The organism is Kitasatospora sp. NPDC088351, from assembly GCF_040685575.1.
Lineage (GTDB): Bacteria > Actinomycetota > Actinomycetes > Streptomycetales > Streptomycetaceae > Kitasatospora.
Genome location: NZ_JBFBIL010000046.1, coordinates 1 through 57671 on the forward strand (window position 1 = coordinate 1; position 57671 = coordinate 57671).

The following is a 57671-nucleotide window of genomic DNA, read 5'->3' on the forward strand; positions in this document are numbered from 1 at the left end:
CTGCAGGGGGGACCCTGTGGGAGAGTAGGACGCCGCCGAACAATTATTCCAGAGAACCCCCACCCGATTCCGGGTGGGGGTTCTCTGCGTTTACGCAGGATACGATCGCGGTATGGCACGTCGTCCTGGCCCCAAGGCCAACCCCGAAGAAACCAAGCCGCGCACCGAGCCTTTCAGCCTGGCGACGGACCCGTTCACGATGGAGAGCTCGCACGAGGTGGCCGGTCTGTACCTGGCCCCGCCGGAGCGGGTGCTGGCACTGCACGTCGACGCCGAGACGGTGTTGCGGCCGAAGCTCAGGGCCGCGCTGGAGGAGCTGCGGCGCGAGCCGCTGCCGGCCACCGTGGCGACCCTGCTGGGGGCGCTCGACGCCACCTCGGAGAAGGTCGTCGGCACCCTGCACCGCAGGCGGCGGGGGGTGGCCTTCCGGCAGTACCTGTCGAGGCTGGACCAGGAGCTGCCGGAGGGCGGCGAGGTCCACCTGATCTGCGACAACTACTTCACGCACAAGTCGCCGACGGTCATCAACTGGCTTCGGGCGCACCCGCGGTTCGTCATGCACTTCGCCCCGAACGAGTCGGCCTGGCTCGCGCACGTGGAGCGCTGGTTCGCCTACCAGGCGGCCCGGGAGGGTTTCCACGGGGACAAGTCCTCGGCGGCCGCGCTGTCGGCGGGGATCACCGAGTGGCAGGGCAGTGTGGTGGAGGAGTCCGAGGAGGACGAGGGGACCGCACGCGGCGTCCACGTCTGGGTGAAGCCCCGCTACTAGGGATCACCAGCCAGCCAGCCAGCCGGCTCGGAGCGCTCGGGAGGGCTCAGAGCCGGCCGGCGGCCTTCAGCGCCAGGTAGGCGTCGGCGAGGGCCGGGGCCACCGCGGTCGGCGGGGCGTCCAGGACGGTCACGCCGTGGCGGGTGAGCCGGTCGGCGGTGAGCCGGCGGTCGGCACGGGTCTGCTCGGCAGCCGCCGCGCCGTACACGGCCTCGACGGTGCCGCGGCCGGTGGCCAGCTCGTCGAGGCGAGGGTCGGCCACGGAGGCCAGCACGACCTCGTGGCGCTTGGTGAGCAGCGGCAGCAGCGGCAGCAGGCCGTCCTCGACCGGTGCCGCGTCGAGGCCGGTGAGCAGGACGATCAGTGAGCGGTGCGGTGCCATCGTGAGCGCGGTGGAGACCAGGGAACGCATGTCGGTCTCGTAGAGGGCGGGTTCCAGCAGGGCCATCGCGTTGGTGAAGGCCGGCAGGATCTCGCTGGGGGAACGGCCGGCCACCGAGGCCCGCTTGCGCAGGTCGTGGGCGAGCAGGTCGACCCGGTCACCGGCCCGGGTGGCGAGCGCGGTGAGCAGCAGCGCGGCGTCGAGGGAGGCGTCCAGCCGGGGGGCGTCGCCGACCCGGCCGGCGGAGGTGCGGCCGGTGTCGAGGACGATCAGGATGTGCCGGTCGCGTTCGGGGCGCCAGGTACGGATGGCGACGGTGTTCCGGCGGGCGCTGGCGCGCCAGTCGATCGAGCGGACGTCGTCGCCCGGCAGGTACTCGCGCAGGGAGTCGAACTCGGTGCCCTGGCCACGGGTCAGGACGGAGGTGCGGCCGTCGAGTTCGCGCAGCCGGGCGAGCCGGGAGGGCAGGTGCTTGCGGCTGTCGAACGCGGGCAGGGCGCGGACCGCCCAGGGGACGAGGTGTGATCCCTGCCGGCCGGCCAGGCCGAGCGGCCCGAGGGAACGGACCGTCACCTTCCTGGCGTGGTGGTCGCCGCGCCGGGTCGGGGTGAGCACGGTGGTGACGCGGCGCCGCTCGCCGCCGGGAATCCGCAGGACGTGCCGGGAGGCGGCGATCTCGGTGCCGGGCCGCCAGGCGGACGGTGCCCAGGCGTCGCGGAGGCGCCCCCTGAGCAGGCGGCCCGAAGGGTTGGTCACGGTCAGTTCGACGGTGGCGGGTTCGCCGAGCCGGACGCTGGTGTCGCCACCCCGGGTGATCCGCAGACTGCGGACCGGGGCGGCGAGCACCAGGTCGGTGAGGACGGCGAGCAGGACCGCGCCGGTGACGGCGGCGATCCCGGTCACGGAGGGCAGGAGCAGGCCCACGACGAGCGCGCCGAGTGCGGCGAGCAGGGCGGTTCGCCCGGTGAGGGCCATGCGGTGCGCTCCTACGGGGAGGGACGGAAGGAAGGGGTCAGCGAGGGGCGGGCGTCTGGGCGAGGACGGCCTGGATGACCGAGTCCGCGGTGACACCCTCCATCTCGGCCTCGGCGCGCAGCGCGACGCGGTGGCGCAGGGTGGGCAGCGCGAGCGCCTTGACGTCGTCGGGGGTGACGTAGTCGCGGCCGGCCAGCCAGGCCCAGGCGCGGGAGGCGCCGAGCAGTGCGGTGGCGCCGCGCGGGGAGACGCCGATCGACAGCGACGGGGACTGCCGGGTGGCCCGGCAGAGGTCGACGACGTAGGCGAGCACCTCGGGCGAGACGGTGAGTTTGGCGATCTGCTCGCGGGCGGCGGCGATGTGCTCGGGGCCGGCCACCGGGCGCACGCCCGCCGAGGCGAGGTCGCGCGGGTCGAAGCCGGCGGCGTGCCGGGCGAGGATCTGGAACTCCTGGTCCCGGTCGGGCAGCGGCAGGATCAGCTTGAGCAGGAAGCGGTCGAGCTGGGCCTCGGGCAGCGGGTAGGTGCCCTCGTACTCGACGGGGTTCTGGGTGGCGGCGACCAGGAACGGGGCGGGCAGTGCGCGCGGCTCGCCGTCCACGGTGACCTGGTGCTCCTCCATGGCCTCCAGCAGGGCGGCCTGGGTCTTGGGCGGCGTGCGGTTGATCTCGTCCGCGAGCAGCAGGTTGGTGAAGACCGGGCCGGGCTGGAAGGAGAACTCGGCAGTGCGGGCGTCGTAGACGAGGGAGCCGGTGACATCGCCGGGCATCAGGTCGGGGGTGAACTGGATGCGCTTGGTGTCCAGGCTGAGGGCGGTGGACAGGGTGCGGATCAGCAGGGTCTTGGCGACGCCGGGGACGCCCTCCAGGAGCACGTGGCCGCCGCAGAGCAGGGCGACGACCAGGCCGGTGACGGCGGCGTCCTGGCCGACCACGGCTTTGGCGATCTCGGCGCGCAGGGCGGTGAGCGCCTGGCGCGGGTCGTCCGTGCCGCCGGGGGTACCAGGGGTGGCAGTCGCCGTGCCGGGGGTGTCGAGCGGGGTGGCGGTGGCCTGTTCGGTCACGGCTTCCGTACCTGCCTTTCGAGGGCGTCGAGATCGTCGGCGAGCCGCAGCAGTGCGGCGTCGTCGGTCGGGGGCGGGCCGTACAGGAGGGCCCGGGCGTCCCCGGCGGGGCGGTCGGGGAGGCGGTCGGTGACGGCCGCGCAGAGCGCGGTGGAGTCGGGGGCGCCGGCGCTGAGCGGGACGCCCAGGGCCGGGGCGAGGCGGTGGGCGGCGGCGCGGCGCAGCGCGTCGGCGGCGCGGCCGCGGGCCTTGGCCCGCCGGTAGAGGCGGGCACGGCCCTCGGTGGTCTCGGCGGCGCGGACCACCACGGGCAGGTCCTCGCCGACGACGGGGCCGAGCCGGCGGGCGCGCCAGACGGCGGCGAGCAGCGCGGCGATGCCGAGCTGGTAGGCGGCCCAGCGCCAGCCGTCGGGGATGAAGTCGGTGAACTGCTTGGCGCCGTGGGTGGCGACCGGGGCGCTGTAGTCGGGCAGGTGCCAGGTGAGGCTGGGCTGGGAGCCGAGCAGGCCGAGGGCGAGAGAGGCGTTGCCGTCCTTCTTGAGCAGCTCGTTGCTGAGGAACTCGCCGCTGCCGAGGACGATGACATCGCCGCCGCCGCGGCCGAGCGGGACGCTGACCAGGGGGTAGCCGTGGCCGCGCGGGTAGCAGCCCTCGCCGCGGGTGCCGGCGGTGTACAGCAGGCCGCCGAGGTGGGCGCTGCCGGCCCGGACGGCCTCGGTGAGCGAGCACTGGGCGGGGGTGCTGCGGACGGAGGCGTAGGGCGGGCCGCCGCCTTCGTCGGAGGGGCGGACACCGGGGGCCAGCGCGCTGAGGGCGGCCGGGCCGGGGGAGATCAGGACCAGCCGGGTGTGCCGGGCGGCGGCGAGGGCGCGCAACTGCTCCGGGGCCAGCAGGTCGGGTTCGGGGACGACGAGGGTGTCGGCGCCGGTGGTGTGGGTGGCCAGGTCGGCGGTGATGTCGACCTTGAGGCCCTCGCGCTGGAGCAGGGTGATTACGGCGTGGCTGCCGGAGGCGTCGTAGGAGCGCGGGTCGAGCGGGGCGTAGCGGCGCTCCTGGTTGAGGCCGGCCAGCACGGCGGCGGCGAGCAGCAGGACCGCCACCGTGAGCAGGTACCAGCGCGAGCGGTGCCAGAGGCCGCGGCCGGTGGGCGCGAGGCTGCTGGGGGCGGCGGGCGGCGGCGGTCCGGCGGCCTGCGGGGCGGTCGCAGGCGCGGCGGTGGCCGGCGGGGCGGCCGACGCGGGGGTGGCGCTGGTCGTCATGCCGCTCCTTCCGGGGCCGGGGCGAGCGCCGGGCGGGCGCGTTCCAGGGTCTGGTCGAGGTCGCGCAGCAGCCGGTACGCGGCCTGGTCGGCGGTGCGCTCGCCATAGGCGATGTCGTCGAAGACGACGGCGGCCGCGGTGAGGGCGGCGGCGTGCTCGGGCAGCGCCCGGCCGGCCTCGGCGGCGGCCTCGTCGGCGGTGCGGCCGGGGCGGGCGTCGAGGAGGGCGCGTTCCTCCAGGGCCCGGACCAGGGCGCGCATCCGCTCGCGGACGGCCTCGGTCCACTGCCCGGCGGCGGCGTGCCGTTCGGCGTCGGCCCGGTGCTGGGCGGCGGTGCGCGGCCCGGCGGTGCCGTAGACGCCGAGGGTGGTGCGGACGGCCCGCTTGGGCGCGCCGAGGCGCCACCACAGGGCCGCGCCGATCAGGACGGCGACCACCAGGAAGAGGACCAGCCCGGTGGTGCCGGTGGTGCCGTTGCCCGAGATGGCGTCGAGCGCGTCGCCGATCCGGTCGGCGATCCAGTCCAGGATCCGCTGCTGGAGGCTCGGGTCGTGGCGGTGGTAGTCGGCGTTGAGCAGTTCGTCGCGGGCCGCGTCGCGGGCCGGGTCCCGCCCGACGGTGACCGGGGCGCCGCCCGCCGCCGGCATTCTGTCCCCCCAGTTCGGCATGCGGTTCAGAGCCTCGCGGGGGCGGGACCGCCCTGGCCGCCCCAGCCGGGGCCGCCGGTGCCGCCGTGCTCGGGCAGGCCTGCGGCGCGGGCGAGCTCGATGTCGAGGGCCTCGCGGCGGATCCGCTGGTCGACGTAGAGCAGCACACCGATGGTGGCGGTGAACGGGATGGTGATGGTGGAGGAGATCACACCGGCGATCGCGCTGGTGATCAGCATCGCGGTGGGCAGGCTCGCCGGGTCGCCGGAGTCGACCTGGCTGCTGAGGTCGTCGAAGCCGAGGACCAGGCCGACCATCATGAACGGCATCGCGATCACGCCGGCGACGATGCCGGCCAGCAGCTGGCTGAGCAGGTTGATGCCGAACATCCGCCACCAGGAGCCGCGGACCAGGCGGCGGGAGCGGGAGAGCGCGGTCAGCACGCCCTGCTTCTCCAGCATCAGGGCGGGGGCGGCCAGGCTGAGCTGGATCCAGACCCAGACCGCGACCGGGAGGCTGAGCAGGCCGACGATGAACAGCAGGGCCGCGATGACGGGTTCGTCGGCGCCGGCCAGCAGGTAGCCGATCATCGGGGCGAAGCCGAGCAGCACGATGCCGACGCTGATCAGGGCGGTCAGCAGGGTCAGTCCGAGCAGCTGGAACACCCGGGGCCGGGCGTCGCGCCAGGCGTCGCGGATGGTGGCGGACTGTCCGAGGATGGCGCGGCTGACCACCATGGTCAGCAGGGCGGCGGCGACCACGCTGAGCAGCAGCGTCACCGGCAGGCTGGCCAGGGCGGACAGCACGGGTGTGAAGTCGCCGGTGTCGCCGCTGACGGACAGCTCCAGGGCGGTGCCCACGGCCTGCTGGACCACGGCGACGCCCAGCGAGAGGCCGAGCGTGGTGCGCCAGTGCTTGCGGATGGTGGAGACGGCGCCGTCGAGGATCTCGCCGAGGCCGAGCGGGCGCAGCGGGATGATGCCGGGCTTGGGGCTCTGCGGCACCCCCCAGCCGTACTGCGGGCCGCCCTGCCCGTACGGGCCGCCGGGGCCGTACTGGGGCCCGGGACCGTACTGCGGGCCGCCGTAGCCGGCGCCCCAGGCGGGGGGTGCGGTGGGTGCGCCGTGGGGTGGTGCCGACTGTCCGGGCACGGCGGCGGGCGCGTCGGCCGGGGGCCGGGCGTCGTCGCGGGGTTGCTCGGACGAGCCGGGCGAGGCCCAGCCCGGAGTGTCGGTCATCACTGCTCCTCGGAGGGGCGTCAGGGTTCGCGGAGGCGGGTGGATCTTCACCCGTGCGCAGCGCCCATCGTGCCATGGTGGTCGGACGCCTCTCATGGGTATCCGGTTGCTGAACGGCAACGGGGCCGCCGAGCGGGGACGGCGGGCCGGTCCGGACGGTTCCCGGGCGGGGAGCCGGAGGATATTCGTCCGGTATGGCCGGAATTCGCCGGGTCGCCAGTTGGCCGTTCTGGAGCAATGGGACTGCTGTGCGGCAGGTCACAATCCGGTAATGAGAGGATGGACCCATGAAGGGACGCGTCCTCGTCGTTGATGACGACTCCGCACTGGCCGAGATGCTCGGCATTGTGCTGCGTGGTGAGGGTTTTGAGCCGTTTTTCGTCGCGGATGGAGACAGGGCGCTAGCCGCGTTCAGGGAGACCAAGCCGGATCTGGTTCTGCTGGACCTGATGCTGCCCGGACGGGACGGTATCGACGTCTGCCGGCAGATCCGGGCGGAGTCCGGCATTCCGATCGTCATGCTGACCGCGAAGACGGACACGGTGGACGTGGTGGTGGGCCTGGAGTCGGGCGCCGACGACTACGTCACCAAGCCGTTCAAGCCCAAGGAGCTGGTGGCCCGGGTACGGGCCCGGCTGCGTCGTGCCGAGGAGCCGACGCCCGAGCAGCTGACCATCGGCGATCTGGTGATCGACGTGGCCGGCCACTCGGTGAAGCGGGACGGCCGGGGCATCCCGCTGACCCCGCTGGAGTTCGACCTGCTGGTCGCGCTGGCCCGCAAGCCCTGGCAGGTGTTCACCCGTGAGGTGCTGCTGGAGCAGGTCTGGGGCTACCGCCACGCGGCGGACACCCGGCTGGTCAACGTGCATGTCCAGCGCCTGCGCTCCAAGATCGAGAAGGACCCGGAGCGCCCCGAGATCGTGGTGACCGTCCGTGGCGTCGGCTACAAGGCCGGGCCCAGCTGACGTGGCGTACCAGGCTGACGACACCCCTTCGGGTTCCGCGACCGAGGGGGGCGCCGCCGTGCGCGGGGACGTCCTGAGCTCGACCACCAGGAGCCGCCGCCGACGCGGCCCGGGTACTCTGCTCGCGCCGGTGACCCGTCAGCTGCGCCGCCCCCTGCACCGGGTGACGGCGCTGTACCACCGCTCCATCCAGCTGCGGGTGGTCGCGGCCACCCTGATGCTGTCCGTCGTGGTGGTGCTGGTGCTGGGCGTGGTGGTGGTGGCCCAGGTGCGCACCGGGCTGCTGGACACCAAGAGGACCTCGGCGCGGAACCAGGCCAGCGACGGCTTCGCGACCGAGCTGAAGAAGATCGACGAGGCGAAGGACCTGCGCTTCAAGGTCGGGGCCACCCCCGATCCGACCACCGAGGAACTGGGCACCTGGCTGCTCAAGCAGGTCGGTGACCTCGCGGCCAGCGGGCAGAGCGTCTACTCGGTGATCGCCGTCCTGCCCAGCGGTCAGACGGTCTCGCCGGAGAACACCAGCGTGGGCCCGCGCTACTCCGGTGACATCCTGCCGATCAGCATCCCCGAGACGCTGCGGGCGAAGGTCTCGGCGGAACCGGGTCTGGCGTTCGACCAGCCGACCTCGATCCGCCGGGCCAGCGACAACGGCCGCCACCCCGAGCCCGGCCTCGCGGTCGGCATGCAGTTCGTCGGCCCGACCAACGCCACCAGCTACCAGCTGTACTACGTCTTCTCCTTCGGCCAGGAGACCGACACCCTGGGCATGGTCACCGGCACCCTGGCGACCGCCGGGGTGTTCGTGGTGATCCTGCTCGGCGGTATCGCCTGGCTGGTGGTGCGCCAGGTGGTCACACCGGTGCGGATGGCCGCCGGGATCTCCGAGCGGCTGGCCGCCGGGCACCTGGAGGAGCGGATGAAGGTCACCGGGACGGACGACATCGCCCGCCTCGGAGAATCGTTCAACCGGATGGCCAACGCGCTGCAGGCCCAGATCCGTCAGCTGGAGGAGCTCTCCCGGGTGCAGCGGCGCTTCGTCTCGGACGTCTCGCACGAGCTGCGCACCCCGCTGACCACCGTCCGGATGGCCGCCGACCTGATCTACGACAGCCGCGAGGACCTGGACCCGATGGCGGCCCGTTCGGCCGAACTGCTCCAGGGCCAGCTGGACCGCTTCGAGTCGCTGCTGGCCGACCTGCTGGAGATCAGCCGGTTCGACGCGGGCGCCGCGATCCTGGACGCCGAGCCGGTCGACCTGCGCGACATCGTCGGCCGGGTGGTCGAGGCCGCCGACCCGCTGGCGCAGGCCAAGGGCAGCGCGGTGGTGATCCGCGGTGACGGCGAACCGGTGGTGGCGGAGGTCGACTCCCGGCGGATCGAGCGCATCCTGCGCAACCTGGTGGTCAACGCGCTGGAGCACGGCGAGGGCCGGGACGTCGTGGTCCGGCTGGGCTCGGCCGACGGCGCGGTCGCGGTCGGCGTGCGGGACTACGGCATCGGCCTCAAGCCGGGCGAGGCGTCCCGGGTGTTCCACCGCTTCTGGCGGGCCGACCCGTCCCGGGTGCGGACCACCGGCGGCACCGGCCTCGGCCTGTCCATCGCGGTCGAGGACGCGCACCTGCACGGCGGCTGGCTGCAGGCCTGGGGCGAGCCCGGCGGCGGCTCGCACTTCCGGCTCACGCTGCCGCGCACCCGCGGCGGCGAGATCAGCCGGGCGCCGTTCCGGCTGGAGCCGGAGGACTCCCGCAGCAACCGGGGCCTCGGTTCGTACGGGACGCCGTACCGGCGGGCGATCCGGCCGGCCGGTGCCACCGCGCTGGCCGCCGCCGAGGAGCAGGCCGTCCCGGAGACGCCGGAGGGCACCGGCAACGGCTTCGGCAGCGGGCTGGGCGGGGTGCTGAACCTCGGCCCCGGTCTGGGTACCCGCCGGCTGCCCGAGGGGCCGCGCGCCGATCCCTCGGACGTGCGGACGGTCGGGGCCGGGTACGGTGCCACCGGCGCCCAGGTCATGGTGGACCCGACGCCCGGTCGGCCGTCGGTGGCACAGCGGACGGCGGAGCCGGGGACGACGGGCACGGCGGCCGCCGCGCATGGCACGGGCTGGACGGACACGGAGGGGTCGCGGCGTGCGAGGGACGAGCAGCAGGACTGAGCCGAGGCTGGCCGCGGTGGCCGGTGCGGTGCTGGGCGCCCTGCTGGCGGGCGGCTGCGCCGGGATGCCGGACTCCGGCAGCATCGGCAGGGTCGAGCCGTCGCAGGGCGCCGTGGACAAGAACCTCCAGGTCAGGGTCTTTCCGGTGGAGCCCGCCAAGGGGGCCAAGCCGCGTGACCTGCTGACGGGCTTCCTGGACACCCTCACCGCCGACGAGGGCTACGACACCGCGCGCAAGTACCTCACGGACGAGGCCGCCGCCAAGTGGAGCCCGGAGGCGGGTATCCAGGTGCTCTCCGCCAACCCCACCGTGCCCGTCGCCCAGAACGTGGCCGATACCGACACCGCGATGACCGCCTCCGTCCCCGGTACGGTCGTCGCCCGGGTCGACGGCAAGCACTCGTACACCCTTCTGGAGACCCCGGAGAGCGTCTACCTCGAATTCGCGTTCGTCCGGGAGAAGTCCGGCGAGTGGCGGATCGGCAAGCTGCCCGACGGTCTGATCATCAACGAGACCAACTTCCGCAACAGCTACCGCCAGGTGGACCGGTTCTTCTACACGGTCCCCGATCCGTCCTCGTCCGCCACCTCCGGGACCGGCGCCCAGGAGGTGCTGATCGCCGACCCGATCTACCTGCGGCGCCGAATAGACCCGCTGACCTCGGCCGCCAAGGCCGTGGTCGCCGGGCCCTCCGACTGGCTCGCGCCGGTGGCCCGGACCGCCTTCCCGGCCGGTGTCACCGTCCAGAAGGTGACGGTCGACGACGGCCGTATCGCCCGCGTCGAACTCGCCGGCCCCGACCTCGGCGGCACCCTGCTCTGCCGGAGGATGGCGGCCCAGCTCTTCTACACCCTCGCCGACCAGGGCAAGGGGCAGGTGGAGCGGCTGGAGCTGAAGGGCCCGCACGGCAACAACTGCCAGGTGATCCGCAGCGACGTGTCGGCCAACGGCCCCGGCGCGCTGGCCGGACCGCTGGCCGGCCAGCAGTACTACCAGCGCGCCGACGACGGCGTGCTGATGGACGCCCACGACGCGGGCGACGGCAGTCCCGTCCGCGGGCCGCTCGGCAAGCCCCAGTCGAAGCGCCCGCTCGGCACCGTGGCGGTGCGGCGCGACGGCTTGCAGGCCGCCGTCATCAGCAAGGACGGCCAGCAGCTCTACTCGGTACCGCTGGCGGACACGGCCCAGGCCCTGCCCGAGCCGGTGGCCACCTCCACGGCCCGGTCCACCGAGAAGAGCGAGGACGGTCTCGCGTCGCCCAGCTGGGACGGCCGCGGCGATCTCTGGGTGGTGGACCGCGACCCGCAGAACCCCAAGGTGCTGCTGGTGCGCGGCAACAAGCCCGTCACCGTGCCGGTCGACGGCCTGCAGAAGAGCACCGTACAGAGCCTCAAGATCTCCTCGGACGGGGTCCGGGCGGCCATGGTGCTCAGGACCGAGAAGGGCTCGCAGCGGCTGGCGGTCGGCCTGGTGCAGCACGGCGGCACCCCGAACGCGCCCACCGCGAGGATCATCGGGCTGCGCACCATCGCCCCGCTTCTCACCGAGGTCTCCTCGGTGTCCTGGGCGGAGGCGGACCAGCTGCTGGTGCTGGGCAAGGAGCGGGACCGGCTGCAGCAGCTGTACTACATCAGCACGGACGGCTCGCAGAGCTCCGACGGCTCCCTGCAGGGCGGCGAGGGGATGGCCACCGTGGAGGCGGCCGAGTCCCGGGCGGAGAGCTCGGCCCAGGTGCCGCCGCCGGTGCTCGCGCTCCAGGGCGCCGACGGCAAGATCTACCGGCTGGTCAACAGCCAGTGGCGCGAACTCGTCCTGACGCACCGGGCCGGCTCGTTCATCTACCCGGGCTGAGGCCGGCCGGGGGGAACCGGCCGGGCCGGTGCGGGACGACGGCCGCGACGGTGCCGGCCGCGCTCGCCGGGAGGCCGGCGGCGGCCAGCGCCCGGGCCGCCTCGGCGAGGCTGGCGCCGGTGGTCACCAGGTCGTCCACCAGGACGGGCAGGCGGCCGTCCAGCAGCCGGTGCGCGCGGGGCAGGACGGCGAGCGCGCCGTGCAGGTTGCGCCTGCGCTCGGCGGCGGTCAGACCGGCCTGGTCGGCGACCGGGCGGGTGTGTCGCAGCAGTGGCGCGGCCCGGGCGTTCAGGCCGCTCCGGCGCAGGGACCTTGCAGCGGCGCGGGCCAGCCGCAGCGTCGGGTCGTGGCCACGGGCACGGACGGCGGTGCGGGCGGAGGGCATCGGGACGAGCAGCAGCGGGGTGAGCCCGGCGCGCGGCCCGAGGGCGGAGCACACGGCCCGGGCGAGCGCGTCGCCGAGCGGGTCGGCCAGCCACAGCGCGCCGCGCTCCTTGTGGGCGAGCAGCAGTTGCCGTACCGGGCCGGCGTAGGGGGCGGCGGCGTGCACCCGGGGCAGCACGGTGGGGCCGGGCCGGGCGGTGGCCAGGGCGCGCCGGCAGGACGGGCAGAGCCGGACGCGATCGGCGCCGCAGCCCGCACAGCGGGCCGGCAGCAGCAGGCCCAGCAGCCCGGCCAGTGCGTGGGCGAACGGCCCCCGGGCGGGCCGGGGACGGGCGGGAGCGGTGGTGGGCGGCACGGCTGCTCCTGGCGGCAGGCACGAAGAGTGAGCAAAGAATGCGCCGTACGGGGGGTGTTGTCCAGGTATTTACCCATACTTCACTCGCATGAGGGTAGACAGGGTGCAACAGCTTGACCGCTAGCCCACAGCATCGGGTCATACCCACTTTTCCGCCTGGGGAGGCGGAAACCCCGTGTGAGGTGTTCGATAAGGCTCCAGGGGGTTTCAACCGTCCCTGGTGGGGAGGAAGTGAGGTGAGGGCCAGTCGTTTCCGCCGCTGGCGGTGGAGACGGGGGGCCGGCAGTGGATTGGCTGGTCCAGCTGGGTCTCAGCCCGATCCGGTAGCACCCGGATCGGCGTCAGCACGAGGGATCGGAGTTCTGCGTGGACATCGTCGTCAAGGGCCGCAAGACCGAGGTGCCCAAGAGGTTCCGCGAGCACGTGGCCGAGAAGCTGGAGAAGGTCCAGAAGTTCGACGGCAAGGTGATCAGCCTCGACGTCGAGGTGTCCAAGGAGCACAACCCGCGTCAGGCCGACCGGTCCGAGCGGGTGGAGATCACTCTCCGTACTCGTGGACCGGTGATCCGGGCCGAGGCCGCCGCCGGGGACCCGTACGCGGCGCTCGACCTGGCTTCGGCGAAGCTCGACGCGCAGCTGCGCAAGTCCGCAGACCGGCGCCGGGTGCACAAGGGCGGCAACGGCCGCACCCCCATCAGCGTCGCCGAGGCGACCGCGGCCCTGGCCGCGCTGCCCGACACGACGCGGCACGAGGGCGAGACCAACGGAGCCGTCCGCAAGACCATGATGGGATCCCTGGAAGTGGAGGGCGAAGGCCCGCTGGTGGTCCGGGAGAAGACCCACCCGGCCGCCCCCATGGCGCTGGACCAGGCGCTCTACGAGATGGAACTGGTCGGCCACGACTTCTACCTCTTCGTGGAGAAGGACAGCGGCCTGCCGAGCGTCGTCTACCGCCGGCACGGTTACAACTACGGTGTCATCCACCTGAAGGCCGACGGCTCGGCCGGGGCGGGGGCCGGCGCCGGTGGTGCGATCGGTGGGTCCGACGACGAGGACTGACCGTCCGGGCAGTGTTGGAGAGGTGACCCCGGCGGCCGTGGCCGCCGGGGTCACCGGCGTTTCGGGGGCCGTGGCGGCACCGCGCGCCGGGCGGGCGGCGGGCAGGGGGTTCGGCGGGGTCACCCTGTGCGGGGGAATCGGCGGCGGAGGGTGACCGGAGGGGGCCCGCGGCGTGGAATGATTGGCGCACGACGACCGGCGACGGGGGAGGAGCGGATGGGGGATCACTTCGGGCTGGGGCCCGCCACAGGGCCGGTCAGGGGGGTGTCACCGGGGCCTGGGGGGCAGCCCGAGTACGCCCCGCACCGAGGGGAGCCGATCCGCGTCCTGGTGGTGGACGACCACGCCCTGTTCCGCCGGGGCCTGGAGATCGTGCTCGCGGAGGAAGAGGACATCAAGGTCATCGGCGAGGCGGGGGACGGGGCCGAGGCCGTGCTGAAGGCGGCGGACCTGCTGCCCGACATCATCCTGATGGACGTCCGGATGCCCCGGCGCAGCGGGATCGAGGCGTGTACCGCGATCAAGGACGTGGTGCCCAGCACCAAGATCATCATGCTGACGATAAGCGATGAGGAGGCCGACCTCTACGAGGCGATCAAGGCCGGCGCCACCGGCTACCTGCTGAAGGAGATCTCCACCGACGAGGTCGCCACCGCGATCCGGGCGGTCGCCGACGGGCAGTCGCAGATCAGCCCGTCGATGGCCTCCAAGCTGCTCACCGAGTTCAAGTCGATGATCCAGCGCCGGTCCGACGACCGGGACCTGGTGCCGGCGCCCCGGCTGACCGACCGGGAGCTGGAGGTGCTGAAGCTGGTGGCCACCGGGATGAACAACCGGGAGATCGCCAAGGAGCTGTTCATCAGCGAGAACACCGTGAAGAACCATGTGCGCAACATCCTGGAGAAGCTCCAACTGCACTCCAGGATGGAGGCCGTGGTCTACGCGATGCGGGAGAAGATCCTCGAGATAGGCTGACGGCCGAGCGGGGGGCGGGGGCCTCCGTCGTCGGTCCTCAGCCGTCGAGCCGCTTCTCCAGGGCCGGGCGCAGCGCCTCGTCGTGCAGCACCTCCACCCGGACGGTGTCGCAGCCCACCCAGTCGGCGGCCTCGCGCAGCGCGACCGCCAGTGCCTCGACGTGGCGCGGCGCCTCCAGGGACACCTGACGCGCCACCAGGGTCCTTCCCTCGCGGGCCGGATCGACCCGGCCGACCAGCCTGCCGCCGGCCAGCAGCGGCATCGCGAAGTAGCCGTGCACCCGCTTGTGCCGGGGCGTGTAGGCCTCCAGCCGGTGCGTCATGCCGAAGATCCGTTCGGTGCGCGGGCGGTCCCAGACCAATGAGTCGAACGGCGAGAGCAGCGTGGTGCGGTGCCGCCCGCGCGGCGGGGCGGCGAGTGCGGCCGGGTCGGCCCAGGCCGCGGCCGGCGCGCCGGCCGGGCCCCAGCCCGCGACCTCCACCGGGACGAGACCGGAGTCGGCGAGCACCGGGCCCAACTCCTCGGCGCGCAGCCGGTGGTAGTCCTGGAGATCGGCCCTGGTGGCCACGCCGAGCGCGGCGCCGGCCTGGGCGACCAGGGTGCGCAGGCACTCCCGGTCGGTCGGGTCCGAGCCGAACAACTCGGCGGGGATCGCCTGTTCGGCCAGCGCGTAGACCCGCTTCCAGCTCCGGCGCTCGGTGCAGACCACGTCGCCGAAGGCCAGCGCCCGCTCCACCGCGATCTTGGTGTCGGACCAGTCCCACCACTCGGCCGTCTTCTTGGCGCCGCCCAGCTCGGTGGAGGTGAGCGGCCCCTCGGAGCGCAGCTTGTCCAGCACGTGCCGGTACGTCTCCGGGGTGACCTGGTGGCCCCAGAGGTGGCCGCGGTCGCGGTACCGGCGGCGCCGGAACGCGAACAGCGGCCACTCCTCGACCGGCAGGACGCAGGCCGCGTGGGACCAGTACTCGAAGCTCGCCCCCGCGCCCCAGTACGCCGCCTCGACCGCCGGCCGCCCGACCGCGCCGAGGCGCGCGTACGGCACCAGTTCGTGCGAGCGGGCCAGCACCGAGATGGTGTCGAGCTGGACGGCGCCCAGGTGCCGCAGCACCCCGCGGACGCCGGACCGGCGGTCCGGCGCGCCGAGCAGGCCCTGCGCGCGCAGGGCGATCCGGCGGGCGTCGTCGGCGCTGAGGGTCGTGACGGGAGTCGTGACGGTCATGTCGGCGAGCGTAGACGGGGGCACCGACAGCCCCGGCCGGGGCGGGGAGGCGTCAGTCGTCGAGGTCGGTGGCGAGCAGCGAGGCGACCCAGGCGTCGTGGAACACGCCGCGCTGCTCGGCGTACGAGCGCAGGGTGCCCTCGAAGCGGTAGCCGACCTTCTCGGCCACCGCGCGGGAGCCGTCGTTGCCCACGTACGCCTGCCACTCCAGACGGCGCAGACCCAGCTCGGTGAGCCCGTAACGGGCCACCGCGCGGGCGCCCTCGACGGCGTAGCCGCGGCCGCGGTACTCCTTGACCGTCCACCAGCCGACCTCGGCGGCGCCCGCGTCACCGGGCCGGCGGACCAGCCCCTGGGTACCGACCAGGGCGTCCGACCCGCGTTCGAAGACGCACCAGACGAGGGCCGCACCGGTGCGCCAGCCGTTCGTGCCGAGGTCGTTGACGAAGTACTCGGCGTCCTCGCGGCGGTAGGGGCTCGGCACGACCGTCCAGCGCTGGATGTCCGCGTCCTGGCAGGCCGCGAAGACCGCGTCCACGTCGGCCTCCCGCGGGGGCCTGAGCACCAGCCGCGCGGTGGTCAGGGTGACGGGCTCGACGGCGGGCTCTTCCCGGGGTTCTGTGGTCTCTGCCATGGCCGGATTATTCCGTGCAGAGAGGAATCCGTGCATCCGATTAAAGGCCCGGCCGCCGGGGTGGTTGACCGTTTTGCCCCGGTGGGCGGCGCTATCGGGGCATGTGCTCGCGCGGGTGACACGGGAATAGCGTGCTGACGCACCTCCCGGGGCATTGGACTCCTCGCATACGATGGCCCGTGCGGTGGGGTGAACCCGCCGTGCAGTCGTCCAGTGCCAATACAGGCAAGGAGCCCGCTCAAGTGTCCGTCTTCGACAAGATCCTGCGCGCCGGCGAAGGCAAGATCCTTCGCAAGCTGCAGCGGATTGCTGCCCAGGTCAACTCCATCGAAGAGGACTTCGTCAACCTCACCGACGCCGAGCTGCGCGCGCTGACCGACGAGTACAAGCAGCGGCTCGCTGACGGCGAGACCCTGGACGACATCCTCCCCGAGGCGTTCGCCACCGTCCGTGAGGCCGCCAAGCGCGTGCTCGGCCAGCGGCACTACGACGTCCAGATCATGGGTGGCGCGGCCCTGCACCACGGGTACGTCGCCGAGATGCGGACCGGTGAGGGCAAGACCCTGGTCGGTACCCTCCCGACCTACCTCAACGCGCTGACCGGCAAGGGCGTGCACCTGATCACGGTCAACGACTACCTCGCCGAGCGCGACTCGGAGTGGATGGGCCGGGTGCACCGCTTCCTGGGCCTCGAAGTCGGCGTGATCCTGGGCAACATGACGCCCGCCGAGCGCAAGCGCCAGTACGGGATGGACATCACGTACGGCACCAACAACGAGTTCGGCTTCGACTACCTGCGCGACAACATGGCCTGGTCGAAGGACGAACTCGTCCAGCGCGGCCACAACTTCGCGGTGGTCGACGAGGTCGACTCGATCCTCATCGACGAGGCCCGTACCCCGCTGATCATCTCCGGCCCGGCGGACCAGGCGACCAAGTGGTACGCCGACTTCGCCAAGCTGGTGCAGCGCCTCAAGATCGACCGCGACTACGAGGTCGACGAGAAGAAGCGCACCGTCGGCGTGCTGGAGGAGGGCGTCTCCCGGGTCGAGGACTACCTCGGCATCGACAACCTCTACGAGTCGGTGAACACCCCGCTGGTCGGCTTCCTGAACAACGCCATCAAGGCGAAGGAGCTGTACAAGGCGGACAAGGACTACGTCGTGATGAACGGCGAGGTCATGATCGTCGACGAGCACACCGGCCGTATCCTCGCCGGCCGCCGCTACAACGAGGGCATGCACCAGGCGATCGAGGCCAAGGAGGGGGTGGAGGTCCAGAACGAGAACCAGACGCTGGCCACCATCACCCTGCAGAACTTCTTCCGCCTCTACGACAAGCTGTCCGGCATGACCGGTACCGGCACCACCGAGGCGGCCGAGTTCCACCAGATCTACAAGCTCGGCGTGGTGCCGATCCCGACCAACCGGACGCCGCTGCGCATCGACCAGCCCGACCTGATCTACAAGTCGGAGCCGGCCAAGTTCGCCGCCGTGGTCGAGGACATCGCCGAGAAGCACGAGAAGGGCCAGCCGGTGCTGGTCGGCACCGTGTCGGTGCAGAAGTCCGAGTACCTGTCGCAGGAGCTGCGCAAGCGCGGCATCCCGCACGAGGTGCTGAACGCCAAGCACCACGAGCGCGAGGCGCAGATCGTCGCGCAGGCCGGCCGCAAGGGCGCCGTCACCGTCGCCACCAACATGGCGGGCCGCGGTACCGACATCATGCTCGGCGGCAACGCCGACCACCTCGCGGCGGCCGAGCTGGCGCAGCGCGGGATCACCCCGGTCGACACCCCGGAGGAGTACGAGAGCGCGTTCCCGGCCGCGCTGGAGAAGGCCAAGGCGTCCGTCAAGGCCGAGCAGGACGAGGTCAAGGAGGCCGGTGGCCTCTACGTCCTCGGCACCGAGCGGCACGAGTCCCGCCGGATCGACAACCAGCTGCGCGGCCGTTCCGGCCGTCAGGGCGACCCGGGCGAGTCCCGCTTCTACCTCTCGCTCGGCGACGACCTGATGCGCCTGTTCAAGGCCGGCATGGTCGAGCGCGTGCTCTCGATGGCCAACGTTCCCGAGGACGTGCCGATCGAGTCCAAGATGGTCACCCGCGCCATCGCCTCCGCGCAGACCCAGGTCGAGCAGCAGAACTTCGAGATCCGCAAGAACGTCCTCAAGTACGACGAGGTGCTGAACCGCCAGCGCGAGGTCATCTACGGCGAGCGCCGCCGCGTGCTGGAGGGCGAGGACCTGCAGGAGCAGGTCGGCCACTTCATGGACGACACCGTCGAGGCGTACGTCAAGGCCGCCACCGGCGAGGGCTTCGAGGACGACTGGGACCTCGACAAGCTCTGGACCGCGCTCAAGCAGCTCTACCCGGTCACCCTTGACCTGGAGGAGCTGGAGGAGGAGGCCGGCGGCGTCGCCGGGCTGACCTCGGAGTTCCTCACCAAGGCCGTCCAGGAGGACATCCAGGCGCAGTACGGCGCCCGCGAGGACCAGCTCGGCGCGGAGATCATGCGTGAGCTGGAGCGCCGGGTCGTCCTCTCGGTGCTGGACCGCCGCTGGCGCGAGCACCTCTACGAGATGGACTACCTCCAGGAGGGCATCGGCCTGCGGGCCATGGCGCAGCGCGACCCGCTGGTCGAGTACCAGCGCGAGGGCTTCGACATGTTCACCGCGATGATGGAGGGCATCAAGGAGGAGTCCGTCGGCTACCTGTTCAACCTGGAGGTCCAGGTCGAGCAGCAGGTCGAGGAGGTGCCGGTCGAGGACGCCGCGGTGGTGCTCGACAAGCTGGAGAAGGACGCCGCCCGTCCCGAGATCAAGGCCAAGGGCCTGGAGGCCCCCAAGCCGCAGCGGCTGCACTACACGGCCCCCTCGGACGAGGTCGGCGGCGGTGTCGTCGAGGGCGACTTCGAGGACCTCGCGCCGGAGGACGAGGGCGACGGGCTCACCCGCGCCGAGCGCCGCAAGGCCGCCAAGTCGGCCAAGGGCCGTCGCCGCAAGGCCTGATCGCAGGCCGCTTCGACGCCACGCAGGGCGCCGCTCCCGTACGGGGGTGGCGCCCTGCGCCGTTGGCGCGGGCGGCGGCGCCGTCAGGGTGCTCACCGGGTCTCCACGGCGGTGCACTGCCACTGTCCGGCCGGCCCGCGCTGCTCCAGCCGGAACGCGACCATGTGGTGCCGGTTGCCGAGATCGACCCGGACGCAGGCCTCGACCGCGTCGGGGGAGGGCGATCGGTCGTGCACCGGTCCGAGGCGGGGCCGGCCGGTGGCGCCGCCGCGACGCAGGGCGCCGGTGCGGACGAGGGCGGCGAGCTGGCCGTAACCGTCCAGGGTGGTGTGGCGCAGCAGCTGGCCGGACGGCCGGGCACCGGTCAGCACCTCGACCAGCTGGTGGGCGAAGCGGGTGGTCAGCGCGGCGCGGGGATCGTGGCCGGGGGCGGCGGAGCAGGCGGCGCGGGGGTGGCGCGGGCGCCGGTCCGCGGGCGGGTGGTGGCCGGTCCGGGCGGCGCAGGCGGACCGGCCGGTGGAGCGCAGATGGTGGTGAGGAGGGGCCTGGAGGCCGGTCCTCGGGGCGGTGGCGGTGCCCGTGGTGGTAGTCGTGGCGGCGGTAGTGGTGGCGGGGGCCTCGGGGGCCGGTAGGGCCGTCGGGGGGACGGGGGTCGCCGGGGTGGTGCGGTGGATCATGGTCCGGTCCTCGTGGGGGGTGGGGGCGGCTGTGGACGGGTCCTTGGTAACGGCGCCCCGCGCGTGGCGGCAACCGGGTTCGCCGCTGCCCGTCGGCCCGCCCGAAAGTTCACCTATCCGGGTGAACTGGCCAATGCGACGACGGGTGACCGGCCCAATCGGACGGGCACGCGGTTGACGTGCGGGGGCAGCCGGGAAGGCACGAAAGGGGACGGTCCGGTACGCCGGACCGGGTGGCGGTCACCCGGGGTGCGCCGTTGCGCCGTCCGGCGGTCGGTGCGCAGGATCGGAGCCGGACCGGGTACCGCGGAGAGAGGACGACAGCGCCCCGACGACGACAGGCGGCCGACATGGCGACACGGGCATCGGCGACAGGGGCCTCCACCGCGGGGGCCCCTGAGGCAGCGGCCACGGGGGCCCGGACCCCGGCGACAGCGGCCGCGGAGGCCCAGGCGGAGGCTCCGGAGAGGCGGACCGGGACGGACGACGGCGCGACGGCCCCGCCCGCCGAGGGCGTGCCCCGGCGCGGCCTGGTCCTGGGCGGCGGCGGGATGCTGGGCGCCGCCTGGACGGTCGGGGCGCTCTGCGCCGTCGAGGAGGCCACCGGCTGGCGGCCGGGCAGCGCCGACGTGCTCCTGGGAACGTCGGCCGGTGCGATCCTCGGCGCGATGCTCGCCGGCGGTGTGGGCGCCGAACAGCTCCGGGACCACCAGCGGGGCCTGCCGGTCACCAGCGGCCCGCTGGCCGGCGCGGCGTTCGACTACGACACGGCGGTCGGCGGCGCGCTGCCGCCGCGCCCACGGGCCGGTATCGGCTCGCCCGGCCTGCTGCGGGACGCCGTCCGGCACCCGCGCGAGTACCCGCTGCTGACCATGGTGTCGGCGATGGCGCCGCACGGCCGCGGCTCACTGGCGTCGGTCGGCGAGCTGGTGCACGGGCTGCACGGCCCGGGCGGCTGGCCGGACGGCTCGGCCCTGCGGGTGGCGGCGGTGGACTACCGCAACGGCCACCGGGTGGTCTTCGGCGACCCGGGCGCGCCGCCCGCCGAGGTCGCCGAGGCGGTGATGGCCTCCTGCGCGATCCCCGGCTGGTTCGCGCCGGTGCGGCTGAACGGCTCCGCGTACGTGGACGGCGGCTGCTGGTCGGCCACCAACGCGGACCTGCTGCTCGGCCGCGCCCTGGACGAGGTCTACGTGCTCGCCCCGATGGCGCTGCGGCTGCACCCGCGCGGGCGGGCCGAACCCGGCCGGGGCACCCTGGCGGCGCTGCGCGAGTGGCGCGCGCGGGACCGTCCGCGCGGTGTGCTGGCCCAGCTGGTCAGCCGCTACCGGCGGGCGGTGACCCGGCAGCTGCTGCGCGAGACCCGGCTGCTGCGGGCGGAGGGTGTCCGGGTGCGGGTGCTCGCGCCGACCCTGGCGGATCTGACGGTGATGGGCCCGAACATGATGGACCCGGCCCGCCGCGGCGCGGTGCTGGAGAGCGCGCTGTGCACCAGCCGGGCGGCCCTGGCGGGCGTGCGGTGAGACGCCCGGCCCGGACCGGACCGGGGGCGCGCGCCGCCGACCGGTGATCACGGGCGCGCTCCGGCGCTTATTCTGGGGGCGCTGGAAGCTGTGCCGCTGGACGAACCGGAGAGTGCCACCGATGCGCGTGTACGTGCCCACCACCCTGAACGGCCTGGCGGCGGCGCACCCGGGCGGCGCCCTGGAGCAGTCCGTGGCGTACGCCGTGACCCCCGCGCTGCGCGAGTGGTACGTCAGCGACGACATCGAGGAGCTGGAGTACGCGGCGCTGAACCGGGCCGCCCAGTCCTCGCTGCGGCTGCTGGCCGCGGAGCCGGACGCGCCGCGCCGCCGGGTGGTGGTGGCGCTCGACGTCGCCGACTCGGCGGTGAAGCCGTTCCCCGGTGACGAGTACCAGGACCAGGCCTCGCTCGGCCGGGTGGTGCTGGCCGGTCCGGTCCGGCTGGCGAAGGCGGCCGCGGTGCACGCGGACGTGGCCGACCAGGAGGTGGTCGCGGACGTCGAGGCGGCGGTGGCGGCCGTGGCGGCGGCCGACGCGGGTGACCAGGACGCCCAGTTCACCGTGGACGGCGCCGAGGACCACGACCTGCTCTGGTTCGCGACCCAGGAGATCCCCGCCCTGCTGGCCTGACCGGCGAGGGCCTGACCGGCGAGGGCCTGGCCGGGGGAGCCCCTGGGGGGAGCCCCTGGGGTGAGCCCCGGCCTACCGGTGCGGCGGTGACCGGCGTTACCGTTCCCTGCGTGCGCACTCATATCGTCTGGGACTGGAACGGCACGCTCTTCCACGACATGGAGGCGGTGCTCGGCGCGAGCAACGCCGCGTTCGCGACCATCGGCATCGGGCCGATGACCATGGAGGAGTACCGCGAGCAGTACGAGATCCCGATCCCCCGCTTCTACCAGCGGCTGCTCGGCCGGATGCCCTCCGAGGCCGAGTGGCTGCGGCTGGACGACGTGTTCCACGACCGGTACGTGGAGCTGAGCCCGGCCTGCGGCCTGACCGAGGGCGCGCTGGAGCTGCTGAGCGGCTGGCGGGAGGCCGGGCACAGCCAGTCGCTGCTGTCGATGTACAACCACGAGCGGCTGCTGCCGGTGGTCGACACGTTCGGCCTGACCGGCCAGTTCCTGCGGGTGGACGGCCGCAGCGGCCCGTCCGGCGGCCAGAAGGCGCAGCACCTGACCAGGCATCTGGCCGCGCTCGGGGAGCATGTGGACCCGGCCCGTACGGTGCTGATCGGCGACGCGGCGGACGACGCGCTGGCGGCGCTGGGCGTGGGTGCCCACGCGGTGCTGTACACGGGTGGCTCGCACACCCGGGCGAAGCTGGAGCCGGTCGGGGTGCCGGTGGTGGACAGCCTCGCGGAGGCGGTCGAGCTGGCCGGGCGGCTGGCCGGCTGAGGCGGGTCCGGCACCCGCGCGGGCCCGGTGCGGTGGGCGTGGCGTGAACCACGTCGACCGGTGGCGTGTCTGAGCGGGCGAACCGGCCCGTCCCTCGTCAGTCTGGATTGACGCCAGGTCAATCAGTACGACGAGCGGAGCCGCCATGCCCATCGACGCAGTCACCCAGGTCCCGACCCCGGGCAACGAGCCGGTGCGGGGCTACGCGCCCGGCAGCCCGGAGCGGGCCGGGCTGGTGCGCCGGCTGGACGAGCTGGCGGCCGAGCAGATCCCGCTGCCGATGACCATCGGCGGCGAGCAGCGGTTCGGCGGCGGCGAGCGGATCGACGTCGTCCAGCCGCACCACCACGCCGCCAAGCTCGGCGTGCTCGGCAACGCCACCCGGGAGGACGCCCGGGCCGCGGTGGACGCCGCGCTCGCCGCCGGGCGGCAGTGGCGTTCGCTCTCCTTCGACGACCGGGCGGCGGTCTTCCTGCGCGCCGCCGACCTGCTGGCCGGGCCCTGGCGGGACACCCTCAACGCGGCGACCATGCTGGGCCAGTCCAAGACCGTGCAGCAGGCCGAGATCGACTCCGCCTGCGAGCTGATCGACTTCTGGCGGTTCAACGTCGACTTCGCCCGCCGGATCCTGGCCGAGCAGCCGCTCTCCTCACCAGGGGTGTGGAACCGCACCGACCACCGCCCGCTGGAGGGCTTCGTCTACGCGATCACCCCGTTCAACTTCACCGCCATCGCGGGCAACCTGCCGACCGCGCCCGCGCTGATGGGCAACACCGTGGTCTGGAAGCCGGCCCCGACCCAGACGCTGGCCGCGTACTACCTGATGCGGCTGCTGGAGGCGGCCGGGCTGCCGCCCGGGGTGATCAACATGGTGACCGGTGACGGGCAGCAGCTCTCCCCGGTGGCGCTCACCGACCCGGCCCTCGCCGGTCTGCACTTCACCGGCTCCACCGCCACCTTCCAGTCGCTCTGGCAGACCATCGGCGCCAACATCGGCACATACCGGACGTACCCGCGGATCGTCGGCGAGACCGGCGGCAAGGACTTCCTGCTCGCCCACCGCTCGGCCGACCCGGAGATCCTGAAGACCGCGCTGATCCGCGGCGCCTTCGAGTACCAGGGCCAGAAGTGCTCCGCGCTGTCCCGCGCCTACCTGCCGCGCAGCCTCTGGCAGAAGATCAAGGACGACTTCCTGGCCGAGGTGGACGCGCTGGCCGTCGGCGATGTCACCGACCTGTCCAACTTCATGGGCGCGCTGATCGACCAGCGGGCCTTCGACAAGAACCGCGACGCGATCGACCGGGCCAAGAGCGACCCGACCGTGGAGCTGGCGGCCGGCGGCCAGTACGACGACGCCATCGGCTGGTTCGTCCGCCCGACCGTGCTGGTCTCCTCCGACCACCGCAACGAGATGTTCCGGACCGAGTACTTCGGTCCGGTCCTCGCCGTCCACGTCTACGAGGACGCCCGCTGGGACGACGTCCTCAAGCGGGTCGACGGCGGCGCGCCGTACGGGCTGACCGGCGCGGTGATCGCCCAGGACCGCTACGCGATCGCCCGCGCGGTGGAGGAACTGCGCTTCACCGCGGGCAACTTCTACATCAACGACAAGCCGACCGGCGCGGTGGTCGGCCAGCAGCCGTTCGGTGGCGGCCGGGCCTCGGGCACCAACGACAAGGCGGGCGCCGCTCAGAACCTGCTGCGGTGGACCTCGGCACGCTCCATCAAGGAGACCTTCGTCCCGCCGACCGCCCACGGCTACCCGCATATGGGCTGATGGCGAACATGACGGACCGGTTTGGACATGCTGTCCAGGACGGACGGATCTTCCTGCGGGTTTGCGCCTCCCTGTCCCCTGACACCTTCGTTTCAGCCCGTTAGGCTGGCTGGCGTCGTCGGGTGGTTCCGCAGGCCGAACGTCTCGTCCTACCCGCTGTAAAGGTGTTTCATGCGTGCCATGGAGGCCTTTCAGCCGGGTGGTGGGGCAGGATTGCGAGTGACCCGGCGGTGCGTGTCCATACACCACCGAGTCACGCAACGGCGCGCGACAGGAGCCAAGAAGTCATGCAGACCAAGCTGGACGCAGCCAAGGCCGAACTGCTCAAGAAGGCAGCAGCAGCCGCTGAGAACAGCCAGGTGGGGGGAGCGGCGCCGGGGGAGGGTCTGAGCAACGGCGCTCTGACCGCGTACCTGCACCACTACTACCTCCACACCGCGCCCGAGGACCTGGTCGACCGCGACCCGGTCGACGTGTACGGCGCGGCCGCCTCCCACTACCGCCTCGGTCTCAAGCGCCCCCAGGGCACCGCCGAGGTCCGGGTGCACACCCCCTCGGTGGAGGAGAACGGCTGGTCCTGCGGCCACACCGTGGTCGAGGTCGTCACCGACGACATGCCGTTCCTGGTCGACTCGGTCACCAACGAGCTCTCCCGCCAGGACCGCGCGATCCACGTCGTGATCCACCCGCAGCTCGTGGTCCGCCGTGACATCACCGGCAAGCTGCTGGAGATCCTCGACATCGACGCCTGCGCCCGCAGCCAGGCCGCCGGCACCGAGTGGCCCGCCGACGCGGTGGTCGAGTCGTGGATGCACATCGAGGTCGACCGCGAGACCGACCGCGAGGACCTGCGCGCGATCGAGGCCGACCTGCGCCGCGTGCTCGGCGACGTCCGCGAGGTCGTCGAGGACTGGTCCAAGATGCGCGACTCCGCGCTGCGGCTGGCCGACGAGCTGGCCGAGGAGCCCCCGACCGGGCTGCCCGAGCAGGAGGTCGGCGAGGCCTGGGAGCTGATGCGCTGGCTCGCCGACGACCACTTCACCTTCCTCGGTTACCGCGAGTACGACCTGGTCGAGCACGACGGCGAGGAGGTCCTGCGGGCCGTCGCCGGCACCGGCCTCGGCATCCTGCGCTCCGACCCGTTCACCCGCGACGAGGACCACCACCCGGTCAGCGAGGCCTTCGGCCGGCTCTCCGCGCCGGTGCGCGCCAAGGCCCACGAGAAGAAGCTGCTCGTCCTCACCAAGGCCAACAGCCGCGCCACCGTGCACCGCCCGTCCTACCTCGACTACGTCGGCGTGAAGAAGTTCGACGCCAACGGCGAGGTCATCGGCGAGCGCCGCTTCCTCGGCCTGTTCTCGGCCGCCGCGTACACCGAGTCGGTCAGCCGCATCCCGGTGGTGCGCCGCAAGGTCCAGGACGTCATCGCCAGCTCCGGCTTCTCCACCGAGAGCCACGACGGCCGCGACCTGCTGCAGATCCTGGAGACCTTCCCCCGGGACGAGATCTTCCAGACCCCGGCCGCCGAGCTGCTCCAGATCGCCACCAGCGTGCTCTACCTGCAGGAGCGCCGCCGGCTGCGGCTGTTCCTGCGCCAGGACGAGTACGGGCGCTACTTCTCCGCGATGGTCTACCTGCCGCGCGACCGCTACACCACCCGCATCCGGCTGCGCCTGATGGACATCCTGATGCAGGAGCTCAACGGCGCCTCGATCGACTACACGGTCTGGTCGACGGAGTCGGTGCTGACCCGGCTGCACTTCGTCGTCCGGGTCACCCCGGGCAGCGAACTGCCGCAGCTCACCGACGCCGAGATCGAGCGGATCGAGGGCAAGCTCGCCGAGGCCGCCCGCTTCTGGATGGACGGCTTCAACGACCAGCTGCACATCGAGCTGGGCGAGGAGAAGGCCGCCGAGCTCTCCCGCAAGTACGCCAACGCCTTCCCCGACGGCTACCGCGCCGACTTCACCGCGCGCACCGCCGTCGCCGACCTCAAGCAGATCGAGTCGCTGCACGGCGAGGGCGACTTCCGCCTCAACCTGTACCAGCCGGTCGGCGCGGGCGACGACGAGCGCCGCTTCAAGATCTACCGGGTCGGCGGCCCGATCTCGCTCACCGAGGTCCTGCCGGTCCTCCAGCGGCTGGGCGTCGAGGTGCTCGACGAGCACCCGTACGCGCTGACCCGCTCGGACCACACCACCGCCTGGGTCTACGACTTCGGCCTGCGGCTGCGCGAGGCCGTCGAGCTGACCGACGAGGCTCGCGAGCGCTTCCAGGAGACCTTCGCCGCCACCTGGACCGGCCTGGCCGAGAACGACGGCTTCAACGAGCTGGTCCTCACCGCCGGGCTGACCTGGCGCCAGGCGATGATGCTGCGCGCGTACGCCAAGTACCTGCGCCAGGCGGGTTCCACGTTCTCCCAGGACTACATGGAGGACGCGCTCCGCAACAACACCCACACCACCCGCCTGCTGGTGAACCTCTTCGAGGCCCGGCTGAGCCCCAGCCACCAGCAGGGCTCCGCCGAGCTGACCGAGGGCATCCTGGAGGAGCTGTCCGGCGCGCTGGACGAGGTCGTCTCGCTGGACGAGGACCGCATCCTGCGCTCCTTCCTGCACCTCATCAAGGCCACCCTGCGCACCAACTTCTTCCAGCACGCCGGTGAGCACGGCGAGTGGCACGCGTACGTGTCGATGAAGTTCGACCCGAAGGCCATCCCGGACCTGCCGGCCCCGCGCCCGGCGTTCGAGATCTGGGTGTACTCGCCGCAGGTCGAGGGCGTGCACCTGCGCTTCGGCAAGGTCGCCCGCGGCGGCCTGCGCTGGTCCGACCGGCGTGAGGACTTCCGGACCGAGATCCTCGGCCTGGTCAAGGCGCAGATGGTGAAGAACACCGTCATCGTGCCGGTCGGCGCCAAGGGCGGCTTCGTCGCCAAGCAGCTGCCGGACCCGTCGGTGGACCGGGACGCCTGGATGGCCGAGGGCATCTCGTCCTACAAGACGTTCATCTCGGCGCTGCTGGATGTCACCGACAACCTGGTCGGCGGCGAGGTCGTCCACCCGGCCGACGTGGTCCGCCACGACGAGGACGACACCTACCTGGTCGTCGCCGCCGACAAGGGCACCGCGAGCTTCTCCGACATCGCCAACGGCGTCGCGGAGTCGTACGGCTTCTGGCTGGGCGACGCGTTCGCCTCCGGCGGCTCGGCCGGCTACGACCACAAGGGCATGGGCATCACCGCCCGCGGCGCCTGGGAGTCGGTCAAGCGCAACTTCCGCGAGCTCGGCGTCGACACCCAGACCGAGGACTTCACCGTCGTCGGCATCGGCGACATGTCCGGCGACGTCTTCGGCAACGGCATGCTGCTCAGTGAGCACATCCGCCTGGTCGCCGCCTTCGACCACCGGCACATCTTCCTCGACCCGAACCCGGACGCGGCCGCCTCGTACGCCGAGCGCCGCCGCCTCTTCGAGCTGCCGCGCAGCTCCTGGGACGACTACGACAAGTCGCTGATCTCGGCGGGCGGCGGCGTCTTCCCGCGCAGCGCCAAGTCGATCCAGCTCAGCCCGCAGGCCCGGGCCGTGCTGGGCATCGAGCAGTCCCGGCTCACCCCGGCCGAGCTGATGAAGGCCGTGCTGCAGGCGCCCGTCGACCTGTTCTGGAACGGCGGCATCGGCACCTACGTCAAGGCCTCGGCCGAGACCAACGCCGAGGTCGGCGACAAGGCCAACGACTCCATCCGGGTCAACGGCGAGCAGGTCCGCGCCCGGGTCGTCGGCGAGGGCGGCAACCTCGGCTGCACCCAGCTCGGCCGCATCGAGTACGCCGCGTCCGGCGGGCCCGCGGGCACCGGCGGCTGGATCGACACCGACGCCATCGACAACTCGGCCGGCGTGGACACCTCGGACCACGAGGTCAACATCAAGATCCTGCTCAACCAGGTCGTCGCCGACGGCGACATGACGGTCAAGCAGCGGAACGCGCTGCTCGCCGAGATGACCGACGAGGTCGGCCGCCTGGTGCTGCGCAACAACTACGCGCAGAACGTGGTACTGGCCAACGCCGTCGCCCAGGCGACCAGTATGGTCAACGTCCACTCCCGGATGATCAACCGGCTGGAGCGCCAGGGCCAGCTCGACCGGGCCCTGGAGTTCCTGCCCGCCGAGCGCCAGATCCGCGAGCGCCAGCAGAGCGGCCGCGGCCTGTCGCAGCCCGAGATGGCCGTCCTGCTCGCCTACACCAAGATCACCCTGGCCGAGGAGCTGCTCGCCACCGAGCTGCCCGACGACCCGTTCTTCCGCACCGCGCTGCACGAGTACTTCCCCAGCGCGCTGCGGGCCCGGTTCGCCGAGGCGATCGACAACCACGCGCTGCGCCGCGAGATCATCACCACGCTGATCGTCAACGACACGATCAACCGCGGCGGCTGCACCTTCGCCTTCAGGCTGAAGGAGGAGACCGGCGCCACGTACGAGGAGATCGCCCGCACGCACACCGCCGCGCGCGCCGTCTTCGGCCTGGAGGAGATCTGGTCCGAGATCGAGGGCCTGGACAACCAGGTCTCCGCTCACGCCCAGACCAAGATGCGGCTGCACTCGCGGCGCCTCGTCGAGCGCGCCACCCGGTGGATGCTCAACAACCGCCGCCAGCCGCTCGACATCGCCGGCACCATCGAGTTCTTCCACGACCGGGTCAACCAGGTCTGGGGCGCGCTGCCCAAGCCGCTCCGCGGCGACGACCTGGCCTGGTACGAGTCCGTCTACAACGAGCTCGTCGGAGCCGGCGTGCCGGAGGCGCTCGCCACCCGGGTCGCGGGTCTCTCCTCGACCTTCCCGACCCTGGACATCACCGAGGTCGCGGACCGTTCCGGCAAGGACGTCGCCGAGGTCGCCGAGCTCTACTACGACCTCGCCGACCGCCTCCAGATCACCCACCTGCTCGACCGCATCATCGAACTGCCGCGCACCGACCGCTGGTCGTCGATGGCCCGGGCCGCCATCCGCGAGGACCTCTTCGCGGCCCACGCGGCGCTGACCGCCGACATCCTGGCCTGCGGCCCCGAGGGCGCCACCCCCGAGGAGCGCTACAGCGCCTGGGCGGAGCTCAACGGCACGCTGCTGAACCGGGCGAAGAGCACCCTCGACGACATAAGGGGTTCGGACAACTACGAGCTGTCCAGCCTGTCGGTGGCCATGCGCGTCATCCGCACCCTGCTCCGCACGGGTTCGATGCGCTGACGGAACCGGTGGAACGGCGGGCCCGCGTCTTCGGACGCGGGCCCGCCGCCGTATGCGGGGGCCCTGGCGGCCGGAGGCGGCGGCGGAGCCGGGGCCGCAGGGTGATGCCGCGATCACCCTGCGCGTGAACCGGTTCGTGGCCTGGGTGTGACGTGCGGGTTGACGCCGTGTCACAATGTTCGGCATTTCTCTGCCGGGGTGGCGGCAGGGGGCGGAGTTTTGCCCCAACTGCCCTGTTTGACAGCTGTTCTGGCGTGCCGGGAGTTGCAGTAGGCTAACTCCGCGATAGGCGTTGCCGCAGGTCTCGTACCGGAAGAGCTCCACCGACGTGATGAAACAACAGGTGTCTTTCGAAGGGGCTGGGCCGCCAGTCCCATTCGCGCAGGGCGGTCCGGAGCCGTTCCTGACGCGATGCCACCTGAAGAGAGTTTCATGACGTCATTTGTGCAGGAACCCTTTTTCTGGGTCTTTATCGTGGTGGTGCTCGCAGCCGTCGGGGCCGCCCTCCAGGCCCGCAGGACGAATCTCGCCCTGCGTAGGAGAAACGTTTCCCTAGAGGAGGCGAGCTCCCTGGCGCAGCGTCAGCGCGACGACCTGAGCGCACTGAACGCACGTCTGCAGGGCCAGTACGCGGCCGAGCTGGCGGAGGTCCGCCGGGACGCCGAGGAGGACACCAAGGCCGTCCTCAAGGCGGCGATGCGGACGCTGCAGGGCCTGGCCGACGAGCAGCAGATCGTCATCGAGAAGGTGCAGCGGAAGTACGGCAACAGCCCGCAGATCCTGGCCGACCTGATGCTGGTCGACCACGCGAACAGCCAGTTCGGCCGTCGCTCCCAGGGCATCGCGGTGCTCTGCGGCGGCTGGCTGGGCCGCAGGGAGAGCGTCGCCTCGGTCTACGACGTGGCCCGCAGCGCCCAGGGCCGGATCCGGCACTTCGACCGGGTGCGGATCCACTCCCGGGTCAGCGTCTCGCTCGCCAGCAAGGTGGTCGAGCCGGTCGCCGTCGTGCTGGCCGAGCTGCTGGCCAACGCCACCAACTACTCCGCCCCGGACACCCCGGTGGAGATCAGTGTCCAGGCCGTCCCGACCGGCGTCTGCCTGATCATCGACGACGCCGGCCTCGGGATGGGGCAGGAGGAGAAGGACCGCGCGGCCGCGCTGCTGAACCCGGGCGCGCCGATCAGCCTCACCAGCCTGGGCAACCCCCCGAAGTTCGGCTTCGCCGTCTCCGGCATGCTGGCCGCCCGCTACGGCTTCCGCGTCTCCGTCGACTCGGTCTCCCCGTACGGCGGCGTGCGGGCCGTGGTGCTCCTGCCGACCGAGCTGCTCAGCAGCGAGGTCGCGCCCATGGCGGCCCCCGAGCGCGGCGAGTACCAGGGCGAGCCCGCGGAGCAGCCCCTGCCGGTCCGGGGGCAGGCCCCCGGGCAGCGGCTCGCGTCGTTGCCCGAGCCGGCCCCGGCCACCCTCGCCCCGGTCGCCCCGGCCACCCTGTCCCCGGTAGCCGCGGCCCCGGAGCCGGCGGAACCGGAGATGACGGCGGACGGACGGCTGCCCCGGCGCCGCCGCCAGCGCACCGTCTCGGTGGTCCCGCACCCGCAGGACTCCGGCCGCGTCGACGAGCCGGTGCGGACCACCGGCCAGGAGACGGCGTCCCGCCTCGGCGCGTTCCAGCGCGGGACGCTCTCCGGGCGCAACACCATGACCACGGAAGGAACCGAGAACCAGTGAGCCCTGATCTGTCCTGGGTGCTCAACGATGTACTCCAGGTGCCCGGTGCCCGGCACGCCATTCTGGTCTCCGCCGACGGCCTCCTGCTCGAACGGTCCAGCGGGATCGGCCGTGACGAGGCGGAGACCAACGCCGCCGCGATGAGCTCGATGCAGTCGCTGAGCCGGGCGGTCGCCCCGTTCGTCGGCGGCAGTGGCGGGACCTGGCGCCAGACCCTCCTGGAGTACGACCACGGCTGGATCTTCCTGATCGCGGCCGGCAGCGGAGCCTACCTCGCGGCCTCCACCGCCTCCGACGTCGACATGGAGGCGATGTCCTTCCGGATGCAGCAGCAGGTGGGCGCGCTCGGCCGGGCGATGACCGCGGCGCCGCGCCAGAGTACGCACAGCGGGTCATGACGGTGCCCGGCGAGGAGCAGCGGGTGGCCGGCGGTTTCATACGCTCCTATGTCATCACCGGCGGCCGTGAGTTACCGAGTGCGGACGATCTCTCCCTGATCACCCTGGTCACCGTCGCTCCCGAGCAGGAACTCCCGGCCCTGCCGAGCCCGGAGACCGTGGCGATCTGGGAACTGTGCTCCGGCGGCTACCTCTCGGTGGCGGAGGTCTCGGCCCGTCTGGGGCTGCCGGTGGGGGTGGTGAGGCTGCTGCTGACGGACCTGATCCGCGAGGGACGGCTGCTGCGCCGGGCGACCCCGCCGCCGGCCCAGGCCCCGGATCCGAGACTCCTAGAGAAGGTGCTGCATGGACTTCAACGCCGGTTCGCCTGAGGACATCTACGTCCCGGGCGCGGTGACGACCGCTGTCAAGATCCTGGTCGTGGGGCACTTCGCGGTCGGCAAGACCACGCTGATCGGCGCCCTGTCGGAGATCGCCCCGCTGAGCACCGAGGAGAAGATGACGCAGGCGTCCACCCGCGTCGACGACCTCCGGGGGGTGCCGGACAAGAAGACCACGACCGTCGCCCTGGACTTCGGCCGGCTGACGCTCGGCGACGACCTGGTGCTGTACCTGTTCGGCACGCCGGGCCAGCAGCGCTTCATGCAGCTCTGGGAGGACATGGCGCGGGGGGCGCTGGGCGCGTTGCTGCTGGCCGACCCGACCCGCCTCTCGGACACGTTCCCGGTCATCGACCTGATCGAGCAGTACGGCCTGGAGTACGCCGTGGCGGTCAACAGCTTCGACCGGCAGAGCGACTACACCGAGGACGAACTGCGCGAGGCGCTCGACCTGCTGCCGCACACGCCGGTGGTGTTCTGCGACGCGCGGGACCAGCGGTCGTCGGCCGACGCCCTGCTGACCCTCGTTCGGCACCTGCTCGAACGCGCCTCCTGACCTTCTCCTCCCGTCACCGTCCCCCGGGGCCGCACCCGCCCGGGGCCACTTCCAAGGAACGACCCATGGAATCTCCGCAGCGACCCGCCCCGCAGTCGCCTCCCCCGGGCTGCCCGATGCACGGTGGGCGCACACCGCTGTACGGGGAGATGTTCTCGTCCGACCCCGGCGTGGTCTACGACCAGCTGCGCGCCCACGGTCCCGCCGCCCCGGTGGAGCTGTCCCCGGGCGTGGAGGCCACCCTGGTCACCTCGCACGAGGCCGCCCTGCGGGTGCTGCAGAACCCGGGGCTGTTCGCCCGGGACTCCCGGCGATGGGCGGCGCTGAACGAAGGACGGGTGCCGCTGGACAGCCCCGTCCTGCCGATGATGTTCTACCGGCCCAACTGCCTCTTCACGGACGGCACCGAGCACCTGCGGCTCCGCAAGGCCGTCATCGAGAGCCTGGAGCGGCTCAACGACAACCGGCTCAACCGGCACGTCGAGCGGATCGCCGGCTACCTGATCGACCAGTTCAGCCCGCTGGGCCGGGCCGACCTGCTCAACGACTACGCCAAGCTGCTGCCGCTGCTGCTGTTCAACCAGCTCTTCGGCTGCCCGGCCGACATCGGCGACCGGCTGACCCGCAGCATGTCCGCGCTCTTCGACGGCCTGGACGTGATCCAGGCCAACGAGGAGCTGAACGCCTGCCTGATGGACCTGGTCGCGCTGAAGCGCCGTCAGCCGGGCGACGACATCACCTCGTGGCTCGTCCAGCACCCGGCCGGCCTGCGCGACGAGGAGCTCAAGGACCAGCTGGTCATGCTGATGGGCGCCGGCGTCGAGCCCGAGCGCAACCTGATAGGCAACGCGCTGCTCCTGCTGCTGTCCGGTGAGAACGCGGACGGCGGCTCCGGTCTGCGCATCGAGGACGCCCTCGACGACGTGCTGTGGAACAACCCGCCGATCGCCAACTACGCGACGCACTTCCCGATGCAGGACGTCGAGGTGGGCGGGGTCCGGATGGCCGCGGACAGCCCGGTGGTGATCAGCTTCGCCGCCGCCAACAGCGACCCCGTGCTGACGGACGCCCGGCTGACCCTCAGCAAGGGCGCCCACCTGGCCTGGGGCGCCGGCCCGCACGCCTGCCCGGCCAAGTCCCCGGCCCAGTTGATCGCCCTGACCGCGATCGAGTGCCTGCTCAACGCGCTCCCGGACGTCACGCTCGCCGTGCCCGCGCAGAGTCTGGAGTGGCGGCCGGGCCCCTTCCAGCGCGGACTGGTCTCGCTGCCGGTGCGGTTCAGCCCGACGTCCGCCCGTACCCCGGGGCCGGGCACGGGCGCCGCCCCGAGCGGGCCGGCCGCCTGGCCGACCGCCGCCCCCGAGACGCCGCACCAGCAGGCCGCCGCACCCGCCGCCGGCCGGGCCCCGGGCAAGCACAAGGGGTGGTGGAGCTCCTTCCTGGACGTCTTCCGGCTCTGACCGGGGGCCGGATTCCGGGCAACCGCCGTGAGGCGAACGGAATCCGGCGCCTCCGGAGCACGTGACGGGAGCAACACGGATCGACGCTTGAGCGCGCTGGGGCTGGGTAGATCGCCGCCGTACTGCCCGCCCGTGCAAGGAGCCCCGTGTGACCGCCATGTTGGAAGCCCGCCCCGGGAACCCGGAGTGCCGCGCTGGAACCGTCGACCGCCGCGCCGCGGTGCCGCTGCTGCGGCGGCTGCGGTCGGCCGAGGGGCTCGCCTGCCCGGTCCCGGTCTACGACGAGCTGCGGGCGATGGGCGATCTCGTCCCGGCGCCCTGGGGCGGGTACCTCGTCACCGGCTACGACGCGTGCAACCAGGTCCTGCGCGGCAGGACCTGGCTCGTCCCCGACTTCGCCTGGCAGGAGCGGCAGACCGACAGCGAGCGCTGGCACGCCGTCGCCACCCAGGAGATGAGCGGGACCCTCTCCCGGCTCAACGCCCCCGACCACACCCGGCAGCGGCACAGCCTCGGGAACCTCTTCGACCGGCAGACCATCCAGGCCATGGCGCCGCACATCGAGGCCGACGTCGCCGGGTTGCTCGACCGCCTGGCCGAGCGAATACGTGTGGACGGTGAGGCGGACCTGGCCGCCGTGGTCAGCGAGCGGCTGCCGATCAACACCGTCGGGCGCTGGCTGGACATCGCGCCGGAGGACTACGCGCACATCCTGGAGATGACCCACAACCAGGTGCACGCCCAGGAACTCCTGCCCACCAAGAGCCAGCTGGCGATCTCCGAGGCGGCGACCCTCCAGCTGCGCCGGTACTTCAACGGCCTCGTCCGGGAGCGCCGCGACAACCCGGGCGACGACGTGATCTCCGGCTGGATCCGCACCTGGGACGCGCTGGAGTCCGACCGCGAGGCCACCGACCGGATCATCTACCAGCTCACCATGTTCGTCACCATCGCCTCACTGGAGACCACGGCGACGCTGCTCTCCTCGCTGGTGTGGTCGCTGCTCCGGTCCCCCGGCTCGTGGGACTGGCTGCGGGCCCGGCCGGAGCACATCGACGACGCGATCGAGGAGGCGCTGCGCTACGATCCGCCGATCCGCCTCAACAGCCGCGTCGCGGGCGAGGACACCGTGCTGTCCGGGGTGCTCGTCCCCAAGGACACCATGGTCCACGTGATGTACGGCGCGGCCAACCACGATCCGCGCCGCAACCCGGACCCGCACACCTTCGACATCCTCCGCAAGGGCTCCCACATCGCCTTCGGCGGCGGCGCCCACTACTGCCTCGGCGCGGGTCTGGCCAGGCTGGAGGCGCGCACCCTGCTCGGCCAGTTGCTGGAGCGCTTCCCGACCCTGCGGGCGGTGAGCCCTCCCGAGTACGCGCCCCGGATGGTCTTCCATCGGGTGACGTCCCTGAGAGTTGCCGCATGAACGTTTCTCCGCACGCGGCTCAGCACCCCCCGTACACGCAGCACCCCCCGTACCCCTCGCACCCTCCGGCGTTCGGGGCCTGGTATCCGCAGCCCGGTGCCGCCCCCGTCCCGGTGGCGCCCCGTACGGTCCGCGCCGAACTCCAGGGGCCGGTGCTGTACGTCGAGCTGGACAGCCCCGAGACCGGAAACGCCGTCACCTCGGCCATGCTGGACGAACTCCTCGCCCTCCTCGCCGCACCGGACCCGGCGGTACGCGTCGTCGTCCTGTCCGGCGCCGGCCCGGACTTCTGCCTCGGCGGCGACCGCGAAGAGCTCGGCGCCACCCTCGGCGAGGACCCCACCGGCGGCGGCATCCGGAGCTACGGCAGCAAGGCCCGCCGGGTCTGCGAGGCCATCACCAACAGCCCCGCCGTCACCATCGCGCGGGTCCAGGGCCGGGCGATCGGCGCCGGCTTCGCCCTGGCCCTCGCCTGCGATCTGCGGGTCGGTGCCGACACCGCCGGCTTCCGGCTGCCCGAACTCGCCCTCGGCCTGCCCGTCGCCTGGGGCGGTCTGCTGCCCCGCCTCCTCCACGAGGTCGGCGCGGCCCGCGCCCGCGAGATCATCTTCACCGGCCGCCCGGTCGGTGCCGCGGAGGCCCACGGCCTCTCCATCCTGCAGCGGGTCGTCCCCGAGCAGGACCTGGACCAGGCCGTGGCCGAGTGGGCCAGGCCCATCGCGCGCCGCCCCGAAGCCGCCCTGCGGGTCACCAAGACCCTGCTCAACTCCCATGCGGCGGCGACCCGGCTGGCCGACACCTCCGTTCTCGACGCCGAGCTGATGGCCTCGGTCCTCGCCGCCGCCCACTACACCCGCGGGCTCGCCACCGCGCCCCCGACCGCCTGACCCACCGTCGCTTCCGCTTCGCTCCGCGTCCTTGTGCGAGCGGAGACCGACCACTCGCGTGGTGACGGACGAGGGCGGGGCCGTGGTGACCACCGCGGCCCCGCCCTCGGGCGTATCGGGCGGAGGAGACCGAACCCTTCACCGCCGACGCCTGGTCGGCGTTGGCCGCGGGGGCCGTGCCGGGGAGTTGTCCGGAGGCTGCTGACGCGCCACGGCTTCGTTTCGCGCGCCCCCGGCCGGCGGTGGCCGGGGGCGCGCCTTGGGCGGGCGAACGAGGGTGGGTTGGGCAGTGGTTCAGCGCACTGACGCCTTGTCGGCAAGGCCCGTTCGTATGCGTGAACCCGGTGGAGGCCGGCCGCCCGGGTTCGGTACGGTGGCCTGCGGAAAGAGGGGGGAAGATCACCTTGGGGAAGACGCGCACCAGGCGCATGGCGGGAACCGTACTGTCCGTGGCGCTGGTCGTCACGGGGGCGGCGGCCTGCGACTCCGACGGAAACGAGAACAAGGCGGCGGCGAAGGCCGCGCCCACCACCGCGGCCGTCCCGGAGGTGTTCGGCGCCGGGGGCTACCGGGGCCTGGCCCTCGGGATGGCGAAGGACGTGGCGCTGGCGACCGGCGCGCTGGAGACGGCACCGGTGTCGCTGCTCAACGGCTGCACCGACTTCGCGTTCAAGGGCGGCCCGGCGCCGGACCAGGCCCGGTTGGCGGCCGAGGCGGCCGTCCAGGCGAGGTTCGCGGAAGCGGACGCCAATGAGCGGGCGGCGAAGCGCGCCGTGGGTACGGTGGAGCCGCTGCCGCCCAACGCGTCCGTGGAGCAGCTCAAGGAGCGCGCCGACCGGATGGTGGCCCAGGTCGAGCGGATGAAGGCCGCTCAGACGACGCTCGACCAGCTGAGCAAGGCCGCTGACGAGCTGAAGGCGGCGAAGGCGACCCGGGACAAGGCGTTCCTGACCGCCGGCCGGGTGCAGTTCGGCCTGGACGGTCTGCGCGAGCTAGCCGCCCCGGCAGAGGCCCGAACCGCCGAGGGGCTCGGGGCCGGCTCGACGCTGGACGACCTCAAGCGGGTGTACGGCGACAAGGGCCTGGAGCTGGGAAAGACCGGCAGGTACGAGATGCCGGCCGAGGGTGCCCAGGCAGCCAAGGGCTGGAAGTACGAGTTCACCGTCGAGGGGGAGAAGGTCGGCGGCATGTCGCTGGTCAACCGGAGCGCGTACTGCTCCTGAGCGGCCGAGCGGGAAAGCGGTTCTGCCCCGGCCTCGGCCGGGGCAGAACCGTTTCTGTCTGGCACCGTGGCTTCGGGAACCCCCGGGCCGGTGCGGACAGGTGGGGGTGTGGAGCTGTCACTGCGGGGTCGGTTGCGAAGTGGGGACCAGTGGGCTTTCAGGGAGGTGTTCGACGAGGCGGCGGGGGACCTGTACCGGTACGCGGTGCGGGTGTCGGGGGACTGGGCGGTGGCCGAGGACGTCGTCCAGTTGACGTTCCTGGAAGCGTGGCGGCTGCGCGGCACCCTGCGCGAGGAAGGCGGCCCGGTCCGGCCCTGGCTGTTCGGGATCACGGCGAACGTGCTGCGCAACACCGCCCGGGCGGCGCGGCGGCACCGTGAGGCGTTGGCGCGGATGCCGGCCCGGGAGGTGGTGCCGGACTTCGCCGACGAGTTGGTGGGCCGACTCGACGACGGCGCGCAGCTCGCGGCGGCGAAGCGGGCGCTGCGCAGGCTCCGGAAGGCGGAGCGGGACGTCTTCACGCTCTGCGTCTGGGCGGGGCTGGACTACGTGAGCGCCGCGGAGGCGCTGGGGGTGCCGGTCGGCACGGTGCGTTCGCGGCTCTCGCGCGCCCGCGTCAGGCTGCGCGCGCTGGCGGACGAGGAACTGTGCGGTGGGCGGGAACCCGATGCGGGTGGCGGACAGGTACCGGGTGGCCGCGCTGACGTGGCCCGGTCGATACGGGAGACGAACCGATGAACGAGGACGAACGCGTCGAGCTGGTCCGGCTGCTGCCACCGCCCGCGCGGCCCGAGCTCTCCGCCGACCGCCACCGGCTGTTGAGGGGACATCTGATGAGCGAGCTGCGGGAACAACCGGTCCGCGTTCGGCGCGGCCGGCTCGGCCGGGTGGCCGTGCCCGCCCTGGCGGGCGGCCTGGCGCTGGCGCTGGTGCTGACCGGCGGGGGCTCCGCCAGTGGACCGGACCGATCGCAGGCACCGCAGGCAACGCAGGCCCGGCCGTCGGCCGGGTCCGCCCCGCTGAACGCGGCGCCGGTCGCGGCGGTACGGCTGCTGAACCAGGCGGCGGACGCGGCGGACCGGGCGCAGGACACCACCCCGAGAGGGGACCAGTTCGTCTATGTGAAGAGCGTCCAGACGTACCCCTCGACCGACGAGGCGACCGGCGAGGCGACGAAGGGCACGCCGCAGAACCGGGAGATCTGGCGCTCCGTCGACGGCAGCCGCTGGGGCCTGCTGGTCATGGACGGCCAGCGGCGGCCCACCGGGCAGGACCTGAAGGACCCGCACACGCGGCCGGACGAGCCCGCGCCGCACCCGCTGGGCGGTGGCTGGCTGGAGCCGACGCCAGGCAACACCGGACCGAGCGGCTACGCCTACGCCGCCGCGCTGCCGACCGACCCGGACCAGCTGCTGGCGAAGCTCAAGGCGGACACCAAGGGGCAGGGGCCGGGCCCGGACCAGGAGGCCTTCGCCACCATCGGTGACATCCTGCGCGAGCAGCTGGTGCCGTCGCCGGTGCGGGCGGCCCTCTACCGGGCCGCCGCGCGGATCCCCGGGGTCACCGTGGTGGACGAGGTGACCGACGCGGTCGGTCGGCAGGGTGTCGCGGTCGCTCGGCTGGACTCCCGGGGGGTGGTCGAGACGCAGTGGATCTTCGACCGGAGCAGCTTCGAGTTCCTTGGTGAGCGCACGGTGGCGGTCAAGGACGACGGCTCCTGGAGGAAGGGGGAGGTCACCGGACAGACAACGATCCTCGGCCGGGCGGTGGTCGACCAGGTGGGCGACCGGCCGTAGCGGGCCCGGCAGAGCGCTGTGGGGCCCGGTGGAAGCGGGCCCCACAGCCGTTTCAGCGCCCGGCCGCCCGCTGGAGGGCGCTGGCCAGCAGGGCGAGGTCGGTCGGGCCGTTGCCCAGTTCGCGGACCGGGCGGCGGGCCGGCGGGGCGCCGAGCTGGAGCGGGTCGATGGCGACGACGGTGGGGCGCAGGGTCGCGGTGCGGGGGATCCGGCCGCTGATCCGGGCGGTCTGGAAGGCGGTGACGCCGCCGTCGGGCAGCCGGAGGTAGCCGCGGCCGGGGGTGTCCTCGCCGAGGGCGGCGGCGTCGCCGAGATGGATGAGCAGGTCGGAGTCGGCGGGGTCGTCCGTGCGCAGGGCGATCCGGAGCAGGGCGGCCTCGTCGACCTCGGTGCCGGCGCTCTCCTCGGGGCGGCCGGTGGTGACGGCGAGGTGGATGCCGAGCGGGCCGCCGCGCCGGGCGATGGCGGCCAGGGCGCGGGCGAGCGGGCGGCCGGCGGGTGAGGTGGGGGCGAGCAGGGCGTCGTAGTCGTCCACCACCACGACCAGCCGGGCGGGGGCCGGTCCGGCCGGGGCGGCGGCCGGCCGGGGGGTGTCGCCGCTGCGCGGCTGGACGACCCTGGGGGCGCTGGGGTGTCCGCCCGCTCCGACCGCGGCGGGCACCGGCACCTCGGGCCGGTCCGCGTCCAGGCCCTGCTCCCCGTCGAGAATGCGGGCCGCCTGCCAGGAGGCGAAGTCCAGCCCGTCGAAGAGCCGCTCGCGCAGCGCCAGTTCGTCCTGCAGGGCCTCCGCGGTGAGCAGTGCCTGCCGGGGTTCGTCGGCGGCGTTGACCCGGCCGGTGACGTGCGGCAGTTCGGTGCAGCCGTCCAGACCGCCGTCGCCCTCGGCCGCCCGGCCCTCGACGATCGTCACGGTGAGCCGCTCGGGCCGCTCGGAGACCGCCAGCGAGGCGACCAGGGTCCGCAGCAGTTCCGTCTTGCCGCTGCCCCGGGCGCCGCCGATGAGCAGGTGCGGGCCGCCCGGGTCGGGGGAGGGGAGGGTGAGCTCGGGGTCGGCGAGGTCGAGGGTGCAGAGCTCGTCACGGGTGGTGCCGAGCAGTGCGACGGCCGCGCCGATGCCTCCGGCGTGGGCGTCCCAGCGGGCGGAGAGCTTGGCGGGGGTGACGGTGTCGAGCTGGAGCAGGTCGAGCAGGCGCAGCGCGTCGGGCAGTGGCCCGCGGGCGGCGGGCACGGCCTCGCGCAGCGGGGCGAGGACCCGGGCCAGCCGCTCGGCCCAGGCGTCGGAGACGGCGTCCAGCGAGACCTCGTGCAGGGTCTCGCGGCCGCGGGCGACCGGCCGGTCGATGGAGAGCTGGGTGCCGACCTCGCCGGTGATCAGGGCGGTGGCGCCGAGGCCGCGCGGCAGCAGCTCGGGCTGCTCGGCGAGGCAGATCGGGAAGATGCCGACGGCGGGGCCCTGGCGCAGCAGCAGGTCGAGCGCCTGGCGGGCGGCCGCGGTGGCTGGGCGGCCGTCGACCACGACCACGGTGGCGGGGTGTCCGCCGAGGCCGGTCGGGCCGGTGAGGCGGGCGGTGAGTTCGGTGAGGCGGGCGGTGGCCTGGTCGTCGTCGAGGCCGAGCAGCAGCCGGCAGTCCTGGCCGTCGGCGGGGCGCAGGTGGGGCAGCCAGAGGGCCCAGGCCCAGGTGTCGACGCGGTCCTGCGCGGGCCGGGCGGGGTCGGCGTCGACCACGACCAGGCTGAGGCCGGTGGGCGGGTGCAGCGCGGCGAGCTGGGCGACGACGGCCCTGGTGAGGGCGTCGAGGCGCTCGCGCGGGCCGCTGAGGCCGAGGCTGCCGGCGGTCTGGAGGTCGAGGGTGACGGGGACGGCGGGCAGCATGGTGCCGGGCGAGGTGCCCGCCCCGCCGGGCCGGTCGGCGGTGCCCAGGCGCAGGGTGAGCGCGTCGGGGTGGCCGGGGCCGCGCTCCCAGAGCCGGGGGCCGGGACCGAGCGCGTTGAGCAGCACGGTGGCGAGGTCGGGCCAGCGTTCGCGCTGGGCGGCGGCCTGCCGGACGCGGACGGCGGCGTGGTGGCGCTCGGCGCTCTCCTGGCCGGGCGGTTCGACGGTGCGGCCGAGGCGCAGCGAGAGCAGGCCCCTGGTGCGGCCGGCGGCGGGCTCCGGGGCGGCGGGCGGCTCGAACACGGGCGGGGCGTGCCTGACCGGGGCGGGCGCGGCGAGCTGGAGGTGGCCGTGGCCGTCGGGGAGCGCCGCGCGGGCGGGCGCCCCTGAGGCGTCCCCGAGATCCGGCACGGTGATCTGGAGGGTGGACTCGCCGATCCGCAGCAGGGCGCCGCCGTCGAGCGGGACGGCCTCCTCGGGCGGGCCGGGCGGCACGAGCCGGCCGTCCAGGGCGGTGCCGTTGGTGGAGCCGAGGTCGCGGACGGTGACCCGGCCGTCGTCGGTGAGGTGCAGGGCGAGGTGCAGCCGGGAGACGTCCGGGTCGTCGAGCGGGACGTCGGCCTCGCCGGAGCGGCCGACCCGGATCTCCCGGCCGTGCAGGCGGTGCACGCCGCCGGCGTCGGGGCCGCCGACGACCCGCAGCTCGGCGGCGGCGGGCCCGTCGTCGGGGTCGTCGGCGGTCGGGTCGGGCTCGTTGAGGCTGAGGACGGCGCCGTCGAGCAGCGGGGGGTGGCCGAGCAGGGTGTGCTCGTCGACCCGGTGCGCCCCGGCGTACAGGTGCACATGGGTGGCGGCCCGTGGGCCGCGCACGCCCACGGCGCCCGCGAGGGCGCCCGCGAGCGAGCCGAGCGCGGTGCCGACGGGCGCGGTGACCAGCACGTCCACGTAGGGGATGGCGGAGCCGGCGGCGGCCGGGCCGCTGCGCGGTCGGAGGACGGTCAGCCGGATCTGCATCTCGCCCGCGGGTCCCTTCTGCTGGTGTGACGCTTGGTACCGCTGCCTCGTGCCACCGCGGAGGCTGCCGGGGCAGTCGCGACGACCCTTGGGCCACAAGAGTGGCGAGTGTCATCCTGCCATCCGTCACGGACAGTCCGCGCACGGTACCGGATTTGACGATCTTGCGATCATCGCCATGGTGGAGGCGACGGAGGGTCAGGTCAACCGCCCCGGGGGCGGCCGTCCGCCCCGACCTCGGGAGGAACCCCGGCGGGTACCCGGGGAGGAACCCCGGCGAGTACCCGGGGGAAGGCCTCGGCGAGGCCCGTCCGTACCGCGGGGAGGAGGCCTGAGGGGCACCCGGTGTCATCCCCTAGGGGATGACCCCCAGGGCCGCCCGGATGCCCTCGCCGGTCGCCTCAGAAACGTGAACGGACACCGTTAGAGTGGCCCGGACACGGGCCCGGCAGGCTCACCGCACCGGCGGAGGAGCGCCCCGCGCGGGCGGCACGGCGAGGAGTGCGACAGGTGCGGCCAGTCGGCAGCAAGTATCTGCTTGAGGAGACCCTCGGACGGGGGGCCACCGGCACCGTCTGGCGGGGCCGGGTGCGCGCGGATGTCGCGGTGCCCGGCAGTGAGCCCGGGCAGTCGGTGGCGATCAAGGTGCTGCGCGAGGAGCTGGCGGCCGACCCGGACGTGGTGATGCGCTTCCTGCGCGAGCGTTCGCTGCTGCTGCGGCTGACCCACCCCAATATCGTCAAGGTCCGCGACCTGGTCGTCGAGGGCGAGCTGCTGGCCCTGGTGATGGACCTGATCGACGGCCCCGACCTGGCCCGCTACCTGCGCGGCAACGGCCCGTTCAGCCCGATCGCCGGCGCCCTGCTGATGGCCCAGGTGGCCGACGCGCTGGCGGCCAGCCACGCCGACGGCGTGGTCCACCGCGACCTCAAGCCCGCCAACGTGCTGCTCGCCTCCACGGTCGTGGACGGCACCGAGCAGATGCACCCGTTGCTGACCGACTTCGGCATCGCCCGGCTCGCCGACTCCCCGGGCATCACCCGCACCCACGAGTTCGTCGGCACGCCGGCGTACGTCGCGCCGGAGTCCGCCGAGGGCCGTCCGCAGACCTCCGCGGTGGACGTCTACGGCGCCGGGATCATGCTGTACGAGCTGGTCACCGGCCGGCAGCCGTTCCAGGGCGACGGCCCGCTGGCGGTCCTCCAGGCGCACCTCGCCCAGGAGCCGCAGCGCCCGGCCAACCTGCCCGAGCCGCTCTGGACGGTGATCGAGCGCTGTCTGCGCAAGGACCCGGCGCAGCGGCCGGGCGCGGTCTCGCTGGCCCGCGCGCTGCGGGTGGTCGCGGCGGGCGTCGGCGTGCACGCCTCCCCGGCCGCGGTGGACGCCGCGCTCGCGGTCGGCGCGCTGCTGCTGCCCGACCCGCAGCCGGCCGCGGTGCCGACGGCGGCCCCCGGAGGCCTCGGCGGTCCCACCGGCCCCGGCGGCCCGATGGCCGGCCTGCCCGGCGCCGAGGACCGGACCCAGGTGCTGCCGGCCGGCCCGCCCGGCCAGCAGTACGACCCGGCGGCCGCGACCCGCCTCATGGGCACCCAGCCGCCGCCCGCCGCCCCGTACGGCGCCGCGGACCGCACCCAGGTGATGCCGCCGACCGCCGGTCCGCCGGTCCCGCCCGGCCCGCCGCAGCCCGAGGCGCCGCACCCGTGGCAGACCCAGCTGCGCGCCGCGCGCGACCGCAACCAGCAGACCGAGGTCGGTTACTTCGACCCGGCGGAGTTCGAGGCCCCGCCGGTGGCCCCGCCGCCGTACCAGGCCGGCGGGCCCGGCCGTCCGCAGGGCTACCAGCAGCAGCCGCCCCCGCCCGGCTACGGGCAGGACCCGCGCCGCCAGGGCCCGCCGCCGCCGCCCGGCTACGCCCAGCGCCCGCCGGTGGCCCCGCCGCCGTACCAGGCGCCCGGTGGCGGCCGCCCGCAGCCGCCCGGTGGCTACAACCAGCCCCCGCACGGCCATCAGCAGGCCCCGCAGGGGTACGGCCAGGGGCCGGGCCGCCCCGGGCAGCCCCCGGCCGGCCCGCAGGGCGGATACCCGCAGCCGGCCCCGCCGGCCGTCCCGCGCCGGGCCGAGCCGCCGGCGCCCCAGCACCGCGAGCCCCCGCAGCGCCGTGAGCCCCCGCAGCGCCGGGAGGCGCCGCCGCGCGAGCCGGCCCGCCGGGAGCCCGCGCCCGCCCGCGAGCCGCGTCCGCGCAGCCGCAACCGGATGTACATCCCGGGCCTCGGCTGCTTCAAGGGCTGCCTGATGGTGCTGCTGGTGCTGGCCGTCGCGGCGGTGGCGCTGTGGAACTTCACGCCGCTGCCGCAGTACTGGACCAACGTCCAGGACTGGTTCAGCGGCGCGAGCGACTGGGTGGGCAACCTGGTCGGCAGTTCGAAGAACTGACCGGGGACGGGCGCCGGGGCGCCGGACGCGGCCGCGGGACCGCGCCGGGCCCGGCCGCCCGGTCGAACACCCCGCCCCGGCGGCAACATTGACGCTTTGTCGACAATTCACAAGATTTCTCGCCCGCCGCTGCCTGTCCGGCGCCCTCAGGCGACCCGGGAAGGGTGTTCGGGCGCGTAGGTTGGTCGCTGTTGTCCCGCCCCACCGAGCGCACCGGACCCCCGGCGCGCTCCCGCCGCCCACGGAGCAGCATTGGCACGCAAGATCGGCAGCCGGTACACCGTCCACCAGGTGATCGGCCGGGGCTCGGCCGGGACGGTCTGGCTCGGCGAGGGGCCGGACGGCCCGGTCGCGGTCAAGCTGCTGCGCGAGGACCTGGCCGCCGACCAGATACTGGTCGGCCGCTTCGTCCAGGAACGCGCCGCGCTGACCAGCCTCGACCACCCCCGGGTGGTCGGCGTGCGCGACATGGTCGTCGACGGCAGCGACCTCGCCCTCGTCATGGAACTCGTCCAGGGCACCGACCTGCGCTCCCGGCTGGAGCGCGACGGCGCGCTCGCCCCGCAGACCGCCGTCTCGATCATCGCCGACGTGGCCGACGGCCTGGCCGCCGCGCACGCGGCCGGCATCGTCCACCGCGACGTCAAGCCCGAGAACGTCCTGCTCGACCTCGCCGCCGCCCCCGGCCCCGGCGGCGCCCCGCGCGCCAAGCTCACCGACTTCGGCGTGGCCCGCCTGGTCGACGCCCCGCGCCGGACCCGCGCCACCCGGATCATCGGCACCCCCGACTACCTCGCCCCGGAGATCATCGAGGGCCTGGAGCCGCGCGCCGCCGTCGACATCTACGCCCTCGCCACCGTGCTGTACGAGCTGCTGGCCGGCTTCACACCGTTCGGCGGCGGCCACACCGGCGCGGTGCTGCGCCGGCACGTCACCGAGCAGGTGCCGCCGGTGCCCGGTCTGCCGGACGGCCTCTGGCGGATCATCGCCGAGTGCCTGGCCAAGGCCCCGGCCTCCCGGCTGCGCGCCGCCGAGCTGGCCGAGCGGCTGCGCGAGCAGCTGCCCGCGCTCACCGGCCTGCCGGTGCTGGCCGTGCCCGCGCAGGGCCGCACCCCGGCCGAGGAGCCGCTGACCCCCGGCGAGGCCGTGTACGCCGAGGTGGACGCCGCCCCGGGCACCCACAAGCGCCGCCGCGGCCCGGCCGTCCCGCTGGTGCCCGGCGCCGTCCCCGACTCCACCCGCGACACCCACACCAGCCTGCGCCGCCCCTCCGCCCACGAGCTGGCCTCCTACGCGGCCGAGTCCCGTGCCCAGCGCACCGCCCCGGGCACCGGCCACCGACGGGACCGCCAGGCGCTGCTGCGCCGCCGCCGGGTGCTGGCCGTCCTGCTGGCCGTGGTCCTGCTCCTGGCGGGCGCCGCCGCGGCCTGGACGGCCTTCGCGGCGGACGTCCCGGACACCGGGAACCCGCCCCGTCCGGGCGCCGTCACCAGCGCACCGAGGGCCCCGTAAAGGGCCGAAGGCCCCCGGTGTCGCCGGATGCCCCCCCGGAACCATTACCCTGGGTGCGTGGCAGCCGTCGATCCTTCCGAAGAGCTCAAGAACCTCGAGACGACCATGGGGTCGATCGAGGCCGTCCTCGACCTGGACAAGATCCGGGCCGACATCGCGCGTCTGGAGGAGGAGGCAGCCGCCCCCGACCTGTGGGACGACGTCGCGAACGCGCAGAAGGTGACCAGCCGGCTCTCCTTCCTCCAGGGCGAACTGCGCCGGGTGCAGAGCCTGCGCAGCCGGGTCGAGGACCTCGGCGTCCTGTTCGAGCTCGCCGAGGCCGAGGACGACGCGGACACCCGCGTGGAGGCCGAGAACGAGCTCACGGCCGTCAAGAAGGCGGTCGAGGAGCTGGAGGTCCGCACCCTCCTGTCCGGCGAGTACGACGCCCGTGAGGCGCTGATCAACATCCGGGCCGAGGCCGGTGGCGTGGACGCCGCCGACTTCGCCGAGCAGCTGATGCGCATGTACCTGCGCTGGGCCGAGCGGCACAACTACCCCACCGAGGTGTACGACACCTCGTACGCGGAGGAGGCCGGCATCAAGTCCGCGACCTTCACCGTCAAGGCGCCGTACGCCTACGGCACCCTCTCGGTCGAGCAGGGCACCCACCGCCTGGTCCGCATCTCGCCGTTCGACAACCAGGGCCGCCGGCAGACCTCCTTCGCCGGGGTCGAGGTGCTCCCCGTCGTCGAGCAGTCCGACCACGTCGACATCGACGAGTCCGAGCTGCGCATCGACGTCTACCGCGCCTCCGGCCCGGGTGGCCAGGGCGTCAACACCACCGACTCGGCGGTGCGCATCACGCACATCCCGACCGGTGTGGTGGTCTCCTGCCAGAACGAGCGCTCGCAGATCCAGAACAAGGCGTCCGCGATGAACGTCCTCCAGGCCAAGCTGCTGGAGCGGCGCCGCCAGGAGGAGCGGGCCGCGATGGACGCGCTCAAGGACAGCGGCAGCTCCTGGGGCAACCAGATGCGCTCCTACGTGCTGCACCCGTACCAGATGGTGAAGGACGTCCGCACCGAGTACGAGGTCGGCAACCCGCAGGGCGTGCTGGACGGTGACATCGACGGCTTCATCGAGGCCGGCATCCGGTGGCGCAAGCAGCGGGAGACCGCCGCGCAGTAAGCGGTGACACGAAGAAGGCCCCGACGGTTCTCCGTCGGGGCCTTCTTCGTGACGTTCGGGAGCCGGGAATCAGGCCAGTGCCTGCCGGGCGATCAGCGCCACCGCGAGCAGTCCGGCCAGCAGGGCCAGCAGCAGGGCGGGGGAGAGCGCGGCGAACGGACCCTGCTGCTCCTGCAGGCGGGCCCGGTTGGCGCGGCACACCGGGCAGCGGCCCTCGCTCACGCGGCCGTTGCAGTTGGCGCACACCAGATGGTCGCAGGTCATGCGATCTCCTCCTCGCTGCTACAGCCAACGCACCGGACGGGGCTTTGGTTCCTCTGGTTGCCCTGTGCGGGGGAGCGGCCGACCCCGGCCGCTCTCTCCACTCTGCCAGGTTCTGCGGGTTCCGGCCCCCGGGCTGTGAGATGCCTCGCAATTTTCGGGGCATAAGCGGACATTGTCCCCCAACTTTCGCCGGCTGTCACCGGCCGGTCCTGCGAGCCGGGTGCCGCTTCGCGTATGGTCCCAAGCCGGGAGCGGCCTCTTCCGCTCCTTCCGCCGCCCCAGGGCCGGGCGCCCGGGGTGGACCGACCGAGGACTGGCGCCGCCTAGGATGGCCTCCGTGATGCAGCCGTGATCAGATTCGACAACGTCTCCAAGACCTATCCCAAGCAGAATCGTCCCGCCCTGGACAACGTCTCGCTGGAGATCGAGAAGGGCGAGTTCGTCTTCCTGGTCGGCTCGTCCGGCTCGGGCAAGTCCACCTTCCTGCGCCTGTGCCTGCGCGAGGAGCGCCCCAGCACCGGTGAGGTGCACGTGCTGGGCAAGGACCTGGGCAAGCTGTCCAACTGGAAGGTGCCGCACATGCGCCGCCAGCTGGGCACCGTCTTCCAGGACTTCCGCCTGCTGCCGAACAAGACGGTCGCGCAGAACGTGGCCTTCGCGCTCGAGGTGATCGGCAAGCCCAAGAGCGCCATCGGCAAGGTGGTGCCCGAGGTGCTGGACCTGGTCGGCCTCGGCGGCAAGGAGGACCGCATGCCGGGCGAGCTCTCCGGTGGTGAGCAGCAGCGTGTGGCCATCGCCCGGGCGTTCGTGAACCGCCCGATGCTGCTGATCGCGGACGAGCCCACCGGTAACCTCGACCCGCAGAACTCGGTCGGCATCATGAAGCTGCTCGACCGGATCAACCGCACCGGCACCACGGTGCTGATGGCCACCCACGACCAGGCCATCGTCGACCAGATGCGCAAGCGCGTCATCGAGCTCGACAAGGGGCTGCTGGTCCGCGACCAGGCCCGCGGCGTCTACGGATACCAGCACTGATTCACCAGCACTGATTTCCGTAGGCCGCCGGCCCACGCTGCCGGACCGGTCCCGACCCTGGAGTTGTTACACGCATGCGCGCCCAGTTCGTCCTGTCGGAGATCGGTGTGGGTCTCCGCCGCAACCTGACGATGACCATCGCGGTCGTCGTCAGTGTCGCGCTCTCCCTCGCCCTCGCCGGTGCCTCGCTCCTGGTCCGTGACCAGGTGAACTCCATGAAGGGGTACTGGTACGACAAGGTCGAGGTGAGCATCTACTTCTGTACCAAGTCGGACGCCCGCAACTCGCCGCAGTGCGACAAGGGCGCGGCCACCGACCAGCAGGTCGCCGACATCAAGACCCAGCTGGACAAGATGGATTCGGTGGTCCAGTCGGCGACCTTCGAGAACTCCGCGGAGGCGTACAAGCACTGGAAGGAGATGAACCCGGACAACCCGCTCATCTCCGTCCTCGGCCCGGAGGCCATCCCGCAGTCCTGGCGGGTGAAGCTCAAGGACCCGACCAAGTACGACGTCATCCAGAGCGCCTTCGCCGGCAAGCCCGGCGTCAAGTCGGTCGAGGACCAGCGGAAGATCCTGGAGAACCTCTTCGGGCTGCTCAACGGCCTCCAGACGGCGGCCTTCGTCATCATGGTGCTGATGCTCTTCGTCGCCCTGTTGCTGATCGTCAACACCGTCCGGGTGTCGGCGTTCAGCCGCAGGCGTGAGACCGGCATCATGCGCCTGGTCGGTGCCTCGAACTTCTACGTCCAGATGCCGTTCATCGCCGAGGCCGCGTTCGCCGCCCTGCTCGGCGCCGTGATGGCCTCCGGACTGCTGCTCGGCGGGCACTTCTTCGTCCACAGCTGGCTGGCCGACCGGGTGCAGTTCATCCACTTCATCGGCCTGAGCTCGGTGCTGGCGGTGATACCGCTGCTGGTCGTGGTCGGTATGGGCATGGCCGGTATCGCGGCGTTCTTCACGCTGCGCAAGTACCTGAAGGTCTGACCCGGCTCCCACCGGCCGGCCTCCCGGCGGCCCCGGACGGCACCGCGCCGTCCGGGGCCGCCGCCGTTTCACCGTCAGCCGTTCCGGTACGGCGGGCTCCGCGCGGTGTCTAGACTCCGATGCCATGCCAGAAACTCCGCGAAGGGCACGTCAGGCGGTCACCCTCAGCCTGGTGTTCGGCGCCGTGCTGCTGGCCGGGGCCGCCACCGGTGCCTGGGGCGACCCGGGCGCGCCGCCGCACCGCCCGGCAGCCGCCCCGGCCGGGGCGGGCTTCGCGACCGGCCAGGACCCGGCCGGCACGACCCTCTCCGAGCAGCAGGCCGAGCATCTGATCGGCGTCAACGGCGACCGCTGGGGCGCCTATTACAGCGCGCAGGAGTACGCCGAGTTCAGCCAGGGCCTGGACGGCCGCTACCTCGGGGTGGGCCTCTCGGTCGGCCGCGGTCAGGACGGCGTCACCGTCGTCTCCCAGGTGCAGCCGGCCGGCCCGGCCGCCGCGGCCGGGATCGCCCCCGGCGACCGGCTGCTGCGGATCGACGCCGACCCGGCCGACCGGCTGCCGGTCACCGAGGTGGTCGCCCGGCTGCGCGGGCGCGAGGGCGAGCGCCAGGCCGGCTCGGAGGTCACCCTCGCCGTCCGGCGCGGCGACGGCGAGGTCCGCGAACTGCGGCTGCGCCGGGCCCTGCTGGACACCCAGCAGGTCACGGTGGAGCGGCTGGACAAGGGCGTCGTCCGGATCACCGTACGGGCCTTCACCAGCGGGGTGGCCGAACAGGTGCGCGCCGCGGTGCGCACCGCGCACGCCGGGGTGGTGCTCGACCTGCGCGGGAACTCCGGCGGCCTGGTCGAGGAGGCCGCCGGCACCGCCGCCGTCTTCCTCGACGGCGGCCCGGTCGGCTCCTACCAGGATCGCGGCGGGACCCGAGAACTGACCGCGCCGCCCGGCGGCGACCAGCGCACCCCGCTGGTGGTGCTGGTGGACGGCGGCACGATGAGCGCCGCCGAACTGCTCACCGGCGCCCTCCAGGACCGCAGCCGGGCGGTGGTGGTGGGCGGGCGCACCTTCGGCAAGGGCACCGTCCAGCAGCCCAGCCGGCTCGCCGACGGCGCGGTGCTGGAACTGACCGTCGGCCGCTACTACACCCCGGCGGGCCGCTCCCCGGACGGCACCGGCCTGACCCCCGACGTGCCCGCGGCCGGCTCCGAGGACGCCGGCGCGCTGGCCCTGCGGGTGCTGGCGGGTCTGGGGACGCGGACGTAAAGGGGCTGCCCGACACCGGGTCGGGATGCGAGAATAATCGGCGTTATGGCAAAGGAAACCGGACAGAAGCTGATCGCGCAGAACAAGAAGGCGCGACACGAGTACACCATCCTCGACACCTACGAGTGCGGTCTCGTGCTCACCGGCACCGAGGTCAAATCACTGCGCGAGGGTCGGGCCAACCTGGTCGACGGCTACGCCTACGTCCAGAACCACGAGGCGTGGATCGACAACGTCTTCATCCCCGAGTACACCCAGGGGACGTGGACCAACCACGCGGCACGGCGCAAGCGCAAGCTGCTGCTGCACAAGCTGGAGATCCACAAGATCGAGGCCAAGGTGCGGGACGCCGGCCACACCCTGATCCCGCTCTCGCTCTACTTCAAGGACGGCCGGGTGAAGCTCGAACTCGCGCTCGCCGTCGGCAAGAAGCTGTACGACAAGCGGCAGACGCTGCGCGAGAAGCAGGACACCCGCGAGACGGCCCGCGCGGTGGCGGCGGCCCGGCGACGCCAGGGTTAATCCGCTGGACCCCCGCTGGTCGTCTCGCGTACTATGGCGCCAGCAACACGGTACGGGTCGGGTCACCGCCCGCCGAGCTGTTTCTCAACAAAACATGGGGATGATCGGTTTCGACAGGGGACGTCGAAACAGGAGAAGCGAGCCGAGGAACGCGGCAATGATCTCGTTAACCATCTGTCGCAAAAAAATAATCGCCAACACTAAGCGCGATTCCCAGCAGTTCGCTCTCGCTGCCTAATAAGCACCGATAGCGCTTGGGTGTCAGACCGGGGAGTTCCCGACCCGGACCCTGGCATAATCTAGGGAACTCAACCGTCCGCCCGGGCTGCGAGGGCGGATGGGAAATCAAACAGCAGCTGGGCCTGTTGGCGGCTTGTCCGCGTGACCGCCAGGGCCGAGAAAATCACAGCGGACTGCGCTCGGAGAAGTCCTGAATCCACTCCACTGGACCCGGGTTCGATTCCCGGCATCTCCACCACCCCATGTTTGACACCATGAAGGCCGCCCTCCAGCCGGAGGGCGGCCTTCGTCGTGCCCGGCCCGTCCGCCGGCGCCCCACCAGTACCCCACCCGACGCCCTGCCCGCCGGCGCCGCGGCAGGCGGTGCAGCGCGGACAAGGGTCGGCGGCGTAGGATTTTCCGTCCGCTCATTTCTCCGAGCCGGATCCACCCACCGCAGGACGTACGTCAGGGGGCTTCTTGGGCGCGCACGGCTCAACCCAGTACTCCGCCGCAACCACCGAGGCCATGCAGAGCAACACGGACACCGCCACCGCCACCACCGGCGCCGCCACCGATGGGGACACCATCCGCGAACGCGAGATCGCCGGCGAACAGCGCCACCTCGACACCGTCTACCACCGCCTGGAGGAGAAGCTCGCCGAAGCCGAGTACATCCTGGAGGACGCCGCCAAGCGGGTCCATGTCGGCACCCCCGGCGCGCTCGCCGAGCGCGACGCCCAGGTCTACCGGGCCGGCGCCCACCTCCAGCGGCTCAACAACGAGTTCGAGGACTTCCTCTTCGGCCGGATCGACCTCCAGCGGCCCGACGCCCCGGAGGAACACGGCATCCCCTCCAACACCCCCTTCGACCCGGCCGACCCGGCCGTCGCCGAGACCCTGCACATCGGCCGGCTCGGCGTGCTGGACGCCGAGTACGGCCCGCTGGTGATCGACTGGCGGGCTCCCGCCGCCGCGCCGTTCTACCGCTCCACCCCCCTGGAGCCCGGCCGGGTCATCCGCCGCCGGGTGATCCGCTCCAAGGGCCGCAAGGTGATCGGCGTCGAGGACGACCTGCTGCGCCCCGACCTCACCCCCACCCTGGACGGCCACGAGCTGGCGGTGGTCGGCGACGGCGCGCTGATGGCCTCGCTGGGCCGGGCCCGCAGCCACTCGATGCGCGACATCGTCTCGTCCATCCAGAAGGAACAGGACGAGGTGATCCGCGCCGCCGCGGCCGGTGCCACCCTGGTCACCGGCGGCCCCGGCACCGGCAAGACCGCCGTCGCCCTGCACCGCGCCGCCTTCCTGCTCTACCAGGACCGCCGCCGCTACGCCGGGGGCATCCTGGTGGTCAGCCCGACGCCGCTGCTGGTCTCGTACACCGAGGGCGTGCTGCCCTCGCTCGGCGAGGAGGGCCAGGTCGCCATCCGCGCGGTCGGCTCGCTGGTGGACGGCATCGAGGCGGACACCTACGACACCCCGGAGGCGGCCCGGGTCAAGGGCTCGGCCCGGATGACGCAGCTGCTGCGCCGGGCCGCCCGGGCCGCGCTGGAGCTGGGCGCGCCGCAGGAGCTGAAGGTGGTCGCCCGCGGCGAGGTGCTGCGGCTGGACGCGGGCAGGCTCAAGGGGGTGCGCGGGAACGTCATCGGCTCCGGCGGCACCCCGCTGAACCTGCTGCGCCCGCGCGCCCGCCGGCTGCTGCTGGACGCGCTCTGGCAGGAGGCCACCCGCCACCTGCCCAGGCCCGCCGACCACTACGCGCGCGAGCAGCGCCAGGAGGAGAAGGAGTCGTTCGACGACTACGTCTCGGACGAGGCGCCGTTCCTGGACTTCCTGGACGCCTGGTGGCCCGCGCTGACCCCGCGCCGGGTGCTCGGCACGCTCCGGCAGCCCCGGCACATCAACCGGACCGCCCGCCGCGCCGTGACCCCGGAGGAGGCGAAGGTGCTGGCCGCGTCCTGGCGGCACCTCTCGGACCGCGGCGAGGGCGCGCTGTCCGCGCACGACGTGGCGCTGGTGGACGAGCTCCGGGTGCTGCTCGGCGAGGCGGCCCGCCCGAAGGTCCGTGAGGTGGACGCGGTGGACCTGCTGAGCGGCCTGGACGAGGTCACCACCTTCGCCGACCGCAACTCCCGCCAGCGCGAGCGCGTGCCGGTCGAGCGGACCGAGTACGCGCACATCATCGTGGACGAGGCCCAGGACCTCACCCCGATGCAGTGGCGCATGATCGGCCGCCGGGCCCGGACGGCCACCTGGACGATCGTCGGGGATCCGGCGCAGTCCTCGTGGCCGTTCCCGCAGGAGGCGCAGTCCGCGCTGGACGAGGTGCTGTCCGGCAAGCCGCGCCGCCGGTACACGCTGACCGTGAACTACCGCAACCCGGCCGAGATCGCCGAGGTGGCGGCCAAGGTGCTGGCGCTGGCGGCGCCCGGGACGCCCTCGCCGAGCGCGGTGCGCGAGGTCGGGGTCGAGCCGCGCTTCGCGGCGGTCACCGACCCGTCCCCGGAGGCCTTCGGGGCGGCGGCCCGGGCCGAGCTGGAGCGGCTGCTCGCCGAGGTCGACGGCACCGTGGCCGTCGTCGTGCCGATGGACCGCCGGGCCGAGGCGGCCGGGTGGATCGAGGGGCTGGGCGGCCGCGCGGTGGCGCTGGGCAGTCTGGAGGCCAAGGGTCTGGAGTACGACGCGACGGTGGTGGCCGACCCGACCGGGATCGCCGGCGAGTCGGAGGCCGGCCTGCGGGTGCTCTACGTGGCGCTGACCCGGGCGACCCAGCGGCTGACCGTGCTCTCCGGCCCGGACGACCTGCCGGACGCGGCGGGCGTGCCCGCGCTGCTGCACGACTGAGCCGGCCTGCCCTGACGGCCGCTCAACGAGCGGGGCCCCCACCACCGGTGGGGGCCCCGCTCGTACGTTGATGACACCGACCCGCCATGCTCGCCTCGCGGCAAGTGGTCGCTCGAAGCGACTAAGGTTGGGCCCGGGGGCTTGGATCGAGCCGGTGTCCCGTCCAATGTAACGCATCGGCCGCCACGGGCAAGAAGAGCGGCCGGTCTTCTCGCGGCGCGTTCCGCCGGGTCCGGTGTCCGCTTGTCGGGTCCGCACACTCAATGCACGTTATTTCTGACTTCTCCCTGGCAGGTGCGACGATCGAGGTCTAACATGCGCTGCGTGCCGATTCAACATCTTGTTGAAACCCGACACCGTGTTGAACTGCGTTCGGCCCGCAGCCACCCTCAGTGGACGGAAGAAGGACGTCGATGGCGACGGTGCCCAGTGTCTCCAACTCGATCACGGTGCGGCTGGAGGTCCCGGCCAGCGGCAGTGCTGTCAGTGCGATCACCACGGCGGTCGAGTCCTCCGGTGGATCGGTCACCGGTCTCGACGTGACGGCCTCCGGCCTGGAGGCCCTGCGGATCGACGTGACGGTGGCCGCCTCCTCGGTCGCGCACGGCGAGGAGATCGTCGAGAAGCTCCGCGCGATCGACGGCGTGTCGATCGGCAAGGTCTCGGACCGTACCTTCCTGATGCACCTCGGCGGCAAGATCGAGATGTCGTCCAAGCTGCCGATCCGCAACCGTGACGACCTCAGCATGATCTACACCCCGGGTGTCGCCCGGGTCTGCATGGCGATCGCCGAGAACCCCGAGGACGCCCGCCGCCTGACCATCAAGCGCAACAGCGTCGCGGTGGTCACGGACGGCTCGGCGGTGCTGGGCCTGGGCAACATCGGCCCGGCGGCCGCGCTGCCGGTGATGGAGGGCAAGGCGGCCCTGTTCAAGCGCTTCGCCGGCATCGACGCCTGGCCGATCTGCCTGGACACCCAGGACACTGACGAGATCGTGGCCATCGTCAGGGCGATCGCCCCGGGCTTCGCCGGCATCAACCTGGAGGACATCTCCGCGCCGCGCTGCTTCGAGATCGAGGCCCGGCTGCGCGAGGCCCTGGACATCCCGGTCTTCCACGACGACCAGCACGGTACCGCGATCGTGGTGCTGGCGGCGCTCACCAACGCGCTCAAGGTGGTCGGCAAGGAGATCGGCGACATCCGGGTGGTGATGTCGGGCGCCGGCGCCGCCGGTACCGCGATCCTCAAGCTGCTGCTGGCGGCCGGCGTCGAGCACGCCACCGTGGCGGACGTGCACGGCGTGGTCCACCAGGGCCGTGACGACCTCAACGACTCGCTGCGCTGGATCGCCGAGCACACCAACCGCTCGGGCCGCACCGGCACCCTCAAGGAGGCCGTGGCGGGCGCCGACGTGTTCATCGGCGTCTCGGCCCCGAACGTGCTGGACGGCGACGACCTGGCCACCATGGCGACGGACGCGATCGTGTTCGCGCTGGCCAACCCGGACCCGGAGGTGGACCCGGCGGTCGCCCGGCAGACCGCCGCCGTGGTCGCCACCGGCCGCAGCGACTTCCCGAACCAGATCAACAACGTGCTGGTCTTCCCGGGCGTCTTCCGCGGCCTGCTGGACGCCCAGAGCCGGACGGTCAACACCGAGATGATGATCGCCGCCGCCCGGGCGCTGGCCACCACCGTCGCGGACGACGAGCTCAACGCCAACTACATCATCCCGAGCGTTTTCCACAAGGACGTCGCCAAGACGGTCGCCGCCGCCGTGCGCGACGCCGCGCTGGCCGGGGCCCAGGAGGACCCGGCGCCGTCCCGTCCCACCCCGGGCATCGTCGGCACGCTGGACACCGCGTCCTTCCCGGTCGTCAAGCTCTGACCGGGAGCGCGCCGGAGGTGTCGCGGATCGGTCAAATGACCGATTAGCGGCCTTACCCACCCAAGCCCGCCCCGAACCCTTGCGACACAAGGGCGAGGGGCGTGTTTGGGCTTGTCGTGCCTAGGGCGTACGGTAGCCCTGCACGGGGCAGGCGTGTCCGACAAGTACGGAACGTCCCCCTGGTCTTCCGGCGCGTCGTCCCGACCGCCGCCCGCGCCCGGTCCGCCGGAGCCGACGGAGCGTCATACCTCCGGCGGGCGGGCGTTGTTCGGGCGGTGGAGCCGGGGGCCCGATTGGCTTTCTCGGGGCAGGTCGGGGCAGGATTCGTATCCAGGCAGGCAGGCGGGCCTTTTCGACGGCACCGGCGCGCGGCACGGGGTACGAACCCGGCCTGCGACCACGCATTGCCTGAATGAGCACAGTGTGCGGACCTGCGGCCCATCCGGATGCCCCCGGAGGGAGCACCGTGTGGGCCCCCGCACACCGCAAGCGAACAGACCACAGGAGTACACATGAACCGCAGTGAGCTGGTGGCCGCGCTGTCCGAGCGCGCCGAGGTGACCCGCAAGGACGCCGACGCCGTTCTGGCCGCCTTCGCCGAGATCGTCGGCGAGGTCGTCGCCAAGGGCGACGAGAAGGTCACCATCCCCGGTTTCCTGACCTTCGAGCGCACCCACCGCGCTGCCCGCACCGCCCGCAACCCGCAGACCGGTGAGCCGATCCAGATCGCGGCCGGCTACAGCGCCAAGGTGAGCGCGGGCTCCAAGCTCAAGGAAGCCGCCAAGGGCGCCTGAGCAACCCCTTGAACGCCCGAGAGGCCGGGCTCCCCGTGAGGGGGGCCCGGCCTCTCGCCGTGGTGCGGGCCGGTCAGGCGTCGACCAGCTGCTCGTTGGGCAGCTCGACGTGGGCGCCGAGGTCGCGCAGCTTCTCCATGAAGTTCTCGTAGCCGCGGTTGATCAGGTCGATGCCGTGCACCGTCGAGGTGCCCTGGGCCGCCAGCGCCGCGATCAGGTACGAGAAGCCGCCGCGCAGGTCCGGGATGACCAGCTCGGCGCCGATCAGCTTGGACGGGCCGGAGACGACCGCGGAGTGCAGGAAGTTGCGGGCGCCGAAGCGGCACGGGGTGGCGCCCAGGCACTCGCGGTAGAGCTGGATGTGGGCGCCCATCTGGTTGAGCGCGCCGGTGAAGCCGAGCCGCGACTCGTACACCGTCTCGTGCACGATGGACAGGCCGGCCGCCT

The 57671-nt window shown here is 73.0% G+C and carries 44 protein-coding genes and 1 other RNA gene (1 of these 45 running past the window's edge); 33 read left to right on the forward strand and 12 right to left on the reverse strand.

The window, feature by feature from the left end; translation table 11 throughout:
- Window positions 1-112 precede the first annotated feature (112 nt).
- Window positions 113-769 (forward strand): transposase, encoded by a 657-nt coding sequence (locus AB0P06_RS26755; protein WP_363611578.1) that lies wholly within the window; start codon window positions 113-115, stop codon window positions 767-769.
- 46 nt (window positions 770-815) lie between these two features.
- Here the strand turns inward: AB0P06_RS26755 and AB0P06_RS26760 are convergent, their stop codons facing one another.
- From AB0P06_RS26760 to AB0P06_RS26780, 5 genes are all read right to left on the reverse strand, one after another.
- On the reverse strand, window positions 816-2126 hold the full coding sequence (locus AB0P06_RS26760; RefSeq protein ID WP_363611580.1) for a DUF58 domain-containing protein: 1311 nt from the start codon (window positions 2124-2126) through the stop codon (window positions 816-818).
- Window positions 2127-2163: 37 nt separating this feature from the next.
- Window positions 2164-3084, reverse strand: a complete 921-nt coding sequence (locus AB0P06_RS26765; RefSeq protein ID WP_363611662.1) for a MoxR family ATPase — start codon at window positions 3082-3084, stop codon at window positions 2164-2166.
- A gap of 101 nt (window positions 3085-3185) precedes the next feature.
- Window positions 3186-4448, reverse strand: a complete 1263-nt coding sequence (locus AB0P06_RS26770) for a DUF4350 domain-containing protein (protein WP_363611582.1) — start codon at window positions 4446-4448, stop codon at window positions 3186-3188.
- Entirely contained in the window at window positions 4445-5116 is a 672-nt protein-coding gene (locus tag AB0P06_RS26775; protein WP_363611584.1) for a DUF4129 domain-containing protein, read from the reverse strand. Before AB0P06_RS26775 ends, AB0P06_RS26770 begins: the two co-directional genes overlap by 4 nt.
- A 5-nt stretch (window positions 5117-5121) precedes the next feature.
- Window positions 5122-6333 (reverse strand): hypothetical protein, encoded by a 1212-nt coding sequence (locus AB0P06_RS26780; RefSeq protein WP_363611586.1) that lies wholly within the window; start codon window positions 6331-6333, stop codon window positions 5122-5124.
- A gap of 287 nt (window positions 6334-6620) precedes the next feature.
- Here AB0P06_RS26780 and mtrA point away from each other — a divergent pair, with 287 nt between their 5' ends.
- The 3 genes from mtrA (at window position 6621) to AB0P06_RS26795 (ending at window position 11305) form a co-directional block, all read left to right on the forward strand.
- Window positions 6621-7298 carry an MtrAB system response regulator MtrA gene (gene mtrA / locus AB0P06_RS26785; protein WP_030247322.1) on the forward strand — a complete coding sequence of 226 codons (678 nt, stop codon included), beginning with the start codon at window positions 6621-6623 and terminating at the stop codon, window positions 7296-7298.
- A 130-nt stretch (window positions 7299-7428) separates the two neighbouring features.
- Window positions 7429-9453, forward strand: coding sequence for an MtrAB system histidine kinase MtrB (mtrB, locus tag AB0P06_RS26790; RefSeq protein WP_363611588.1), 2025 nt, complete (start codon window positions 7429-7431; stop codon window positions 9451-9453).
- Window positions 9428-11305: an LpqB family beta-propeller domain-containing protein gene (locus AB0P06_RS26795; RefSeq protein WP_363611590.1), complete on the forward strand. Its 1878-nt coding sequence runs from the start codon at window positions 9428-9430 to the stop codon at window positions 11303-11305. Before mtrB ends, AB0P06_RS26795 begins: the two co-directional genes overlap by 26 nt.
- Here AB0P06_RS26795 and AB0P06_RS26800 read toward each other — a convergent pair.
- On the reverse strand, window positions 11289-11963 hold the full coding sequence (locus AB0P06_RS26800) for a ComF family protein (RefSeq protein ID WP_363611664.1): 675 nt from the start codon (window positions 11961-11963) through the stop codon (window positions 11289-11291). The genes AB0P06_RS26795 and AB0P06_RS26800 overlap by 17 nt on opposite strands.
- 447 nt (window positions 11964-12410) lie before the next feature.
- Here AB0P06_RS26800 and raiA point away from each other — a divergent pair, with 447 nt between their 5' ends.
- The gene (raiA, locus tag AB0P06_RS26805) at window positions 12411-13103 is read left to right on the forward strand and encodes a ribosome-associated translation inhibitor RaiA (protein WP_363611592.1); all 693 of its coding nucleotides are present in this window, start codon (window positions 12411-12413) and stop codon (window positions 13101-13103) included.
- 216 nt (window positions 13104-13319) lie between these two features.
- Complete coding sequence (locus tag AB0P06_RS26810) at window positions 13320-14078, forward strand: response regulator transcription factor (RefSeq protein ID WP_363611594.1); 759 nt, start codon at window positions 13320-13322, stop codon at window positions 14076-14078.
- Window positions 14079-14115: 37 nt separating this feature from the next.
- Here AB0P06_RS26810 and AB0P06_RS26815 read toward each other — a convergent pair whose 3' ends face one another.
- Window positions 14116-15297, reverse strand: a complete 1182-nt coding sequence (locus AB0P06_RS26815; RefSeq protein ID WP_363611596.1) for a crosslink repair DNA glycosylase YcaQ family protein — start codon at window positions 15295-15297, stop codon at window positions 14116-14118.
- 52 nt (window positions 15298-15349) lie between these two features.
- Window positions 15350-15931 (reverse strand): GNAT family N-acetyltransferase, encoded by a 582-nt coding sequence (locus tag AB0P06_RS26820; protein ID WP_363611598.1) that lies wholly within the window; start codon window positions 15929-15931, stop codon window positions 15350-15352.
- A gap of 242 nt (window positions 15932-16173) precedes the next feature.
- Here AB0P06_RS26820 and secA point away from each other — a divergent pair, with 242 nt between their 5' ends.
- On the forward strand, window positions 16174-18936 hold the full coding sequence (secA, locus tag AB0P06_RS26825) for a preprotein translocase subunit SecA (protein WP_363611600.1): 2763 nt from the start codon (window positions 16174-16176) through the stop codon (window positions 18934-18936).
- A gap of 92 nt (window positions 18937-19028) precedes the next feature.
- Here secA and AB0P06_RS26830 read toward each other — a convergent pair whose 3' ends face one another.
- On the reverse strand, window positions 19029-19613 hold the full coding sequence (locus tag AB0P06_RS26830; RefSeq protein ID WP_363611602.1) for an Rv3235 family protein: 585 nt from the start codon (window positions 19611-19613) through the stop codon (window positions 19029-19031).
- 350 nt (window positions 19614-19963) lie between these two features.
- On the opposite strand from AB0P06_RS26830, the gene AB0P06_RS26835 reads away from it, so the two are divergent.
- The 15 genes from AB0P06_RS26835 to AB0P06_RS26905 all read left to right on the forward strand — a co-directional run bounded on the left by AB0P06_RS26835 (window position 19964) and on the right by AB0P06_RS26905 (window position 39405).
- Window positions 19964-21136 (forward strand): patatin-like phospholipase family protein, encoded by a 1173-nt coding sequence (locus AB0P06_RS26835; protein WP_363611604.1) that lies wholly within the window; start codon window positions 19964-19966, stop codon window positions 21134-21136.
- A gap of 121 nt (window positions 21137-21257) precedes the next feature.
- Entirely contained in the window at window positions 21258-21767 is a 510-nt protein-coding gene (locus AB0P06_RS26840; protein ID WP_363611606.1) for a hypothetical protein, read from the forward strand.
- Between the two features lie 110 nt (window positions 21768-21877).
- Window positions 21878-22534 (forward strand): haloacid dehalogenase-like hydrolase, encoded by a 657-nt coding sequence (locus AB0P06_RS26845; protein ID WP_363611607.1) that lies wholly within the window; start codon window positions 21878-21880, stop codon window positions 22532-22534.
- 151 nt (window positions 22535-22685) lie between these two features.
- On the forward strand, window positions 22686-24311 hold the full coding sequence (gene pruA / locus AB0P06_RS26850; protein ID WP_363611665.1) for an L-glutamate gamma-semialdehyde dehydrogenase: 1626 nt from the start codon (window positions 22686-22688) through the stop codon (window positions 24309-24311).
- A 287-nt stretch (window positions 24312-24598) separates the two neighbouring features.
- Window positions 24599-29548, forward strand: a complete 4950-nt coding sequence (locus AB0P06_RS26855) for an NAD-glutamate dehydrogenase (protein WP_363611609.1) — start codon at window positions 24599-24601, stop codon at window positions 29546-29548.
- A gap of 432 nt (window positions 29549-29980) precedes the next feature.
- Window positions 29981-31276 (forward strand): ATP-binding protein, encoded by a 1296-nt coding sequence (locus AB0P06_RS26860; RefSeq protein ID WP_363611611.1) that lies wholly within the window; start codon window positions 29981-29983, stop codon window positions 31274-31276.
- On the forward strand, window positions 31273-31674 hold the full coding sequence (locus AB0P06_RS26865) for a roadblock/LC7 domain-containing protein (RefSeq protein WP_363611613.1): 402 nt from the start codon (window positions 31273-31275) through the stop codon (window positions 31672-31674). The genes AB0P06_RS26860 and AB0P06_RS26865 overlap by 4 nt, the downstream gene beginning before the upstream one ends.
- On the forward strand, window positions 31671-32045 hold the full coding sequence (locus AB0P06_RS26870; RefSeq protein WP_363611615.1) for a DUF742 domain-containing protein: 375 nt from the start codon (window positions 31671-31673) through the stop codon (window positions 32043-32045). The genes AB0P06_RS26865 and AB0P06_RS26870 overlap by 4 nt, the downstream gene beginning before the upstream one ends.
- Window positions 32020-32610, forward strand: a complete 591-nt coding sequence (locus AB0P06_RS26875; protein ID WP_363611617.1) for an ATP/GTP-binding protein — start codon at window positions 32020-32022, stop codon at window positions 32608-32610. The genes AB0P06_RS26870 and AB0P06_RS26875 overlap by 26 nt, the downstream gene beginning before the upstream one ends.
- Before the next feature lie 65 nt (window positions 32611-32675).
- A complete protein-coding gene (locus AB0P06_RS26880; protein WP_363611619.1) occupies window positions 32676-34070 on the forward strand; it encodes a cytochrome P450 in 1395 nt (464 codons plus the stop codon).
- Window positions 34071-34365: 295 nt separating this feature from the next.
- Complete coding sequence (locus AB0P06_RS26885; RefSeq protein WP_363611667.1) at window positions 34366-35499, forward strand: cytochrome P450; 1134 nt, start codon at window positions 34366-34368, stop codon at window positions 35497-35499.
- Window positions 35496-36386 carry an enoyl-CoA hydratase/isomerase family protein gene (locus AB0P06_RS26890; protein WP_363611621.1) on the forward strand — a complete coding sequence of 297 codons (891 nt, stop codon included), beginning with the start codon at window positions 35496-35498 and terminating at the stop codon, window positions 36384-36386. Before AB0P06_RS26885 ends, AB0P06_RS26890 begins: the two co-directional genes overlap by 4 nt.
- 428 nt (window positions 36387-36814) lie before the next feature.
- On the forward strand, window positions 36815-37609 hold the full coding sequence (locus AB0P06_RS26895) for a hypothetical protein (RefSeq protein ID WP_363611623.1): 795 nt from the start codon (window positions 36815-36817) through the stop codon (window positions 37607-37609).
- 108 nt (window positions 37610-37717) lie between these two features.
- Window positions 37718-38347, forward strand: a complete 630-nt coding sequence (locus AB0P06_RS26900) for an RNA polymerase sigma factor (RefSeq protein ID WP_363611625.1) — start codon at window positions 37718-37720, stop codon at window positions 38345-38347.
- Window positions 38344-39405 carry a CU044_5270 family protein gene (locus AB0P06_RS26905; protein WP_363611627.1) on the forward strand — a complete coding sequence of 354 codons (1062 nt, stop codon included), beginning with the start codon at window positions 38344-38346 and terminating at the stop codon, window positions 39403-39405. The genes AB0P06_RS26900 and AB0P06_RS26905 overlap by 4 nt, the downstream gene beginning before the upstream one ends.
- Window positions 39406-39457: 52 nt before the next feature.
- Here AB0P06_RS26905 and AB0P06_RS26910 read toward each other — a convergent pair whose 3' ends face one another.
- The gene (locus tag AB0P06_RS26910; protein WP_363611629.1) at window positions 39458-42292 is read right to left on the reverse strand and encodes an FtsK/SpoIIIE domain-containing protein; all 2835 of its coding nucleotides are present in this window, start codon (window positions 42290-42292) and stop codon (window positions 39458-39460) included.
- Window positions 42293-42802: 510 nt separating this feature from the next.
- On the opposite strand from AB0P06_RS26910, the gene AB0P06_RS26915 reads away from it, so the two are divergent.
- The 3 genes from AB0P06_RS26915 to prfB all read left to right on the forward strand — a co-directional run bounded on the left by AB0P06_RS26915 (window position 42803) and on the right by prfB (window position 47407).
- Window positions 42803-44725: a protein kinase gene (locus AB0P06_RS26915; RefSeq protein WP_363611631.1), complete on the forward strand. Its 1923-nt coding sequence runs from the start codon at window positions 42803-42805 to the stop codon at window positions 44723-44725.
- Window positions 44726-44977: 252 nt separating this feature from the next.
- Window positions 44978-46237, forward strand: coding sequence for a serine/threonine-protein kinase (locus tag AB0P06_RS26920; RefSeq protein ID WP_363611633.1), 1260 nt, complete (start codon window positions 44978-44980; stop codon window positions 46235-46237).
- Window positions 46238-46294: 57 nt separating this feature from the next.
- Window positions 46295-47407, forward strand: a complete 1113-nt coding sequence (gene prfB, locus AB0P06_RS26925) for a peptide chain release factor 2 (protein WP_363611635.1) — start codon at window positions 46295-46297, stop codon at window positions 47405-47407.
- Window positions 47408-47476: 69 nt separating this feature from the next.
- On the opposite strand, the gene AB0P06_RS26930 is transcribed toward prfB, so the two are convergent.
- Window positions 47477-47671 (reverse strand): hypothetical protein, encoded by a 195-nt coding sequence (locus AB0P06_RS26930; protein WP_363611637.1) that lies wholly within the window; start codon window positions 47669-47671, stop codon window positions 47477-47479.
- 348 nt (window positions 47672-48019) lie between these two features.
- Here AB0P06_RS26930 and ftsE point away from each other — a divergent pair, with 348 nt between their 5' ends.
- The 8 genes from ftsE (at window position 48020) to AB0P06_RS26970 (ending at window position 57224) form a co-directional block, all read left to right on the forward strand.
- Window positions 48020-48709, forward strand: coding sequence for a cell division ATP-binding protein FtsE (gene ftsE, locus AB0P06_RS26935; protein ID WP_030394280.1), 690 nt, complete (start codon window positions 48020-48022; stop codon window positions 48707-48709).
- 74 nt (window positions 48710-48783) lie between these two features.
- On the forward strand, window positions 48784-49695 hold the full coding sequence (gene ftsX, locus AB0P06_RS26940; protein WP_363611639.1) for a permease-like cell division protein FtsX: 912 nt from the start codon (window positions 48784-48786) through the stop codon (window positions 49693-49695).
- Window positions 49696-49819: 124 nt separating this feature from the next.
- Window positions 49820-50956: a S41 family peptidase gene (locus AB0P06_RS26945; protein ID WP_363611641.1), complete on the forward strand. Its 1137-nt coding sequence runs from the start codon at window positions 49820-49822 to the stop codon at window positions 50954-50956.
- 45 nt (window positions 50957-51001) lie between these two features.
- Window positions 51002-51478, forward strand: a complete 477-nt coding sequence (gene smpB, locus AB0P06_RS26950) for an SsrA-binding protein SmpB (RefSeq protein WP_363611643.1) — start codon at window positions 51002-51004, stop codon at window positions 51476-51478.
- Between the two features lie 96 nt (window positions 51479-51574).
- Window positions 51575-51956, forward strand: a transfer-messenger RNA (tmRNA) gene (ssrA, locus tag AB0P06_RS26955).
- 269 nt (window positions 51957-52225) lie between these two features.
- A complete protein-coding gene (locus AB0P06_RS26960) occupies window positions 52226-54544 on the forward strand; it encodes a UvrD-helicase domain-containing protein (RefSeq protein ID WP_363611645.1) in 2319 nt (772 codons plus the stop codon).
- A gap of 413 nt (window positions 54545-54957) precedes the next feature.
- Complete coding sequence (locus AB0P06_RS26965) at window positions 54958-56430, forward strand: NAD-dependent malic enzyme (RefSeq protein WP_363611647.1); 1473 nt, start codon at window positions 54958-54960, stop codon at window positions 56428-56430.
- Between the two features lie 512 nt (window positions 56431-56942).
- The gene (locus AB0P06_RS26970; RefSeq protein WP_030059737.1) at window positions 56943-57224 is read left to right on the forward strand and encodes an HU family DNA-binding protein; all 282 of its coding nucleotides are present in this window, start codon (window positions 56943-56945) and stop codon (window positions 57222-57224) included.
- A gap of 73 nt (window positions 57225-57297) precedes the next feature.
- Here AB0P06_RS26970 and murA read toward each other — a convergent pair whose 3' ends face one another.
- A protein-coding gene (gene murA, locus AB0P06_RS26975; RefSeq protein ID WP_363611649.1) for a UDP-N-acetylglucosamine 1-carboxyvinyltransferase crosses the window boundary here: on the reverse strand, window positions 57298-57671 show its end. Its footprint extends 967 nt past the window's final position; only the last 374 of its 1341 coding nucleotides appear in the window; its start codon lies off the right edge, out of view; the stop codon is at window positions 57298-57300.

What these genes read in the sequence shown, in the direction of transcription:
- ftsX (WP_363611639.1), top strand. Translation starts at nt 48,784, where the DNA reads ATGCGCGCCCAGTTCGTCCTGTCGGAGATCGGTGTGGGTCTCCGCCGC.
- AB0P06_RS26880 (WP_363611619.1), top strand. Translation starts at nt 32,676, where the DNA reads ATGGAATCTCCGCAGCGACCCGCCCCGCAGTCGCCTCCCCCGGGCTGC.
- AB0P06_RS26875 (WP_363611617.1), top strand. Translation starts at nt 32,020, where the DNA reads ATGGACTTCAACGCCGGTTCGCCTGAGGACATCTACGTCCCGGGCGCG.
- mtrA (WP_030247322.1), top strand. Translation starts at nt 6,621, where the DNA reads ATGAAGGGACGCGTCCTCGTCGTTGATGACGACTCCGCACTGGCCGAG.
- AB0P06_RS26945 (WP_363611641.1), top strand. Translation starts at nt 49,820, where the DNA reads ATGCCAGAAACTCCGCGAAGGGCACGTCAGGCGGTCACCCTCAGCCTG.
- AB0P06_RS26860 (WP_363611611.1), top strand. Translation starts at nt 29,981, where the DNA reads ATGACGTCATTTGTGCAGGAACCCTTTTTCTGGGTCTTTATCGTGGTG.
- smpB (WP_363611643.1), top strand. Translation starts at nt 51,002, where the DNA reads ATGGCAAAGGAAACCGGACAGAAGCTGATCGCGCAGAACAAGAAGGCG.
- AB0P06_RS26770 (WP_363611582.1), bottom strand. Translation starts at nt 4,448, where the DNA reads ATGACGACCAGCGCCACCCCCGCGTCGGCCGCCCCGCCGGCCACCGCC.
- AB0P06_RS26910 (WP_363611629.1), bottom strand. Translation starts at nt 42,292, where the DNA reads ATGCAGATCCGGCTGACCGTCCTCCGACCGCGCAGCGGCCCGGCCGCC.
- AB0P06_RS26970 (WP_030059737.1), top strand. Translation starts at nt 56,943, where the DNA reads ATGAACCGCAGTGAGCTGGTGGCCGCGCTGTCCGAGCGCGCCGAGGTG.
- AB0P06_RS26760 (WP_363611580.1), bottom strand. Translation starts at nt 2,126, where the DNA reads ATGGCCCTCACCGGGCGAACCGCCCTGCTCGCCGCACTCGGCGCGCTC.
- AB0P06_RS26870 (WP_363611615.1), top strand. Translation starts at nt 31,671, where the DNA reads ATGACGGTGCCCGGCGAGGAGCAGCGGGTGGCCGGCGGTTTCATACGC.
- AB0P06_RS26775 (WP_363611584.1), bottom strand. Translation starts at nt 5,116, where the DNA reads ATGCCGAACTGGGGGGACAGAATGCCGGCGGCGGGCGGCGCCCCGGTC.
- AB0P06_RS26855 (WP_363611609.1), top strand. Translation starts at nt 24,599, where the DNA reads ATGCAGACCAAGCTGGACGCAGCCAAGGCCGAACTGCTCAAGAAGGCA.
- AB0P06_RS26755 (WP_363611578.1), top strand. Translation starts at nt 113, where the DNA reads ATGGCACGTCGTCCTGGCCCCAAGGCCAACCCCGAAGAAACCAAGCCG.
- AB0P06_RS26905 (WP_363611627.1), top strand. Translation starts at nt 38,344, where the DNA reads ATGAACGAGGACGAACGCGTCGAGCTGGTCCGGCTGCTGCCACCGCCC.
- AB0P06_RS26835 (WP_363611604.1), top strand. Translation starts at nt 19,964, where the DNA reads ATGGCGACACGGGCATCGGCGACAGGGGCCTCCACCGCGGGGGCCCCT.
- AB0P06_RS26830 (WP_363611602.1), bottom strand. Translation starts at nt 19,613, where the DNA reads ATGATCCACCGCACCACCCCGGCGACCCCCGTCCCCCCGACGGCCCTA.
- AB0P06_RS26840 (WP_363611606.1), top strand. Translation starts at nt 21,258, where the DNA reads ATGCGCGTGTACGTGCCCACCACCCTGAACGGCCTGGCGGCGGCGCAC.
- AB0P06_RS26820 (WP_363611598.1), bottom strand. Translation starts at nt 15,931, where the DNA reads ATGGCAGAGACCACAGAACCCCGGGAAGAGCCCGCCGTCGAGCCCGTC.
- AB0P06_RS26895 (WP_363611623.1), top strand. Translation starts at nt 36,815, where the DNA reads ATGGCGGGAACCGTACTGTCCGTGGCGCTGGTCGTCACGGGGGCGGCG.
- AB0P06_RS26815 (WP_363611596.1), bottom strand. Translation starts at nt 15,297, where the DNA reads ATGACCGTCACGACTCCCGTCACGACCCTCAGCGCCGACGACGCCCGC.
- AB0P06_RS26965 (WP_363611647.1), top strand. Translation starts at nt 54,958, where the DNA reads ATGGCGACGGTGCCCAGTGTCTCCAACTCGATCACGGTGCGGCTGGAG.
- AB0P06_RS26885 (WP_363611667.1), top strand. Translation starts at nt 34,366, where the DNA reads ATGGGCGATCTCGTCCCGGCGCCCTGGGGCGGGTACCTCGTCACCGGC.
- AB0P06_RS26780 (WP_363611586.1), bottom strand. Translation starts at nt 6,333, where the DNA reads ATGACCGACACTCCGGGCTGGGCCTCGCCCGGCTCGTCCGAGCAACCC.
- AB0P06_RS26810 (WP_363611594.1), top strand. Translation starts at nt 13,320, where the DNA reads ATGGGGGATCACTTCGGGCTGGGGCCCGCCACAGGGCCGGTCAGGGGG.
- AB0P06_RS26930 (WP_363611637.1), bottom strand. Translation starts at nt 47,671, where the DNA reads ATGACCTGCGACCATCTGGTGTGCGCCAACTGCAACGGCCGCGTGAGC.
- AB0P06_RS26890 (WP_363611621.1), top strand. Translation starts at nt 35,496, where the DNA reads ATGAACGTTTCTCCGCACGCGGCTCAGCACCCCCCGTACACGCAGCAC.
- AB0P06_RS26960 (WP_363611645.1), top strand. Translation starts at nt 52,226, where the DNA reads ATGCAGAGCAACACGGACACCGCCACCGCCACCACCGGCGCCGCCACC.